At 52.5% G+C, this 44,425-nt stretch carries 44 protein-coding genes and 2 pseudogenes; 43 read left to right on the top strand and 3 right to left on the bottom strand.

The window, feature by feature from the left end:
- From BRO54_RS11330 to BRO54_RS11215, 23 genes are all read left to right on the top strand, one after another.
- A partial coding sequence (locus tag BRO54_RS11330; protein ID WP_074043986.1) for an NADH-quinone oxidoreductase subunit C occupies positions 1 to 1,161 on the top strand: 1,161 nt, incomplete at its 5' end.
- A gap of 3 nt (positions 1,162 to 1,164) precedes the next feature.
- Positions 1,165 to 2,265, top strand: coding sequence for an NADH-quinone oxidoreductase subunit D (locus BRO54_RS11325; RefSeq protein WP_074043988.1), 1,101 nt, complete (start codon positions 1,165 to 1,167; stop codon positions 2,263 to 2,265).
- On the top strand, positions 2,262 to 3,263 hold the full coding sequence (gene nuoH, locus BRO54_RS11320; RefSeq protein ID WP_013146601.1) for an NADH-quinone oxidoreductase subunit NuoH: 1,002 nt from the start codon (positions 2,262 to 2,264) through the stop codon (positions 3,261 to 3,263). Before BRO54_RS11325 ends, nuoH begins: the two co-directional genes overlap by 4 nt.
- Before the next feature lie 114 nt (positions 3,264 to 3,377).
- Complete coding sequence (gene nuoI, locus BRO54_RS11315; RefSeq protein ID WP_013146600.1) at positions 3,378 to 3,797, top strand: NADH-quinone oxidoreductase subunit NuoI; 420 nt, start codon at positions 3,378 to 3,380, stop codon at positions 3,795 to 3,797.
- Positions 3,794 to 4,315, top strand: a complete 522-nt coding sequence (locus BRO54_RS11310; RefSeq protein WP_074043985.1) for an NADH-quinone oxidoreductase subunit J — start codon at positions 3,794 to 3,796, stop codon at positions 4,313 to 4,315. The genes nuoI and BRO54_RS11310 overlap by 4 nt, the downstream gene beginning before the upstream one ends.
- Positions 4,312 to 4,617, top strand: coding sequence for an NADH-quinone oxidoreductase subunit NuoK (gene nuoK / locus BRO54_RS11305; protein WP_011232815.1), 306 nt, complete (start codon positions 4,312 to 4,314; stop codon positions 4,615 to 4,617). The genes BRO54_RS11310 and nuoK overlap by 4 nt, the downstream gene beginning before the upstream one ends.
- 17 nt (positions 4,618 to 4,634) lie before the next feature.
- Positions 4,635 to 6,488: an NADH-quinone oxidoreductase subunit L gene (gene nuoL, locus BRO54_RS11300; protein WP_074043984.1), complete on the top strand. Its 1,854-nt coding sequence runs from the start codon at positions 4,635 to 4,637 to the stop codon at positions 6,486 to 6,488.
- Positions 6,485 to 8,092, top strand: coding sequence for an NADH-quinone oxidoreductase subunit M (locus BRO54_RS11295; protein WP_074043983.1), 1,608 nt, complete (start codon positions 6,485 to 6,487; stop codon positions 8,090 to 8,092). The genes nuoL and BRO54_RS11295 overlap by 4 nt, the downstream gene beginning before the upstream one ends.
- A 4-nt stretch (positions 8,093 to 8,096) precedes the next feature.
- Positions 8,097 to 9,590 (top strand): NADH-quinone oxidoreductase subunit NuoN, encoded by a 1,494-nt coding sequence (gene nuoN / locus BRO54_RS11290; protein ID WP_074043982.1) that lies wholly within the window; start codon positions 8,097 to 8,099, stop codon positions 9,588 to 9,590.
- A gap of 378 nt (positions 9,591 to 9,968) precedes the next feature.
- Positions 9,969 to 10,208 (top strand): DUF1146 family protein, encoded by a 240-nt coding sequence (locus tag BRO54_RS11280; RefSeq protein WP_011232810.1) that lies wholly within the window; start codon positions 9,969 to 9,971, stop codon positions 10,206 to 10,208.
- Between the two features lie 255 nt (positions 10,209 to 10,463).
- Positions 10,464 to 11,219: a YwmB family TATA-box binding protein gene (locus BRO54_RS11275; protein WP_074043980.1), complete on the top strand. Its 756-nt coding sequence runs from the start codon at positions 10,464 to 10,466 to the stop codon at positions 11,217 to 11,219.
- 31 nt (positions 11,220 to 11,250) lie between these two features.
- The gene (gene murA / locus BRO54_RS11270; RefSeq protein WP_074043979.1) at positions 11,251 to 12,555 is read left to right on the top strand and encodes a UDP-N-acetylglucosamine 1-carboxyvinyltransferase; all 1,305 of its coding nucleotides are present in this window, start codon (positions 11,251 to 11,253) and stop codon (positions 12,553 to 12,555) included.
- 432 nt (positions 12,556 to 12,987) lie between these two features.
- A complete protein-coding gene (gene spoIID / locus BRO54_RS11265; RefSeq protein WP_074043978.1) occupies positions 12,988 to 14,019 on the top strand; it encodes a stage II sporulation protein D in 1,032 nt (343 codons plus the stop codon).
- Between the two features lie 174 nt (positions 14,020 to 14,193).
- On the top strand, positions 14,194 to 15,081 hold the full coding sequence (locus BRO54_RS11260; protein ID WP_074043977.1) for a stage II sporulation protein SpoIIQ: 888 nt from the start codon (positions 14,194 to 14,196) through the stop codon (positions 15,079 to 15,081).
- 206 nt (positions 15,082 to 15,287) lie between these two features.
- Positions 15,288 to 15,737, top strand: a complete 450-nt coding sequence (locus tag BRO54_RS11255; protein ID WP_015376050.1) for an Lrp/AsnC family transcriptional regulator — start codon at positions 15,288 to 15,290, stop codon at positions 15,735 to 15,737.
- Positions 15,738 to 15,972: 235 nt separating this feature from the next.
- Positions 15,973 to 16,914 carry a nickel ABC transporter permease gene (nikB, locus tag BRO54_RS11250; protein ID WP_021321924.1) on the top strand — a complete coding sequence of 314 codons (942 nt, stop codon included), beginning with the start codon at positions 15,973 to 15,975 and terminating at the stop codon, positions 16,912 to 16,914.
- Between the two features lie 26 nt (positions 16,915 to 16,940).
- Positions 16,941 to 17,846, top strand: coding sequence for an ABC transporter permease (locus BRO54_RS11245; protein WP_074043976.1), 906 nt, complete (start codon positions 16,941 to 16,943; stop codon positions 17,844 to 17,846).
- Positions 17,847 to 17,876: 30 nt separating this feature from the next.
- Positions 17,877 to 19,439, top strand: coding sequence for a glutathione ABC transporter substrate-binding protein (locus BRO54_RS11240; RefSeq protein WP_021321926.1), 1,563 nt, complete (start codon positions 17,877 to 17,879; stop codon positions 19,437 to 19,439).
- Between the two features lie 8 nt (positions 19,440 to 19,447).
- Positions 19,448 to 20,452 (top strand): ABC transporter ATP-binding protein, encoded by a 1,005-nt coding sequence (locus BRO54_RS11235; RefSeq protein WP_021321927.1) that lies wholly within the window; start codon positions 19,448 to 19,450, stop codon positions 20,450 to 20,452.
- Positions 20,424 to 21,401, top strand: coding sequence for an ABC transporter ATP-binding protein (locus BRO54_RS11230; RefSeq protein ID WP_021321928.1), 978 nt, complete (start codon positions 20,424 to 20,426; stop codon positions 21,399 to 21,401). Before BRO54_RS11235 ends, BRO54_RS11230 begins: the two co-directional genes overlap by 29 nt.
- A 12-nt stretch (positions 21,402 to 21,413) precedes the next feature.
- Positions 21,414 to 23,018: a gamma-glutamyltransferase family protein gene (locus BRO54_RS11225; RefSeq protein WP_074043975.1), complete on the top strand. Its 1,605-nt coding sequence runs from the start codon at positions 21,414 to 21,416 to the stop codon at positions 23,016 to 23,018.
- Between the two features lie 25 nt (positions 23,019 to 23,043).
- On the top strand, positions 23,044 to 23,625 hold the full coding sequence (locus BRO54_RS11220; protein WP_011232804.1) for a chromate transporter: 582 nt from the start codon (positions 23,044 to 23,046) through the stop codon (positions 23,623 to 23,625).
- On the top strand, positions 23,622 to 24,155 hold the full coding sequence (locus BRO54_RS11215) for a chromate transporter (protein WP_074043974.1): 534 nt from the start codon (positions 23,622 to 23,624) through the stop codon (positions 24,153 to 24,155). The genes BRO54_RS11220 and BRO54_RS11215 overlap by 4 nt, the downstream gene beginning before the upstream one ends.
- Positions 24,156 to 24,307: 152 nt before the next feature.
- Here the strand turns inward: BRO54_RS11215 and BRO54_RS11210 are convergent, their stop codons facing one another.
- Positions 24,308 to 24,817 carry a BsuPI-related putative proteinase inhibitor gene (locus BRO54_RS11210; protein ID WP_074043973.1) on the bottom strand — a complete coding sequence of 170 codons (510 nt, stop codon included), beginning with the start codon at positions 24,815 to 24,817 and terminating at the stop codon, positions 24,308 to 24,310.
- 310 nt (positions 24,818 to 25,127) lie between these two features.
- On the opposite strand from BRO54_RS11210, the gene spoIIID reads away from it, so the two are divergent.
- The 10 genes from spoIIID to BRO54_RS11160 all read left to right on the top strand — a co-directional run bounded on the left by spoIIID (position 25,128) and on the right by BRO54_RS11160 (position 32,379).
- Positions 25,128 to 25,391, top strand: a complete 264-nt coding sequence (spoIIID, locus tag BRO54_RS11205; protein ID WP_011232801.1) for a sporulation transcriptional regulator SpoIIID — start codon at positions 25,128 to 25,130, stop codon at positions 25,389 to 25,391.
- A gap of 106 nt (positions 25,392 to 25,497) precedes the next feature.
- Entirely contained in the window at positions 25,498 to 26,499 is a 1,002-nt protein-coding gene (gene mreB, locus BRO54_RS11200) for a rod shape-determining protein (protein ID WP_011232800.1), read from the top strand.
- A gap of 340 nt (positions 26,500 to 26,839) precedes the next feature.
- Complete coding sequence (locus BRO54_RS11195) at positions 26,840 to 27,670, top strand: flagellar hook-basal body protein (RefSeq protein ID WP_013524794.1); 831 nt, start codon at positions 26,840 to 26,842, stop codon at positions 27,668 to 27,670.
- 21 nt (positions 27,671 to 27,691) lie between these two features.
- On the top strand, positions 27,692 to 28,513 hold the full coding sequence (locus tag BRO54_RS11190; protein WP_074043972.1) for a flagellar hook-basal body protein: 822 nt from the start codon (positions 27,692 to 27,694) through the stop codon (positions 28,511 to 28,513).
- 11 nt (positions 28,514 to 28,524) lie between these two features.
- Complete coding sequence (locus BRO54_RS11185; RefSeq protein ID WP_074043971.1) at positions 28,525 to 28,866, top strand: DNA-directed RNA polymerase subunit beta; 342 nt, start codon at positions 28,525 to 28,527, stop codon at positions 28,864 to 28,866.
- A 33-nt stretch (positions 28,867 to 28,899) separates the two neighbouring features.
- Positions 28,900 to 29,337: a 3-hydroxyacyl-ACP dehydratase FabZ gene (gene fabZ, locus BRO54_RS11180; protein ID WP_013146585.1), complete on the top strand. Its 438-nt coding sequence runs from the start codon at positions 28,900 to 28,902 to the stop codon at positions 29,335 to 29,337.
- A gap of 141 nt (positions 29,338 to 29,478) precedes the next feature.
- Positions 29,479 to 29,850: a hypothetical protein gene (locus BRO54_RS11175; protein WP_074043970.1), complete on the top strand. Its 372-nt coding sequence runs from the start codon at positions 29,479 to 29,481 to the stop codon at positions 29,848 to 29,850.
- A 252-nt stretch (positions 29,851 to 30,102) separates the two neighbouring features.
- Positions 30,103 to 30,846: a YveK family protein gene (locus tag BRO54_RS11170; RefSeq protein ID WP_074043969.1), complete on the top strand. Its 744-nt coding sequence runs from the start codon at positions 30,103 to 30,105 to the stop codon at positions 30,844 to 30,846.
- Entirely contained in the window at positions 30,836 to 31,534 is a 699-nt protein-coding gene (locus tag BRO54_RS11165; protein WP_074043968.1) for a CpsD/CapB family tyrosine-protein kinase, read from the top strand. The genes BRO54_RS11170 and BRO54_RS11165 overlap by 11 nt, the downstream gene beginning before the upstream one ends.
- 59 nt (positions 31,535 to 31,593) lie before the next feature.
- Complete coding sequence (locus BRO54_RS11160; protein ID WP_074043967.1) at positions 31,594 to 32,379, top strand: SGNH/GDSL hydrolase family protein; 786 nt, start codon at positions 31,594 to 31,596, stop codon at positions 32,377 to 32,379.
- Positions 32,380 to 32,410: 31 nt separating this feature from the next.
- On the opposite strand, the gene tagU is transcribed toward BRO54_RS11160, so the two are convergent.
- Complete coding sequence (gene tagU / locus BRO54_RS11155) at positions 32,411 to 33,352, bottom strand: polyisoprenyl-teichoic acid--peptidoglycan teichoic acid transferase TagU (RefSeq protein WP_074043966.1); 942 nt, start codon at positions 33,350 to 33,352, stop codon at positions 32,411 to 32,413.
- Positions 33,353 to 33,585: 233 nt separating this feature from the next.
- Between tagU and BRO54_RS11150 the strand changes: the two genes are divergently transcribed.
- Positions 33,586 to 34,350, top strand: coding sequence for a tyrosine-protein phosphatase (locus BRO54_RS11150; protein WP_074043965.1), 765 nt, complete (start codon positions 33,586 to 33,588; stop codon positions 34,348 to 34,350).
- A 59-nt stretch (positions 34,351 to 34,409) separates the two neighbouring features.
- Here BRO54_RS11150 and BRO54_RS11145 read toward each other — a convergent pair whose 3' ends face one another.
- Positions 34,410 to 35,288, bottom strand: coding sequence for an IS982-like element ISGsp1 family transposase (locus tag BRO54_RS11145; protein ID WP_011232378.1), 879 nt, complete (start codon positions 35,286 to 35,288; stop codon positions 34,410 to 34,412).
- Positions 35,289 to 35,426: 138 nt separating this feature from the next.
- On the opposite strand from BRO54_RS11145, the gene BRO54_RS11140 reads away from it, so the two are divergent.
- The 9 genes and pseudogenes from BRO54_RS11140 to istA form a co-directional block, all read left to right on the top strand.
- Positions 35,427 to 36,578, top strand: a complete 1,152-nt coding sequence (locus BRO54_RS11140) for a glycosyltransferase family 4 protein (protein ID WP_074043964.1) — start codon at positions 35,427 to 35,429, stop codon at positions 36,576 to 36,578.
- A 50-nt stretch (positions 36,579 to 36,628) separates the two neighbouring features.
- On the top strand, positions 36,629 to 37,954 hold the full coding sequence (locus tag BRO54_RS11135) for a UDP-glucose dehydrogenase family protein (protein ID WP_074043963.1): 1,326 nt from the start codon (positions 36,629 to 36,631) through the stop codon (positions 37,952 to 37,954).
- A 58-nt stretch (positions 37,955 to 38,012) separates the two neighbouring features.
- A complete protein-coding gene (locus tag BRO54_RS11130) occupies positions 38,013 to 39,401 on the top strand; it encodes a sugar phosphate nucleotidyltransferase (protein WP_074043962.1) in 1,389 nt (462 codons plus the stop codon).
- Between the two features lie 58 nt (positions 39,402 to 39,459).
- Complete coding sequence (locus BRO54_RS11125; RefSeq protein WP_074043961.1) at positions 39,460 to 39,732, top strand: hypothetical protein; 273 nt, start codon at positions 39,460 to 39,462, stop codon at positions 39,730 to 39,732.
- A 123-nt stretch (positions 39,733 to 39,855) separates the two neighbouring features.
- Positions 39,856 to 41,523, top strand: a complete 1,668-nt coding sequence (locus BRO54_RS11120; protein WP_074043960.1) for an IS1634 family transposase — start codon at positions 39,856 to 39,858, stop codon at positions 41,521 to 41,523.
- 518 nt (positions 41,524 to 42,041) lie between these two features.
- Positions 42,042 to 42,497, top strand: a complete 456-nt coding sequence (locus BRO54_RS20200; RefSeq protein WP_193408810.1) for a hypothetical protein — start codon at positions 42,042 to 42,044, stop codon at positions 42,495 to 42,497.
- A gap of 17 nt (positions 42,498 to 42,514) precedes the next feature.
- A pseudogene (locus BRO54_RS20530) lies at positions 42,515 to 42,634 on the top strand (mannose-6-phosphate isomerase); the annotation flags it as partial.
- A 26-nt stretch (positions 42,635 to 42,660) separates the two neighbouring features.
- Positions 42,661 to 42,939 (top strand): annotated as a pseudogene (locus tag BRO54_RS11105) (phospho-sugar mutase); the annotation flags it as partial.
- A gap of 141 nt (positions 42,940 to 43,080) precedes the next feature.
- The coding region (gene istA / locus BRO54_RS11100; protein ID WP_074043987.1) for an IS21 family transposase at positions 43,081 to 44,425 on the top strand (1,345 nt) is incomplete at its 3' end.

Here is a 44,425-nt window from a genome sequence, read left to right as displayed (position 1 = left end):
CTTGAGGCGGCGAAGAGAAAGGCGGCCGAGGAAGCACGGGCGAAGGCGGCGGAACTGCGGAGACAGCGCGAGGCGGCTGCGTCCGGTGCGTCGACAGGGGATGACCTTGAGGCGGCGAAGAGAAAGGCGGCCGAGGAAGCACGGGCGAAGGCGGCGGAACTGCGGAGACAGCGGGAAGCAACCGCGACAGGCGGCGCGACCGAAGGCGACCTCGAGGCAGCGAAGCGAAAGGCGGCCGAGGAAGCACGGGCGAAGGCGGCGGAACTGCGGCGACAGCGGGAAGCAACCGCGACAGGCGGCGCGACCGAAGGCGACCTCGAGGCAGCGAAGCGAAAGGCGGCCGAGGAAGCACGGGCGAGGGCCGCCGAACTGCGGCGGCAGCGCGAGGCAGCGGAAGGCGGCGCGGAGGATGATCTTGAGTTGGCGAAGAAAAAGGCAGCTGCGGCCGCGAAGGCGAGAGCCGCTGCATTGGCCAAGCAAAAAGCGGCCGAAGCGTCGGGCGACGATGACGAGCTAGCCAAGCAAAAAGCGGCCGCCGCGGCGAAAGCGAAAGCCGCGGCCGCGGCAAAAGCGCGGGCGGCGGCCTTGGCGAAGCAACAAGGCGGCGCTGGCGATGAGGGGGCGAAACAAAAAGCGGCAGCGGCCGCCCGGGCGAAGGCCGAGGAAGCTGATCGAGCTCCGTCGCCGAACGATCCGCTGCTTGAGAAATATGTCCGCATCATTCATGAGCATCTCGGTCCGGACGTGCTCGAGGATGCATACATCAACCGGCTGGCGAAAGATGTGCCGACGCTTGTCGTCAAAAAAGAGGCGTACTACAAAGTCGCCGAGTTGTTGAAAGGCCATGAACAGCTTCGGTTTGATTATTTATCCGAGCTGCACGGCACCGATTTTCAGACGCATATGGAAGTGTACGTCCATTTGTATTCCTATCCAAACCGGCAGCCGGTGGCGCTGAAAGTCAAAATCGAGCGCGACAACCCGGAAGTCGATTCGCTCGTTCCGCTTTGGCCGGGGGCGAACTGGCCGGAGTGCGAGGCGTACGATTTGCTTGGCATCCGTTTCCACGGCCACCCGAACTTAATCCGCATCTTCCTCGGCGAACAATGGGTCGGGCATCCGCTGCGCAAAGATTACGAGCCGTATGATGCGGAGGTGTAGATGATGCTGCGCACAGAAGAAATGATTTTAAACGTCGGCCCCCAACACCCGAGCACGCACGGGGTGTTCCGCCTCATTTTGAAAATTGACGGCGAGATCATTCAAGAGGCGACACCGGTCATCGGCTATTTGCACCGCGGGACGGAGAAAATTGCCGAAGGGCTGCAATATACGCAAATCATTCCGTACACCGACCGAATGGACTATTTATCAGCGATGACAAACAACTATGTGCTTTGCCATGCGGTCGAAACGATGATGGGCATTGAAGTGCCGGAGCGGGCCGAATATTTGCGCGTTCTCGCCATGGAGCTCGGGCGGATCGCCAGCCACCTCGTCTGGTGGGGGACGTATTTGCTTGACCTTGGCGCGACGAGCCCGTTTTTGTACGCGTTCCGCGAACGCGAAATGATTATTAATCTATTAAATGAGCTGTCCGGAGCGCGGCTGACGTTCAACTACATGCGCATCGGCGGCGTCAAATGGGATGCGCCGGATGGCTGGATCGACAAGGTGAAACAGTTCGTTCCGTATATGCGCGAGAAATTGGCTGGCTACCATGAGCTTGTCACTGGCAACGAAATTTTTCGCCAGCGCGTCACCGGCGTCGGCCGGTATACGAAAGAAGAGGCGATCAGCTATTCACTGAGCGGCGTCAACTTGCGGTCGACCGGCGTCAAATGGGATTTGCGCAAAGATGAACCGTATTCGATCTATGACCGCTTTGACTTTGATGTGCCGGTGCGCGACGGCGGCGACTGCCTCGCCCGCTATGAATGCCGGATGGCGGAAATCGAACAGTCGCTCCGCATTATCGAGCAGGCGTGCGAGCAGTTCCCGCCTGACGGGCCGATCATGGGAAAAGTGCCCCGCATCATTAAAGCGCCGCCCGGCGAGACGTTCGTCCGCATCGAGGCGCCGCGCGGCGAGATCGGCTGCTATATTGCGAGCGACGGCAAAAAAGAGCCGTACCGCCTCAAATTCCGGCGCCCATCGTTTTACAACTTGCAAATACTCCCGAAGCTGCTCAAAGGGGAAAACTTGGCCAATGTCATCGCCATTCTTGGGTCGATTGACATTGTGCTCGGGGAGGTCGACGGATGATGGAACAATGGCTTGAATCCACGCCAAGCTGGTCGAACATCGCCCTCTTTTTCGGGCTTGGGGCGCTGCTTTTGGCGGTCGTGCTCGCCTTTGTCACATACGGCATTTTGGCCGAACGGAAAGTGATGGGGTTTATGCAAGGGCGCATCGGGCCGAACCAAGTCGGCGGCCGCTTCGGGCTGCTGCAAACCGTTGCCGATGTGTTGAAGCTGCTTTTGAAAGAGGATACGATCCCAAAAGCGGCCGACCGTCCGCTCTACGTGCTGGCGCCGATCATCGCCTTTGTGCCGTCGTTTATGGTGTTGGCGGTGCTGCCGTTTACCGATGCGTTCCGGTTTGCCGATATCGGCGTCGGCCTTCTGTATTATATCGCTGTCTCCGGCTTGACGACCGTCGGCGTCGTCGCCGGCGGCTGGGCGTCAAACAACAAATACGCTCTGCTTGGCGGCATGCGTGCAGCCGCGCAAATGATTTCCTATGAGATTCCGCTCGTCATGTCGGCGCTTGGCGTCGTGCTTTTGGCTGGAAGCATGAATTTGGTCGACATCGTTGCGGCGCAAAAAGACGTATGGTTCATTTTCGCCCAGCCGTTGGCGTTTTTGATTTTCCTCATTGCCGCGGTGGCCGAATTGAACCGGACGCCGTTTGACTTGCCGGAGGCGGAGTCCGAGCTGGTCGCGGGGTTCCATGTCGAATATTCCGGGTTCCGTTGGGCGTTCTTTATGCTCGCCGAGTATGTGTATTTGTTCGCCATGGCGGCGCTCGTGACGATTTTGTTTCTCGGCGGCTGGCATCCGGTCGCGTTTCTCGGCTGGATTCCTGGCGCGGTCTGGTTTGCCTTGAAGTTTTGTGCGGTCGTTTTCGTCCTCATTTGGTTTCGCGCCACATTTCCGCGCGTGCGCGCCGACCAGCTGATGGAGTTCGCCTGGAAAGTGCTGCTTCCGCTTTCGCTCGTCAACATTGTGCTGACGGCGGTCGTTAAAGCGTGGTTTTTCTAAAGGAACAAAGCAACTTGTCTTGCCAGGAAGGGGGCAGCCGTCCATGAGCATGGCCTCCTCTTTCGGACAGAGGTCGTGTCGGAACGCCACTTTTCCCATGAGAGGGGTAGACGGATGATTGGGTTGATGAAAGGATTGGCGTATACGTTAAAAGAGTTGACGCGCGAAAAAGTGACGTACGATTACCCGCACGAACCGCTCCCGCTCCCGGATCGGTTTCGCGGCATCCAGAAATTTTATCCGGAAAAATGCATCGTGTGCAACCAGTGTGTCAACATTTGCCCGACCGAATGCATCCAGCTGACCGGGAAAAAACATCCCGATCCGACGAAAAAAGGGAAAGTGATTGAGACGTACAACATCAACTTTGAAATTTGCATTTTATGCGATTTGTGCACGGAAGTATGCCCAACGGAAGCGATTGTCATGACGAACAACTTTGAGCTCGCGGAATACAGCCGCGACGCTCTGTATAAAGATTTGGCCTGGCTCGATGAAAACGATACGAACATAAGAAGGGAGAATAAGCCGTGAGCGGAACGGACATCGCCTTTTTCTTGCTCGCCCTCGCGGCGATTGCCGGGGGAGTGACGATGCTCCAGCTGACGAACGTCGTCCATATGGTCATCGCCCTCGTCATGACGTTTTTAGGCATTGCCGGGCTGTACGTGCTGTTGTCAGCCGAATTTGTCGCTGTTGTGCAAGTGCTCATCTATTCCGGAGCCATCACGATCATCATGCTGTTTGCGATCATGCTGACGCGCCATCACACAGACGAAAGGGAGCGCCAAACCACCGGCGGCGTCTGGCATAAAGCGGTTGCCGCCCTCTCTGTTATCGCCTTCGGCCTTGCCGTCTACTTCGGCATTCGCCAGCTCGACTTTGGCGCTGACGGCAGCGCGTTGGCGGGCGACAACGCTAGGGCGATCGGCAAGTCGCTTTACTCATATTATACGATTCCGTTTGAAATCGTGTCCGTCATTTTGCTTGTCGCCTTAATTGGCGCGATCGTGCTGGCGAAAAAAGACGGCAAGGGGGCGGAAGACGAATGACATTATCGGCCTATTTAGCGTTGGCGCTGATCTTGTTTTGCATCGGGCTGTACGGGGCGCTCACGAAGCGGAATACGGTCATTGTGCTCATCTGTATTGAGCTGATGTTAAATGCGGTCAACATCAATTTCGTCGCTTTTGCCAAATACGGCGCCCATCCCAGCGTTCACGGGCACGTGTTCGCGCTGTTTGCGATCGCCGTGGCGGCGGCGGAAGCAGCCGTCGGCTTAGCTGCGCTCATCGCTTTTTACCGCAGCCGGAAGACGGTTCAAGTCGATGAAGCCAATTCGTTGAAACATTAGAGAAGGGGATGGGAACGATGATGAACCTAGCTTGGGTCGTGCCGCTGTTCCCGCTTGGTTCGTTCATTCTGTTGCTGCTGTTCGGACGGAGATGGAAACAAGCAAGCGCCTATGTCGGCATCGCCGCGACGTTCTTGTCGCTGCTTTTGGCGCTCGCGGTGCTTGTGGACCGCCTCGGCGGGTCGACGTATGAGGCAAACTGGACATGGATGACGATAGGCGGCGTGACGTTGACGGTCGGGATTTCCGCCACCGCCCTAAACGTTTGGATGCTCGTCGTCGTCGCACTCGTCAGCTGGCTCGTCCATGTGTATTCGCAAGGGTACATGGCTGGCGATGAACGGTTTTCCACCTTTTACGCGTATTTGGGCCTGTTTACGTTTGCGATGCTCGGTCTTGTGCTGTCGCCGAATTTGCTGCAGGCGTACATCTTTTGGGAGCTCGTCGGGCTTGGATCGTTTTTGCTGATCGGTTTTTACTTCTATAAGGAAGAAGCAAAAGCGGCGGCGAAAAAAGCGTTCATCATGACGCGCATCGGCGACGTTGGCTTTTTTATCGGCATGATGTTGCTCTTTTGGCAAACGCATAGCTTTGATTACGATGACATTTTCCGCGCCGTCGGCGACGGCACGCTGTCGCCGGGGATGACGACGCTCGCGGCGATCTTGATTTTCATCGGCGCCATCGGCAAATCGGGGCAATTTCCGCTCCATACATGGCTTCCAGACGCGATGGAAGGCCCGACGCCGGTGTCGGCGCTCATCCACGCTGCGACGATGGTGGCGGCCGGTGTGTACCTTGTGGCGGCATTGTTTCCGCTGTATGAGGCAAGCCATGCAGCCATGATGACCGTGGCGACGATCGGCGGGGTGACGGCCATTTTCGCCGCGACGATCGGCTTGGTGCAGACGGACATCAAGCGCGTCCTCGCCTATTCGACGGTCAGCCAGCTCGGCTATATGATGTTGGCGCTTGGCGCGGGCAGCTATGTCGCGGCCATCTTCCATTTGACGACGCATGCGTTCTTTAAAGCGCTCCTCTTTTTGGCCGCCGGGAGCGTCATTCATGCCGTCCGTACGCAAAACATCGAGGAAATGGGCGGGCTTTGGCGGCGGCTGCCATGGACCGCGCCGCTATTCCTCATTGGGGCGCTGTCGATCAGCGGGGTTCCGCTATTCGCCGGCTTTTTCAGCAAGGACGAAATTTTGGCCGCCGCCTGGACGAACGGGCCGCGCCTCCTCTTTTGGCTCGCGGTCGCTGCCGCGCTGTTGACGTCGTTTTATATGTTCCGGCTCTTTTTCCTCGTCTTTGCCGGCAAAGCGCGGCATCATGAGGATGCTCATGAAGCGCCGGCCTCGATGGTGGCGCCAATGCTTGTGCTCGGCGTGCTGTCGATTGCATCCGGATACATGCAAACGCCGTGGTTTGGCTCGTTCCTTGGCGAATGGTTGACGGATGGAGCGTATCGTCATGAAGCGGCGCCGGGATGGATCGTTGTTGTGGCGACGATCGTGTCGTTTGCAGGGATTTTTCTCGCTTGGCTGATGTACGGGGCGCAGAAAATGCCGCGCGATTGGCTGTCCGCGCGTGTTCCGTATGTTGATGAGCTGCTGCGCCGTCATTACTACATCGATGACATTTACCGTTTGACGGTCGTGTCGCTTGTGTCATGGATCAGCCGCCTGTTGGCGTATGTCGACCGCTTCCTTGTTGAAGGGCTCGCCCGGCTTGCCGCCGGCATTGTCGGCGCGGCTGCCTCAGCTGGGTCGCGCGGGCAAAACGGGCAGGCGCAGACGTATGGGGCGGTGACGGTGGCCGGATTGGCGATTTTGGTCGTCATTTTCGCCTTAACAGGGGGGTACTGGCTATGATGTTTTTATCGCTGCTCGTCTTTTCGCCGCTGTTAGGCATCGTGTTGCTGATGTTTGTCCGCAAAACGGATGAACGAATGATTCAATGGCTCGGAACGGCCGCCACCGTACCGCCGCTCATTTTGGCGTTGTTTGCTTTCATTCAGTCTGGACGCGGGTTTCGCCTCGAGCGGCTCGACGAAGCGCGGGACTGGGTGCGGCTTGCTGACTTGCCATTTTTGACGGACGCGGCGTATGTGATCCGCTATGAGCTCGGCATCGATGGGCTGTCGCTTGTCTTTATCGTTCTGACCGCGGTGTTGGCGACGTTGGCCGCTTTGGCGTCGATGCTTGTCAAAACGGAGAAAAAAGGGTATTTTCTCTGGCTGCTGGCGCTTGAGATTGGCATGCTCGGCGTATTTTCCGCCGCCAATTTCGTTTGGTTTTTCCTCTTCTTAGAAGTGACGTTGGTCGCCATGTTTTTGCTTGTCGGCAAGTGGGGCGGGTTTGAGCGCGAGCGGGCGGCGTACAGCTACTTGTTGTACAACGGGCTCGGCTCGGCTTTGCTGCTTGTCGTGATCGCGGTGCTGCTTGCCCGAACTGGAACAGCGAATTTTGCCTTGCTTCATGAAATGTTACATAATCCAGCGGCGGAAGGGCAACTGATTGCGCCGCTGACGGAGGAAGGGCGTCGCTGGCTGCTCGGCGGGCTGCTGTTGGCATTTGCCGTCAAGCTGCCGGCTGTTCCGTTCCACCGCTGGCTCATCCGCGTCCACGTCGAAGCGCCGCCGCCGGTGGTGATGCTTCATGCCGGGGTGTTGCTGAAAATCGCAGCGTATGGGATGATTCGCTTCGGGGTCGGCTTGTTTCCGGATGAGTTCCGCTCGTTTGCCGGCGTTCTCGCTCTATTTGGCGTCATCAACGTGCTGTACGGCGCGCTGTTGGCGCTTCGCCAGCGCGAATTGAAGCGCGTGCTCGCCTACTCGAGCGTGTCGCATATGGGGGTCGTGCTCATCGGACTCGGTGCGTTGAATGAGGCCGGCATTCAAGGAGCGATCTTTCAATCGGTGGCTCACGGACTCATCTCGGCCTTGTCGTTTTTGCTTGTCGGCGTGCTCACTCATCGAATGGGAACAACGGACATCAACCGGCTTGGCGGACTGACGAAAGCGATGCCGCTCTTTTCCGGGTATTTGCTCACAGCGGCGCTCGCCTTGCTCGGTCTGCCGGGGCTGGCGGGATTTGTCGGTGAATTCACGTCGTTTCTCGGGCTGTTTCAAACGAAGCCGGCCCTTGCCGCAGTTGGGGCGCTTGGATTGATCTTCGCCGCTGTCTACTCGCTGAAAGCCGTCCTTGATATCACGTTCGGCCGCCCCCGCGACCGGCAGGAAGCGGTCATGGGCTGGCGTGAGCCGCAAGCATCTGCAGTGAGCATATGTGAACCGCAAACATCTGGGGCAAGCCTAGGTGAACCGCAAGGGGGCGTCGTTGACTTGCAAGGAAAAGAAGCTGTGCCGGCGTTCATCCTCGTCGCGTTGATCGTGGCCGTCGGCGTCTATCCGCAGCTATTGGCCGCACCGCTTACGGCCGTCGTAGAGACGATGATGAACGGGCTAGGGGGTTGATCACATGAACGATGTATGGCAATCCGATTGGAGCATGATGGCGCCCGAATGGATCGTCCTCGCGGCCGCCATAGCGCTGTTGGTGATTGACTTGGCGCTGCCGAGTGATCGAAGCCGCCGGCCGCTTGCTTGGGGCGCCGCGGCGGCGGCGGCGCTCGCTATGATCGCGACAGCGGCGATGATCCCGGCCGGGTCGGCATCGATTTTGCATGATACGTTCCGGCTCGATGCGTTCGCCAAAGCGTTCAAGCTCATTTTGCTGGCTGGCGGAGCGCTCGCTCTGCTTTTAGTGGCCGAATGGGCGCCGAAAGAAGGCAGTCCGCACCGCGGCGAATTTGCCTATATGATGTTGTTTGCGCTGCTTGGGGCGATGATGATGGCGTCTAGCGGCGACTTGCTTACACTATTTGTCAGCCTTGAGCTGCTTTCGGTGTCGTCCTACATTTTGGCCGGTTTGCGCAAAACGGCGCCGGCATCGAACGAGGCGGCGCTCAAATATGTCATTAACGGCGGCATCGCCACCGCCATCATGCTGTTTGGCATGAGCTATTTGTTCGGCTTGACCGGAACGACGAATCTCGGCGGCATCGCGCGCCGCTTGCAGGAGACGAACGAGCCGTACATGCTTGCTTTGGCGTTTCTGCTTTTGCTCATCGGCGTTTCGTTTAAGCTGGCGACTGTTCCGTTTCATATGTGGGCGCCGGACGTGTATGAAGGGGCGCCCGTTCCGGCGACGGCGTTTTTTGCCGTCGTGTCGAAAACGGCCGGCTTTGTCCTTCTTCTCCGTTTGCTGGTGACGATCTTTGCCGCTGCGCCGGCAGAAGGGCGGGATCCGTCATCGCTCCTTTTGTCGATGCAGCCGGTCATCACCGTATTGGCCGGGCTGACGATGATCATCGGCAGCGTCGTGGCGCTTCGGCAGCGGAGTTTAAAGCGGCTGCTCGCCTACTCGAGCATCGCCCACGCCGGCTACTTGCTCGCCGGGTTTGCCGCGATGTCATGGGCGATGATCGATTCGCTCTGGATGTATTTGCTCGTCTATACGTTGATGAACATCGGGGCGTTTGCCATTATCGCCCATATTGTCAATGAAACGGGATCCGATGATTTGGATGGGCTCGCCGGCTTATATCGGCACCGTCCGCTGCTGGCTGTGGCGCTCGGGCTGTTTTTGCTCTCGCTCGCCGGCATCCCAGGAACGGCTGGCTTTATCGCCAAGCTGCATATTTTCATCGGCCTTGTCGTCACAGAGCCGGGCCATTATGTGCTCGCCGCCGTGATGGCGATCACGACCGTCATCTCGTACGTGTATTATTTCAATTTGATCGTCCAGCTCTTTTTCCGCCCGACGTTCACCGCGCCGCTTGGCCGGCTGCCGGCCGGGCTGTCGACCGCCGTCGTTCTTTGCGCGCTTGGAACGTTGGCGATCGGATGGGCGCCGGGGCTTGCTTACGATATGCTCGCCCAGTTCGGGCATTTTGGCGATTTTTTGCCGTAACGGTAGAATAAAGGGAGAGGGAGAATGCCTCTCCTCTTTTTTTGCGCCGCCGGCTTCGTTTGGAAAGGAGGGGATGCGCTGCGTGCTTTGCGCAGGAAAGCTCCATCGAGCAATGTTTGCTTTCCACCTAGCATGAAGTTTCAAGGCCTACGCATTTTTATAGAAAGAGGGGAATGCTCATCCCGCTGGCTTTGTTTCGGGATCGAGGAGCACCTTGGATGCGCGGCCGGCTCTGTTTCGGGGGAGAAGAGCTTGTCATGCGCCGCTTAACCTGTTTTCGAAACGCATGAAGTGCTTTGGCTGCTCGCTGCGTTTTGGAAAAGAGGTGATGCGTCGTATGCGCCGTTTCACATATGCTTGAGAAAGAGGTGAAACTTGATGATGCCGGTCATCGGCCAACAAGCGTTGATTTCGATTATCGTTCATTTGGCGTTTCTAGCGGTGACGTGGTGGACGCTGCAGGCGGTGAGGCTCGAGGTGCTGCTTCGGCCGAACCGCGTCGTTCAAGGGCGGCTGCTGTACATTTTATTGACGATTGCCATCGGCTCGACGGTGGCGAACTTTTTCCTTGACTATTGGGCTTGGTCAACCGATTTGCCGTATTTGTTCCGCGAATAGGGAGGCCCGGGGCGCCGTGGTGCTTCGGCTCCCCCTCCAATTGCCCGCTTGCCCCGCCCTCTGTCCGGTCGATCCGTTCTTGCCGCCGCCTCTTTGCTCGCCGTCCCCTTCTTCCATGGATTCTCGGCCGTTTGCCCTCCGCTTTGATGTTTATTTATGAAAACCGTTTCAAAAATCGCCGGTTGTCGATTTTTTTGACGTATGTTCCCTTGTCCGGTGGCAACAATAACAAGTAAGGAGAGGAAGGGAACGAAGATGAGAAAAAATCCAATCTGTTGGCTGGTGGCGCTGGCCGCCGCGGTCTTGTTGTTGGCCGCAGGGCAATACCGGACGGAAGGCGCGCGGGGGAACGAATGGTCCGAACCGTTGGAAATGATGGCGCACACATTGGCGCAGCACGGTGCCTCGCTCGGCCGCTGGGTCGTGTACACAAGAGAGTATGCCCACGATATTCAAAATGATGCGGACTTTTTCAAAAAAATGGCGGAGTTCAAACAAACATACCGCTCCTTTCGCTGGACGTTCCACCAAGCTAGCCATTGGCAAAAAGTGATCGGCACGAACGAACATTCCTTTTTTCGTGAACAAATCCAGCTCGTGATGACCGTCACAAATGGAACGCCGCAAACGTATATCCTCTATGAAGCGACCGGTTCAACGTGGAGCCAAGCTGGGTGGAAAGAAGCAGCACAGCACATTCAAAAAACGACGAACGGACTATTTGTGAATCACCCTACATTTTTTGCTTGTATGGAAGGCGAGTTCAGTGGTAATATGGAAGGTGGTTTGTTCGATCAAGCTTCTCAATTGCTTCGCGATTTTCAAGCGACGCCTGTCGAGTGGCTGCGGGAAGAGTCACTCGTTTCCCTGTCTGCATATACTGGGCAGTGGAAGAACGTTCTCCCAACCGCCAATCATCAGCCGATCAACCTGCAACTCGCCTTGAGAGAAAGATTGGGCGGCAAGACGCGCGTCGTTGTTGGAACCCCAATCATTACCATTGAATACTAATATAGAGAAATTGGACGCGGAGGGGAATACCTTGGAAAAGATCATCGTCCGTGGCGGAAACCGGTTGAGCGGCACCGTCAAAGTGGAAGGCGCAAAAAATGCCGTGCTGCCCGTCATCGCCGCTACTCTATTGGCTACGAAAGGAATTAGTACGATTCATGATGTGCCTGCTCTTTCCGATGTATATACAATCAGTGAAGTGCTCCGCTATTTAGGCGCCGATGTGCACATTGCCGACGAGACGGTCACCGTCGATGCCACCGGTCCGTTGACGGTGGAAGCGCCGTTTGAATATGTGCGAAAAATGCGCGCGTCGGTGCTTGTCATGGGGCCGCTGTTGGCGCGCAACGGCCGAGCCCGCGTGGCGCTGCCGGGCGGTTGCGCCATCGGTTCGCGCCCGATCGATCAACATTTAAAAGGATTTGAAGCGATGGGCGCGTCCGTGAAAGTCGGCAACGGCTTTATTGATGCGGAAGTGAACGGACGGCTCCGCGGCGCCAAAATTTATTTGGACTTTCCAAGCGTCGGGGCGACGGAAAACATTATGATGGCCGCCGTGCTCGCGGAAGGCACGACTGTGATCGAAAACTGCGCCAAAGAGCCGGAAATCGTCGATTTGGCGAACTTTTTGAACGCGATGGGCGCCAAAGTGCGCGGCGCCGGCACCGGAACGATTCGAATCGAGGGAGTTGACGAGCTCGTCGGCACAACGCATACGGTCATTCCGGACCGCATCGAAGCCGGCACGTTTATGGTGGCGGCGGCGATCACCGGCGGCGATGTCCTCGTGCAAGGAGCCGTTCCGGAACATTTAGGCTCGCTGATCGCCAAACTCGAAGAAATGGGCGTGACCGTCATTGAAGAGGAAAACGGCGTGCGTGTTATCGGTCCGGAAAAGCTGAAAGCCGTCGACATTAAAACGATGCCATACCCGGGCTTTCCGACCGACATGCAGTCGCAAATGATGGCTCTCTTGTTGAAAGCGGAAGGCACGAGCATGATCACCGAGACGGTGTTTGAAAATCGCTTTATGCATGTGGAGGAATTCCGGCGCATGAACGCCGATATTAAAATTGAAGGGCGTTCCGTCATTATCAATGGCCCGTGCCAGCTGCAAGGCGCCGAAGTGGCGGCCACCGATTTGCGCGCAGCGGCGGCGTTGATTTTGGCTGGACTCGCGGCGGACGGCTACACGCGCGTGACCGAGCTTCGTCATCTCGACCGCGGGTATGTCCGCTTCCACGAAAAGTTGGCTGCGCTTGGGGCTGACATTGAACGCGTCCGCGAAGAAACGGAACAATTCGACCAAATTCAAGCGATCCAATGGAACGGATAAAGAGCGAAAAACGACCGTGAACTGCCTTTCGGTAGGGAATGGTCGTTTTTTCTTGGCACACGGGCGACCGTCGAAGGACGGTAAAAAACAACCGTTCGTTCCTAACGGCCTGTTTTGAAGCTCAGAGAAAGGCCGTCTGTATGAAGTTTCTCCATAAGCTTGATCGCACCGCGCGCGGCAAGTCGCGACGGTGGTGAAACATGTGCTTTCGAAAAGCCCCTTGTTCCATCGCCCCCTATTCAGTCACCGACTTTTTTCAACGGCTTCATGTTTAGGCGGAGTGCGAAACGCGCTCATGGAGGTTTTGGCTGGAAAGAAAACTGTCATATATACTTGTCCGAGCCCATAACTATAGTAACGAACCGAAGCCAACGCAGGCATTCATTCGCGATGTCCGCTTGTGCTTGGAAAATGCATATTGGGGGCTCGGCTATGGTGAAACGACTGAAACCGGTGATGGCGCTCGCTCTCTCGCTGTTTGTCGCCATCCTCGTCATTCCGACGGCGCTCGTTCTTCCATTTTATGACGGGAAGGTGGCCAAATTGGCCGAACAACTGCACAAGCAAGAACAAGTCCAACGGTCGCAGGCAGCCGAAGGGCCGTCCATCGACGTGGCGGTCTATCGAAGCAAAGAACAACGCGTCGAACATATTCCCCTCGAGCAATACGTCATCGGCGTCGTTGCGGCGGAAATGCCGGCCGAATTTGAACTCGAGGCATTAAAGGCGCAAGCGTTGACGGCAAGAACATACATCGTGAAGCAATTGCTCACCAACCAGCCGTTTCGCCTGCCAAAAGGAGCGAATGTGACCGACACGGTGGCTCATCAAGTCTATTACAGCGATGACGAACTACGAAAACTATGGGGCAGCGACTACGATTGGAAAATCAAAAAAGTGACAAAAGCGGTGATGGACACGCAAGGACAAATTTTGACATACAACAACGAGCCGATCGAGGCGCTGTTTTTTTCGACAAGCAACGGCTATACGGAAAATTCGGAAGCCTATTGGCAAAGCGATTTTCCGTATTTAAAAAGCGTCGCCAGCCCATGGGACAAACAATCCCCGAAGTTTTACCAGCGAAAAACGATGCCAGTGGCGGAATTCGAGCGAAGACTGGGGATTGAACTGCCCGCTGACGGCTCAGTCGGCGTCATTGTATCGCGCACTCCCGGCCGCCGCGTCGGCGAAGTGAAGATTGGCGGCAAGACGTTTACGGGCCGCGATGTGCGCGAACGGCTCGGATTGCCGTCGAGTGATTTCACCTGGGTGCGCAACGGAGATGACATCATCATTACGACGAAAGGCTACGGCCATGGCGTCGGCATGAGCCAATACGGAGCCAACTTTATGGCCAAAGAAGGGAAAACGTACGCTGACATCGTCAAATATTATTACCGCGGCGTCCATATTTCGTCGGCGACGGCGTTTTTAAACAAATTGACCGCGAAAAATGGATGAACCGGGGTTCTGCGCCCCGGTTTTTCTGTCAAACTTTCGGGGCAAACGGCAGGGAGACGCCCCTCATTTTTTTGTATAAAATCTAGCCTAATGTCAAAAAATAAGTGAAAAAATTGTTTTCTATGTGTATATCTTTTCCTCTTTCTGTTCAAAATGGTTGCTGAGGTGATGAACATGAGAGAGGAACAAAAACAATCGTCGCTGAAGCGTCTGTTCCGCAAACGTTGGGTATTTCCGGCGATCTATTTATCGTCTGCCGCATTGATCGTCGCTGGCGCTCTTTGGTTCCAATTGGGCAAAGAGGAGAATACGGGCAGAGACAACGTGGCGAAAAACGGCACCGCCCAGCAAGAAAATCCGGCTGTTCCGGTCAATGAAACGGTCGAAACGATTGCGATGCCGGTGCTTGATCCAAATGCGGTGCAAGTGAAAACGCCATTCTACGATGACAAAGCATCCGAAGCAGAACAGGAAGCAGCCCTCGTCTTTTATGATCATACGTACCACCCGAACCAAGGCATCGATCTTGTGCGCCAAGACGGCAAAACGTTTGACGTCACCGCTTCCTTAAGCGGCACGGTGACGAAAGCGGAAAAAGACCCGATTTTAGGCTATGTTGTCGAAATCAATCATGAACAAGGGGTCACGACCGTCTATCAATCGCTCGCTGATGTGAAAGTCGAAGCCGGCGACACGGTGAAACAAGGTGAAGTGATCGGCAAGGCAGGGCAAAGCGAATTCAACAAAGAAGCCGGCATCCACGTCCATTTTGAAATTCGCAAAGACGGCCGGGCGGTCAACCCGATCGACTATGTCGACAAACCGTTGACTGCCTTGACCGATAAAACGGAAGACAACGCAGGAACCGATCGCGCCGCCACAAGCAAAGAAAAAGAATTGATGCCAAGTGACGAAACAGCGCCGACAGACGAAAACCCAGCGAACGAACAAGCGCCGGTTGACGACCATTCGACGGCGCCAAGCGACAACAACCAAGACGAAAACAACGACGCTTCATCCTACAAAACGCCAGACGCCTCGATCGGCATGGCAAGAGCGTAATCGACAAGGCGTCGAGCAAGAGGAAACGAAAAACGCGACGAAAAGGCCTGTCCGTTTGCCAAGACAAGCGGGCGGGTCTTTTTTCATCGTCGTTTCACGAGACTTTTGCACCGCAGGGGCTGCGGACGGGGATTGAAAAAGCTTTTAACCTCATGCTAGAGCCGTTATAATGATAGAAAAATGGATGCTAGGCGGGTGACAAGGCGATGAAACTAGATGACATCGACCGCAAAATTCTTGAACTGTTGATTGAAGATGGCCGCATGTCGTACGTCGACATCGGCAAAAAGCTGAACCTTTCGCGCGTCGCCGTCCGCGAGCGGGTCAATCAGCTCGTCAAGCACGGTGTGATTGAAAAGTTCACCGTTGTCATCAATTCAGAGAAATTCGGCAAGCAAGTTTCAGCGTTTTTCGAGGTCGACTGTGAACCAGCGTATTTGGTCGAAGTAGCGCAAAAGCTGGCCGAAAACCCGAATGTAGCGAGCTGCTACCAAATGACAGGCCCGAGCACGCTCCATATGCATGTCCTCGTTGAAGATTTTGCTGCCCTTGAAAAATTCATCAATAACGAGTTGTACGCGTTGGAAGGCATTACGAGAGTTGAAAGCCATATTTTGCTTCGCCGCTTTAAGAGTCGGACGGGGTTGAAGTTGTAGCCGCCGCCTCTGGTAGGGCCGTGAAGCCCGGTAAAAAGCGTCCCGTAAAGGGGCGTTTTTTATTCATAATAAAAAATTCAATTTTTTTTGAGAATTATGTAGAAAAATGATTCGAATTCCTATATAATCATAAAAAACAAAATAAAAATTAACTTTGTTAAATATCAATTTAATTTTAATTAACAAATGCATATAAAATTCTCTTTTATATAAACAACAGAAAGGAGTGAATATGATGGCGGGGATGATTGTCAGAAGATTTTTTCAGCTTATCCTCCTATTGGTCGGTATCTCGTTCCTCGTCTTTACGAGCATGTATATCGCTCCGGGGGACCCAGCAACGATCATTGCTGGCCCGACCGCATCACAGTCAGACATCGACGCCATCCGCGAAGATTTAGGGCTTAACGACCCGTTCCTTGTCCAGTATGGCCGTTACATAAGCGGGGTGCTCCATGGCGATCTTGGTTATTCGTACCAAACGAAGCAGCCGGTGTGGGAAGCGATCATGACGCGGTTTCCGAACACGCTTAAGCTAGCCATTGCCAGCATTATTGTGGCGGTAATCATTGGTGTCGTTGCCGGCATTATTTCTGCCATCCGGCAAAATTCATGGTTTGACGTCTCCAGCACCGTCTTTGCTTTGGCAGGCATTTCGATCCCGAACTTTTGGCTTGGCACCGTACTCATTTTAATTTTCGCGGTCAACTTGCAGTTGCTTCCAGTCGGCGGGCTGGATCAGCCGTTTTATACGGCAGAAGGGTTGAAGCAGCTGGTGCTGCCGGCCATTACGCTCGGGACCGGGTCAGCGGCGATGATTGCGAGAATGAGCCGTTCGTCGATGCTCGAGGTCATCCGAGCCGACTTTATTCGGACAGCACGGGCCAAAGGCTTAAGAGAGCGGACGGTCATTTGGGTGCATGCCTTGCGCAACGCCATGATTCCAGTCATTACTGTTATTGGCCTAAACTTTGGTTTTTTGCTCGGCGGCACGATCATCACCGAACAGGTTTTTGCCATTAACGGCGTCGGCCGCCTGATGGTGCAAGCCATTGCCGCCCGGGACTTCCCGATGGTGCAAGGCTCCGTCTTGCTTGTTGCTACGTTGTTTGTCTTAGTCAACCTGATTGTTGACATTATTTATACGTTTATCGACCCGCGTATTAGTTACGATTAAAAGAACGATAGAAAGGGGGAAAATCGATGGAAACCGGTGCAGCGGTGAATACAGGCCATGCAGCAGCGGGCCTTAGGCGCAAGAAAGAAAAAATGTACATCACCACGATCAAGCGGTTGCTGAAAAACAAGTTGGCAGTTGTGGGGCTTGTCATCATCGCTATTCAAGTACTCATGGCCATCTTCGCCCCGTGGCTCGCCACCCATGATCCGATAAAGCAAAATTTGTCAGCGGCTGAGCTGCCGGTTTTTTCCGATGGACATTGGCTCGGAACCGATAACTACGGGCGGGATATCTGGAGTCGCATCGTGTATGGCGCTCGCATTTCCCTCGTTGTCGGCATCGTTTCCGTCAGCTTAGGGCTGATCGGCGGGGTGGTGCTCGGCCTGTTAGCAGGGTATTACAGAAAACTCGACGGACTGATCATGCGGATTGTCGACTTGCTGTTTGCGTTTCCGGGAATTTTGCTTGCCATGCTTATCATCGCCATTTTAGGCACCGGCTTGATTAATGTGGCGATCGCTATCAGTATTTGGTCGATCCCGACATGCGCCCGCATCGTCCGCGGCAGCGTCTTGTCAGTAAAAAATCGCGAATATATTTTGGCGATGAAAGCGCTCGGGGCGAGCAACGCCCGCATTATCATCAAGCATATTTTGCCAAACTGTTTGGCGCCGATCATTGTGTTTGCGACGATGCGCATGGCAACTGCCATTTTATCTGCTGCCTCGCTCAGCTATTTGGGGCTCGGCGCTCAGCCGCCGACGCCGGAGTGGGGGGCCATGATTGCCGCTGGCCAGGCGTTTATGTGGACGTCGCCGCACATGACGGTCGTTCCAGGCATCGCTATTATGCTCGTCGTTTTCGCCTTTAACGTCGTTGGCGACGGATTGCGCGATGCGCTGGATCCAAACATGGATATCAATCAATAAAAACTTATATATAGTGTGGAGGGAAAGCCAGTGAAAAAGAAAACGTATTGGTCGTATGTTGTGCTTGCTTTTGTTCTTGCCGTTTCCGCGGCGTTGGCCGGATGCGGAGGCAAATCCGCTTCTAACAACGCCTCGTCCAGTTCGCAAGGGAAAGGAAACGTCGCCCAGGAATTGACGTATGCGACGACATCTGACGTCGTTGGCCTTTCGCCGATTTTAACGAACGATTCCGTCTCGTCTGCCGTTATCGAGCAAGTGTATGAAACGTTGTTCGTCCGTGATCCGGAGACGATGGAAATCAAGCCGCATTTGGCGGAATCGTATGAAACTCCGGATGATAAGACGTGGGTCATCAAATTGAAAAAAGGAATTAAATTCCATGACGGCACCGACTTTAACGCGGAAGCGGTCAAGTATACGTTTGATAAACTAAGAGACCCGAAGACAGCGGCGCCAAGGGCATCGCTTCTTGAACCGGTCGAATCGGTGGAAGTGAAAGATGATTACACGGTAGTGATCAAAACGAAATACCCGTATGGTCCGATGTTGGCGGCCTTGTCGCATACGAACGCTTCCATTGTCAGTCCAACGGCTGATCAAAAACAAGATTTAATGAAACAGCCGGTCGGCACTGGCCCGTTTAAATTTGTTGAATGGGTGCCGGGCGACCATGTGACATTAGAGAAAAACGATGACTATTGGCAAGGGGCGCCGAAGTTGGAAAAAGTGACGTTCAAAGTTGTTCCGGAAGTGACGACGGCGATTTCGATGCTGCAAACGGGCGATGTGCAATTTATCGACAATATCCCGGCTGAACAGTTGTCCCGCGTCGAATCGATGAAAAATGTTCAGCTGATCAAAAAGGAAGGCACACCAGTCTACTATTTAGGCTTTAATATGAAAAAGAAACCGATGAACGAGCTTGCCTTCCGTCAAGCGGTTTCCTATGCGATCAACAAAGATGAGTATATCCAGCAGCTGAAAGGGCTTGGGGTGAAATCAAACAGCGTCATCGGTCCGAAAGTGTTCGGTTATGATGAATCGTCAGAAAACGTCGCTTACACCTATGATCCTGAAAAAGCGAAACAGCTCGTTGAAGAGCATGGCTATAAAGGAACGAAAGTGAAAATTTTGGTCGCCAATACGGCAAATTACATGAAAATGGCGGAGATCGTTCAAGCACAGCTGAAAGAAGTCGGTATCAACGCCGAAATTGAATCGATGGAGTGGGGCACCTTCCTTGATGCAACAAAGCAAGGAAAATACGATATCACATTCCTTGGTTGGACCAACAGCACGGCGGATGGCAGCGAGCTGTTTTATCCAAACTTCCATTCGAAAAACGCTGGAGTATCGAACCGGACGTTCTACAACAATCCGACATTCGACAAACTTGTCGAAGAATCACGTACGACGATCGATCCAGAAGTGCGGAAACAAAAGTTGAAAGAAGCGAATGAATTCTTGTTGAAAGATGCTGCCGTTGTTGTAATGAACCATGGCGTCGTGACGGCGGCTGTTGATCAATCGGTGAAAGGATTGGAGATCGATCCGACAGGACAATGGTCGCTCTATCACGTTCATAGAGAGTAGGGGATAGCATGGCTGAAACATTGTTGCGTGTCGAGAACCTTGTCACGACCTTCAGCACGGCGGAGGGAAAAGTCTCCGCCGTGCGGGGGGTTTCTTTTTCCGTCCGCAAAGGAGAAACACTCTGCATTGTCGGCGAATCAGGGTGCGGGAAAAGCATCACCTCGCTGTCGATTATGGGGTTGCTTCCCAACAACGGGAAGATTGAGAGCGGATCGATTGAGTTTGCAGGACGCGACTTGGTGAAATTGCCGAAAGAAGAGTTGCGCCGCATTCGCGGCAATGAAATCTCGATGATTTTCCAAGAACCAATGACAGCGCTCAACCCTGTGTTTACAGTTGGTTATCAACTTCGTGAGCCATTGATGCTTCATAAAAGACTGTCAAAACGGGAAGCGCACGAACAAAGCATTGAGCTGCTCAAGCAAGTCGGCATCCCATTTCCGGAAAAGCGGATGAAACAATACCCGCATGAGTTGAGCGGCGGGATGAGGCAACGTGTCATGATCGCCATGGCGCTTGCCTGTCATCCGAGCTTGCTCATTGCGGATGAACCGACAACTGCTTTGGATGTGACCATTCAGGCACAAATTTTGGATTTGATCAATGAGTTGAAACAAAAATTGAATATGGCCGTCATTTTGATCACTCATGACATGGGCGTGGTCGCGGAAATGGCGGATCGAGTGATGGTCATGTATGCTGGTGAGAAAGTGGAAGAAGGCGATGTCGAAAGTATTTTCGCCAACCCGCGCCATCCGTACACAAAAGGGTTGTTGAAATCCGTGCCAAGCGTGGATGATGAGGAGTATTCGCTCGAACCGATTCCGGGGACGTTACCCAGTTTAAATGAACAAATTGACGGTTGCCGCTTCCACCCGCGCTGTCCATTTGCGACCGACCGATGCCGCACGGCGCCGCCGCTGGAGAGAAAAATCAGCAACAGCCATTCTGTCCGTTGCTGGCTAGAGGAGGGTGCTCACAGTCATGAGCCAGTCCAAGCAGCCACTTCTTAAGTTGGAAAACGTTAAAAAATATTACCCGATCAGAGGGGGAGTGTTGCGACGCATCCAAGGCTACGTCAAAGCAGTGGAGAACGTTTCCCTTGATGTATTTGCCGGGGAAAGCATTGGCATCGTCGGCGAGTCAGGGTGTGGAAAATCGACCCTTGGCCGGACGATTCTCGGCCTTGAAGAGGCGACGGGGGGCGCCATCTTCTTTCGGGGGGAAGAGATCAGCCGTTTGCCGGAACGGCAACGCAAAAAGTGGAAAAAAGAGATGCAGATGGTGTTTCAAGATCCGTACGCGTCTCTCAACCCTCGCCAACGCATCGGACATGCCTTGGAAGAAGCGTTTATCATCCATACGAACATGACAAAGGCCGAACGCGAAGAGCGGGTATTGCATTTGCTTCAAGAAGTCGGGCTTCGTCCGGAACATTACGACCGATACCCGCATGAATTCAGCGGCGGGCAGCGACAGCGGATCGGCATCGCCCGAGCGATCGCCTTAAACCCGTCGCTCGTTATTTGCGATGAGGCGGTCTCTGCGTTGGACGTATCGGTTCAAGCGCAAATCATTAAACTGTTAAAAGACATCCAAGAAAAACATGAACTGACGTATTTATTCATCTCTCACGATTTAGGAGTTGTCCGCCATTTTTGCAATCGGGTGCTTGTCATGTATTTAGGCCATACGGTGGAGCTAGCCCCATCTCGGGAGTTGTATGCCAATCCGCTCCATCCATATACAAAAGCATTGCTGTCCGCCATTCCTCGGCCGAAGCCAGGCGCGAAGCGGGAGCGCATTCGTCTTGAAGGGGATTTGCCGAACCCGGCCAACCCGCCAAAAGGATGTCCGTTCCATACGCGCTGCCCGGTGGCGACCGAACGATGCAAACAAGAGCGGCCGGAGTGGAAAGAAGCGGCTCCAGGTCATTTTGTCGCTTGCCATGAAGTGAAGTAAGGAGGAACTGCCATGGACTACCTATACCACCCATACCCATCGCAGCGGATGACGGTGTTCGCCAAAAACGGCGTCGTCGCAACGTCGCAGCCGCTCGCGGCGCAGGCGGGGCTTGATGTGTTGAAAAAAGGCGGCAATGCCATCGATGCGGCGATCGCCGCGGCCGCCTGCTTGACGGTTGTCGAACCGACATCGAACGGCATCGGCGGCGATGCGTTCGCCCTTGTTTGGACGGACGGGAAGCTGTACGGATTAAACGCGAGCGGCTATGCGCCGAAAGCGATCTCGATTGAAGCGCTGAAAGAGCGCGGCTATACGGAGATGCCGAAATACGGCTTTGCTCCGGTGACCGTTCCGGGGGCGCCGGCGGCGTGGGCGGCGCTGTCAAAGCGCTTCGGCCGCCTGCCGCTTGTGGAAACGCTCGCACCGGCGATCGCCTATGCGGAAAACGGCTATCCGGTTTCGCCAGTGCTCGGAAAGTATTGGGTTGCGGCGTTTCGTACATACAAAGAAGCGCTTCGCGGGCCGGAGTTTGCCGCCTGGTTTGCGACGTTTGCGCCGGGCGGCCGCGCGCCGAAGATCGGCGAAGTGTGGGCCTCGCCGGACCATGCGGCGACGCTGCGCTCCATTGCCGAAACGGAAGCGGAAAGCTTTTACCGCGGCGAGCTGGCGGAAAAAATCGCCGCCTTCTCGAAGCAATACGGCGGCTTTTTGGCGGCGGACGACCTCGCCGAGTATGAACCGGAATGGGTCGAGCCGATCTCCGTCTCCTACCGCGGCTATGAGGTGTGGGAAATTCCGCCGAACGGCCAAGGGATTGTCGCGTTGATGGCGCTCAACATCATGAACGGGTTTGACGTGCCGAGCGTGCCGGATGTCGAGACGCACCACCGGCAAATCGAGGCGATGAAGCTTGCCTTTGCCGATGGGAAAGCGTACATCGCCGACTGCCGCTATATGAACTGCAGCCCAGACGAGCTGTTGTCGGAATCGTTTGCCGCGATGCGCCGGGCGCAAATCGGCGAGGAGGCGCTGACGCCGGAGCCGGGAACGCCGCCAAAAGGCGGAACGGTCTATTTGGCCGCCGCGGACGGCGAAGGGAATATGGTGTCCTATATTCAAAGCAACTACATGGGCTTCGGCTCGGGCCTCGTCGTCCCAGGAACGGGCATTGCCTTGCATAACCGCGGCCATAACTTCGCCTTTGATGACGGCCATCCGAACGGGCTGGCGCCAAGGAAAAAGCCGTACCATACGATCATCCCCGGCTTTTTGACCAAAGGCGGCGCGCCGGTCGGCCCGTTCGGCGTCATGGGCGGATTTATGCAGCCGCAAGGGCATCTGCAAGTGATCATGAACACGGTCGATTTTGACTTAAACCCGCAAGCGGCGCTCGATGCGCCACGTTGGCAGTGGATGGAAGGGAAAACGGTATTGGTGGAGCCGCACTTCCCGCGCCATATCGCTGAAGCGCTCGCCCGCAAAGGGCATGACATCCGCTTGGCGTTGGACAGCGGACTGTTCGGCCGCGGGCAAATCATTTGGCGCGATCCTGACACCGGCGTGCTCGCCGCCGGGACGGAGCCGCGCACGGACGGTGCGGTGGCCGCTTGGTAAGACTCACGATAAAGGGATGACTTCGATGAACCAATGGCATTTGTTTCTCGCTTTTTTCCGCGTCGGCATGCTTGGATATGGGGGCGGCCCGTCTTCGATCCCGCTTGTGCGTGCTGAAGTGGTGGCGAAATACCGCTGGATGGCGGATGAAGAATTCGCTGAAATTCTGGCCATCGCCAATGCTTTGCCCGGCCCGATCGCCACGAAGCTTGCCGGCTATATCGGCTACCGTGTCGGCGGCGCGCTCGGCTTAGTGAACGCCGTGTTGGCGACGACGGCCCCGACGGTCGTGTTGATGATCGTGCTGTTGGCCGCCTTATCCTCGTTTAAAGACACACCATGGGTCGCTGGGATGACCAAAGCGGTCGTGCCGGTCGTGGCCGTCATGCTCGCCGAGATGACGTGGCAGTTCGCCAAACAGGCGCGCGCCGCCCTCGGCTGGCGGCCGGCCGCCCTGCTCCTTCTTGCCTGCTTTTTGGCCTTGCAGTGGCTCGGCCTTCATCCGGCGCTTGTGGTCGCAGTGTTGCTTGCGGCCGCGTTTGTCGGCCGAAGCAAGCCGAAGGCGGTGGATAGAGACAAAGGCGGAGAAAGGAGGGCGTCGTCATGATCTATTGGCAGCTGTTTCTCGCCTTTTTTTGGCCCGGCATTCTCGGCTACGGCGGCGGCCCGGCTTCCATCCCACTCATCGAGCACGAGGTCGTTGACCGCTACGGCTGGATGACGGTCAACGAATTCAGCGAGGTGCTGGCGCTTGGCAACTCTCTTCCCGGCCCCATTGCGACGAAAATGGCAGGTTATATCGGATACGAACAAGCCGGCGTCCTTGGCGCTGCCATCGGAGTGTTTGCCAGCGTCGCTCCGTCGCTCGTTTTGCTGTTGGCGCTGCTTGGGCTCTTGTACAAATGGAAAGACGCGCCGCAAGTGAAGCGGCTCACCGCCTACATCCGCCCAGCGATCGCCGTGATGCTTGCGCTCATGGCCATCGACTTTTTTCGCGAGTCGTACGAAGGGACCGGGCTCGGCCAAACGGTGTTTCTTGCCGCCGCCAGCGCCTTTTTGATGTTTGGCAAATGGCGCCTGCACCCGGCGTATGTCATCGCCTTGTCGCTTGTGTACGGGGCTTTCTTTTTGTCTTAATGCAGGGAAAATCCTTTCGGCGCTACAACGGGATGCTTCATCCATGGGTGAGCATCCCTCTTTTTGTGGCAGTGCGGGCAAAAAAGAACATCGATGCAGAAATTCCTGTTGGAAAAGGCCGCAAAAAGCGCTCAGGCAAACCGGCAGCGCCTTCACTCGACCGTAAATGTCGCCTTCGCCCGCGCGTTCGGCCAGTTTGGATCAGCGAGCCACCACTCAAGCGTATACGTCCCCGGCTCTAGGTCGCGGAACGTTTCCTGAAATGACAGCTCTTCCCCCTGTTTTAACGGCCGTTCCTCATAAATTTGCGCAAACATCTTCCCTTCGCTGAACTGCTTCACCTTTTGTCCATCGCGGTATAAAACGTAGTCATACTTTTTCGAGCTCGTAAACGTCACCGTTTGCACGCGTTCGGTTTGGTTTTTCACCGTGAAGGTAAACACGTACGCCCCGTTTTGTTTTTCATATGTCAGCGATGGCTCAAGCGTCCCGGCGATGATGCCTTTTCCGCCCGCGGTCGCCGGCTTGCCTGATGGCGCTGGGGCAAGCAAATCGTCTTTCGCTTGCGGCCGTTCGTCGGCATTGACATGCACGAGCAGTGCGCTCGCTGCCGCTACCCCTGCTAACGCCGCGGCGATGCCGATCACTTTTCCTTTGCCCATGTCGGTGCCTCCTTTTTACCTCTTTATAATATAGTCGTTTCCCATTTCGCTCTCGTTACAAACCGCAAAAAAATTGTGAAAAAACCGTTGTCCGCCTTGATATTTCTGGTATATATGCCCGATTTGTCTAATAAAATGTTACAAATTGAACAGCAATGAGAGTGGTTGAGGTGGGGATCGTTCACAACCGGCAAGCGACGCGATGAAGACGCTTCTAAGACATCCAACGAAAGCGGCGCCCATCATTGGCAAGACGAGTCTCATTTCACACTTCTCACTTCTCACATCCAACTTAGGGAGGGCGAGTGGTGTGCACGATTACATCAAAGAGCGTACGATCAAGATTGGCAAGTATATCGTGGAGACAAGGAAAACCGTTCGCGTCATTGCGAAAGAATTTGGCGTATCCAAAAGCACCGTGCATAAAGACTTGACCGAGCGGCTGCCGGAAATCAACCCGGAACTGGCCCAAGAAGTCAAACAAATTCTCGATTACCATAAATCGATCCGCCATTTGCGCGGCGGGGAAGCAACGAAGAAAAAGTATAAAAAGCAGACGGTGAAAAACAACTGACTTTTTCCTTGCCATCTGCCGTTTGCAGTATCATTCCGGGAGGCAAATATGGTAGAATAAACAATTAGGAATGATTTTAGGGCAGAGGCAAGGAGGAGCAAGTCATATGTTTTCACGAGACATCGGCATTGACCTAGGCACGGCGAACGTCCTCATTTTCGTCAAAGGCAAAGGCATCGTGCTCAATGAGCCGTCCGTCGTGGCGATCGATAAACACACGAACAAAGTGCTGGCAGTCGGCGAAGAAGCACGACGAATGGTCGGACGTACTCCTGGGAATATTGTTGCCATTCGGCCGCTCAAAGACGGCGTCATCGCGGATTTTGACATTACCGAAGCGATGCTGAAGCATTTCTTAAGCAAGCTCGACCTAAAAGGCTTTTTCGCCAAACCGCGCATTTTGATTTGTTGCCCGACGAACACAACATCCGTGGAACGGAAAGCGATCAAAGAGGCAGCGGAAAAAAGCGGCGGCAAAAAAGTGTACTTGGAGGAAGAGCCGAAAGTCGCAGCCATTGGCGCCGGAATGGACATTTTTCAGCCGTGCGGAAACATGGTCGTTGATATTGGCGGTGGCACGACTGACGTCGCGGTTCTCTCGATGGGAGACATCGTCACCGCCTCTTCCATTAAAATGGCCGGGGACAAGTTTGATATGGAGATTTTAAACTACATCAAGCGCGAATATAAGCTGCTCATTGGGGAGCGAACGGCCGAGGAAATCAAGATTAAGGTCGCAACGGTATTCCCAGGCGCACGGTCCGAAGAAATCGACGTCCGCGGCCGCGATCTCGTCACCGGACTGCCGCGCACGATCACCGTTCGATCGGAGGAGATCGAACGAGCGCTTCGCGAGCCGGTGTCATTGATTGTACAAGCCGCCAAAAGCGTGCTCGAGCGCACCCCGCCGGAATTGTCGGCGGATATTATCGACCGCGGCGTCATTTTAACGGGCGGCGGCGCATTGCTTCATGGCATCGATTTATTGCTGTCAGAAGAGCTGAAGCTTCCGGTGTTCGTCGCGGAGAATCCGATGGACTGCGTCGCTCTTGGCACCGGGATTATGTTGGAAAACATCGATCGGGCGCCAAAATCGCAATTGATTTAAAAAGCCGTCATGCCCTTTGGCCAAGAGATGGTTCATCTGGATCAACCTTATAGAGTCAACCTTTTGCGTCATTCAGGCGCAGACCGCTTTGGAAGGACGTTTTTCTCATGGCGTGATCAAAATGGATACAACCGCCGCCGGGACAAGCGAGGCGGGCAAAAAAGGAATGGCGGGGGATGCCGCGGCTGCCCTTGCCCGCTTATAATGAAAGATGGAATGGAAAGGAGCGGAGCGGCAGGGCAACGCGCCGCCCGCTTGACCATAGGGAACACCCCATCCGCCGCTGCCCAAAGAGCGGCCGCGGCTTTTTCTGATCGATCGGACAAGCGAGGTGCTGGTCATGTTGAGAGGGTTGTACACCGCCGCGAGCGGCATGTTGGCGCAAGAGCGGCGCGTGGATTGGTTGACGAACAATTTGGCGAACGCCGAAACGCCGGGATACAAAGCCGATGCGGCCGCGATGAGAGCGTTTCCGGAACTGTTGATGAGCCGCCTCGAGGATCAACCGATCCCGACCGCCTCAAGGCGCGCCATCCCGACGCAAACCGTCATTGGGCCGCTCGTTACGGGCGTATATATGCAAGAACTCATCCCGAACTTCCGCCAAGGGGATGTGAAAGAAACCGGCTTGGCGACCGATATCGCCCTTGTGGACGGACAAGTCCCCGTCGACCGGGCGAGCGGCCAGCGAGGCGCGCTGTTTTTTGCCGTCGCCAACGGTCAAGGGGAGGTCCGCTACACAAGAAACGGTCATTTCACCTTGAGCCCGGACGGCTACTTGACGACGCAAGAGGGCTGGTATGTGCTTGATGCTAATGGCGAGCGCATTCCGCTCTCAAGCGAGCGGTTCTCGGTCCGCGATGACGGAACGATCATCGATGAGAATGGGACGGCCACCCGTCTCGGCGTTGCATTCGCCGCCAATCCGCAAACGTTGGTCAAGGAAGGAAACGGCTTATTCCGCAGCACGACAGGGCCGTTGCCGCAGGCGCCCGGCAATGTGACGTATACGGTGAAACAGCGTTTTCTCGAGCGGTCGAACGTCGACATTGAGCGGACGATGACCGATTTGCTCGCCGCCTACCGCACGTTTGAAGCGAACCAAAAAATCGTCCAAGCGTACGACCGCAGCTTGGACAAGGCCGTCAACGAAGTCGGCCGCCTGAAATGATGACAAAAGGGGGACAAGCCCGTGCTTCGTTCGATGCTCACCGCCGCCAACACGATGAATGCCTTGCAACAGCGGCTCGATACGATCAGCCATAACATCGCCAACAGCAACACCGTCGGCTTTAAACGGCGCGAAGCGAGCTTTGCCGAGCTCTTGACCCAACAAATCGACCGCCTGCCGAACGACGAAGCGCCCCGGCAAACGCCAGAGGGCGTGCGCTATGGCAACGGGGCGCGTCTCGCTTCGACGATGCTCATCACCAAGCAAGGCGCGCTGGTGGAAACCGGCCGCCGCTTGGATTTTGCCTTGACGGCCGAAAACCAATGGTTCCGCGTCCGTCTGGCCGATCAAAACGGTGCGGAAACGATCGGCTACACCCGCGCCGGCAACTTTTCGCTTGCGCCCATGAACGGCGAGCTTGCTTTGACGACAAGCGACGGCCTGTTTGTGCTTGATGAAAGGAACGCGCCGATTGTGCTTCCCGCCGATGCGCATGACGTGCAGATGTCCCCGACTGGGACGTTGACGGCAACCAATGCCGACGGCCGCGTCGTCGCCCGCGTCAATTTGGGCGTCACCATGATCCGCCGTCCGCAGCTTCTGGAAGCCCGCGGCGGCAATGTCTATGCGCTTCCCAACGTCCCAGGCGCGGCCGAAGAACTGAACGGCAACTTGCGCGGCCAAATCAGCGTCAAGCAAGGCGCCTTGGAACAGTCGAACGTCGACCTTGGCGAGGAAATGGTCGGCCTGATGGCGACAAGCCGAGCGTATCAGCTGAACGCCCGCGCCATTTCCATCTCCGAACAAATGCTTGGGCTGATTAACGGCATGCGCTCCTCATAAGGAGGATCGCGATGAGTGACGAGAGGCATCAAGAACCTATGCGCTCGCCGTCTTCCCGGATGGCGAGGCGGAAAGGCCGAGTAAGAAAGAGCCCGCCGGCTCCCGCCGAACCGGAAGCCAAAGCCCTTCCGTCGGAAGGGGAGGCGGCCGCGCCGCGCCGGTTCGTCCGCACCCGGCTCATCCCGATCTGGCTTCGGCTGATCATCGTTGCCGCCTTGATGGCCGCAAGCCTCGCCGCCGGCGCGGTCGTCGGCTACAGCGCCATTGGCGATGGGAAGCCGCTCGATGTATTCCGCCCGTCCACGTGGAAGCACATCATCGATATCGTCGAGAAAGGAACGGACCGCGGCTGATTAAGCCGCCAAAGGAGAGAAAGGAGTTTGCCCATGCTTGACATCCAGCAAATCCAGTCCATCATCCCGCACCGCTATCCGTTTTTGCTTGTTGACCGCATCGTTGAAATCGAAGAAGGCAAGCGCGCCGTCGGCATCAAAAACGTGAGCGCCAACGAATCATTTTTCGCCGGCCACTTCCCTGAATACCCGGTCATGCCTGGCGTGTTGATCGTCGAAGCGCTCGCCCAAGTCGGCGCCGTCGTCCTCCTGCAGAGCGAGGAAAACCGGGGCCGCCTCGCCTTTTTCGCCGGCATTGACAACTGCCGTTTTAAAAAGCAAGTCAAGCCGGGCGACCAGCTCCGCTTGGAAGTCGAAATTCTCCGCGCCCGCGGCGCCATCGGCAAAGGCAAAGGCATCGCCACCGTCGACGGCGAGCTTGTCTGCGAAACGGAGTTGATGTTCGCTCTTGGCGACAAACGAGCTGACTGAACAAAACGCGTTCCTTCGGGGAGCGCGTTTTTTTGTCGGCTGCGCTATATAGCGTGCGAATGAAAAGTTTCTTTCTGGGAAAGATAAACAAGGACCGGCCTTACATAAGGTCACCACAACCAATAGAAAGGAGCAGATAGGATGAAGAAAAAAGCGTTGCTGATCCGGCTGTTCAGCGCCCTTGTCGCCCTCTTTTTAGCGGCTGGATGCAATATGAACCGCGACAACAACAATCCGCCGCCGCCGAACAACAACCAAAACGATGTCAACGATCAAGACATGAACCCGGCTGATGACATCAACCAAAACGATAACGTCGACAACGACAAAGACAATGACGGCATCCCGGACAACCGCGATACCGATTTGAACGACAACCAAAACAATCAACTCCCGCCGGGAGACGATACGAACAACGGACCGGGCGACGACGAACGTGACAGAGTGCCGGACCGCGAAGACCCGATTGAAGATCCGCGGGATGCGAATGACAAAGACAATAAAGACGAATAGCGCAAACAAAGGCTGCCTGTCGGGCGGCCTTTTCATTTGGCCAAAATTAGTACTCATTTCGGCTAGCTATGTCCCTTTCTATTCGCTATAATGGGAATGTCGATTCATGTTCGAAAGATCGGGACAGAGGTCGAACACCGCGATGTCCTTGCGGGGAAAACACCCGCACAGCCCACCCATTCTACATCAGAAGGGGCGTACATTCAGCGAACGTCAAGCAAGACGGAGGCAAACAAGAGAGGGGGAACACGGATGGAAGAAACAATCAGCCTGCGCGAACTGTTCGAAACGTTGCGCAAACGGCTTTGGCTCATTGTCTTGATCACCGCGCTTGCCACCGTCGTGAGCGGTGTGGTCAGCTATTTTGTCTTGACGCCGATTTACGAGGCGTCGACGCAAATTCTCGTCAACCAGGCGAAATCCGAGCAGCAGCTCTACAACTTCAATGAAATCCAAACGAACGTGCAGCTCATTAACACGTACAGCGTCATCATCAAAAGCCCGACGATTTTAGAAAAAGTGAAAGACGAGCTCCACCTCGACCGAACGCTTGACGAACTGAACGAACAAATTCAAGTCTCAAGCGAAAAAGACTCGCAAGTATTCTCTGTCACCGTCCAAGACCCGGATCCAGCCATGGCGGCCAAGATCGCCAACAAAACGGCCGAAGTGTTCAAAAACGAAATCGTCAAAATCATGAACATCGACAACGTCACCATTCTCTCGAAAGCGGAAGTGAAAGAGCATCAAGCCCCGGTCAAGCCGAAGCCGCTTCTCAACATGGCCATCGCCTTTGTCGTCGGCCTTATGACGGGTGTGGGACTTGCTTTTCTGCTTGAATATTTGGACAACACGATCAAAACGGAAGAAGACGTCGAAAAGCATCTCGGCCTGCCGGTGCTCGGCGCGGTCAGTTTGATCACGGCTGAAGGCGGCCAAAAAGCGAGACGCGAATCCGCCATTCCACAAACAAGAGGTGAAACCATTGGCTCGTAAACCAGCAACATCGATCCGCAAAGCGGAGCGGAGGCTGATCGCCGCCGACAACCCAAAATCGCCCATCGCGGAGCAATACCGAACGATCCGAACGAATATCCAATTTTCATTCATTGATGCGCCGCTCCGCTCCCTAATTGTCACGTCAACCGGCCCTGGCGAAGGAAAATCGACCACCGCGGCGAACTTGGCTGTCGTCTTCGCTCAACAAGGGAAAAAGACATTGCTCATTGATGCCGACTTGCGCAAGCCGACCGTCCATTACACGTTCCGCTTAAACAACTACAAGGGATTGACCAACGTCTTGACGGGCTCGGCGCCGCTTTTGCCGACGTGCCAAGCGACCGAAATCGACCACTTATCAATCTTAACGTCCGGACCGATTCCGCCGAACCCGGCCGAGCTCCTCAGCTCAAAAGCGATGGCGCAATGCCTCGAACAGTTGTATGAGACGTTTGATCTTGTCATCTTCGATACCCCGCCCGTCCTCGCCGTGACGGACGCACAAATTTTAGCCAACCAATGCGACGGCACGGTGCTGGTCATCGAAAGCGGCGGCACCGAAATCGAAGCGGCGGTCAAGGCGAAAGAACTGCTCGAAGCGGCCAACGCCAAACTGCTCGGCGTTGTCTTGAACAAGCGGAAGCACCGCGACGGCGGGTACTATTACTACTATCAATACAAGTAACAACAAACGGCTTCCCGACCGCGGGAAGCCGTTCTGATAGAGAAAAGGGGGGAGAACCGTTGAGAAACTTCGTCCTCATCCTTTTGGTCACCGCCGCTTGCCTTGCCTTTCTGATCACCGGTCACTTGTACTGGGAGCGAAAAATCGATGCCACGGTGCAAGCGGCGCGGGCGAAAGTCGAAACATCCGCCAAGCAGGAAAAGGAGACGAGCCAAACGGAAGCGATCCTCGCCCGCGCCAAGCAGCTGCCAGCGGCCGCGCAAGCTGCCATCAAGCGGGCTGTGGAGGAACACCGTCCGATCCGCCTCGTCATCGCCGGCTCCGAATCGACGCCAGAGAACGGCGGCTGGCCTGAGCTGTTGAAACAAGCGCTCGATGACGCATACGGGAAAGGCGTGTTCCATATCACCGTCCACGAATACGACGGCTTGACCACCGCCGACGCCGACCGACAGCGCATCGCCGCCGACTGGGCCAAGGACAAGCCGGATCTTGTCCTGCTTGAACCGTTTTTGTTAAACGACAACGGCGTCGTGACGATCGACGACACCCTTGCCCATATCAAATCGATCATCGGCCAGCTCAAATCCGCGGCCCCGAATGCGGTCATGATCTTGCAGCCGCCGAACCCGATTTACAACGCGACCTACTACCCGCGCCAAGTCCAACAGCTCGAAGCATTTGCCAAAGAGAACGGCTATCCTTACCTCAACCATTGGCCCGCCTGGCCTGACGATCAAAGCGAAGAGCTGAACCGCTACATCGACCCGCAAACCGACTTGCCGACCGAGGAAGGAGCCGCGCTTTGGGCCGATGCGCTCGCCAAGCGCTTCATCGCCCAATGAAAACGCGCACCTCTTAAGGTGCGCGTCTCATTTACTTCGCCGCTGTCGCTTTCAGCTCCAGATGCTCTTTCAACTCATTCGAAATCGCCAGCCGTTCGCTCTCTGGCACGATCAAGTAATAAATGCCGTTGATTTTCGTCCCTTGTCCCGTAATATGCAGCTGCTTAATTTGCTTGCGGGCGTCTTTGTAATTCGCTTGAATCTCTTTCATTTCCTCAAACGTCAAGTTCGTTTTCACGTTTTTCCCGATCGCTGCGAGCACATCGCTGTAATTCGTGAGCGACGAGAAGCTGGCGCCTTTCTCAATAATCGCTTGAATGATCTGCTTTTGCCGGTCCTGGCGCCCGAAATCGCCGCGCGGGTCCTCTTTCCGCATGCGGGAGTATTTCAGCGCTTCGTCCCCGTTTAACGTAATCTCGCCTTTCGGGAAGTGCGTTCCTTCATACGTAAAAGCGAACGGGTTGTTCACCGTCACTCCGCCGACCGCATCGACGATGTCGCGGAAGCTTTCCATGTTGACCTTAATGTAGTAGTCAATGGGAATATCTAAAAAGTGTTCCACCGTCGCCATCGTCATCTCCACTCCGCCAAAGGCGTACGAGTGGTTGATTTTATCTTTCGTCCCTTTTCCGACGATCTCGGTCCTCGTGTCGCGCGGCACGCTCACCATGTCAATCGACTGCTTGTTCGGATTCACCGTCATCACAATCAGCGTATCCGCGCGCCCGCGATCCCCTTTGCGTTCATCAACGCCGATCAACAAAATGGAAATCGGCGTCTTCCGTTCAAACGAAACGTTTTCTTTCCGCTTCTCCGACTTCCAGTTGACGTTCTCGTGCATTTGGTTCGCCGTCTGTTTCACATGATGATAAATGGAATAGGCGAATATTCCTGCTCCAGCGAATAACACGACGAGCAATCCCGTCACCCAGCGGAGCCATGTTTTCTTCTTTTTTCGACGTTCTGCTCTCATGGGCACTCTTCCTTTTCCATTCAGAAATTTTCGTGCATACCATTTCGATTATAGACCGTTTTCGAAAAGAAGACAACTGACAGCCGCATTGGTGGGCGTTCCAGCTTGCCCCCTAATCAGTGGAATTTGCCTTCCATTTCGACAATGTTCGACAAACCTCACCCATTGATAGCCTGTTTTTCCTATGTTACCATAATAGGTGTTTAGTAGAGCGAAAAAAGGAGGAGTGGACGATGATCGACATTCATAGCCATATTTTGCCTGGCGTTGACGACGGAGCGGCGGCGATGGAGAACGCCATCGCCATGGCGCAAGCCGCAGCCAAGGAGGGGATTACAACGATCATCGCCACTCCCCATCATCAAAATGGAACGCATGACAACCCAAGACCAGCCGTCCTTTCCTTGGCGGCGGAACTAAATGACGAATTGAAACGGCGCGGCATCGCCTTGAACGTGCTTCCAGGCCAAGAAGTGCGCATCCACGGCGACTTGCTTGACGGCCTTGCCCGAGGCGAGGTGATGACGCTTGCCGATACATCATACATGTTGATCGAATTTCCGCCCGATCATGTGCCGAAGTATGCGGAGCAACTCCTCTTTGATGCCCAAGTGAAAGGGTTTATCCCGATCATCGCCCATCCGGAGCGAAACGCCGAGATCATCGAAACCCCCGAGCGGCTTTACCAGCTCGTCAAACGCGGCGCCTTGTCCCAGCTGACGACATCGAGCATTACGGGCCATTTCGGCAAGAAAATCAAAACGTTCTCGTTTCAGCTGATCGAAGCGAACTTGGCCCATTTCATCGCCTCGGACGCCCACAACACGAAAACGCGGCCGTTTCGCCTCCGCGAGGCGTACGAGGTGATCCGGAAAGAATACGGGACAGACATGGTGTACTACTTCCAAGAGAACGCCGAGCTGCTCGTTCGCGGCCAAGCCGTGTTCCGCGACGAACCACAGCGGGTGAAAAAGAAAAAGTTCCTTGGCCTCTTTTAGAAATAGTTGGCAGTATGATATAAAATAATTTAGAAATAACCCGTGGTGCTAGTTGAGCGTCAGCGCTCAACCAGCCCTAGTGTGACCAAGGAATAAGCCAACAAGATGCCATCGAGTGCCACTTCAAACCCGGCAATGGAATTCGCTCGAATGTCGGTGATCCGGTATTGGTCTACGAGAATCGAAAACACCGTCTCGATGACTTTGCGTTTTTTCCTGATCCATTCTTCCCATGCCTTGGATGGGCCGTGCTTTTGATTGTGTCGAGACGGTGTCCAGAACGCGGCTTGGTGTTCTTCGTACAGCTTTTCTCGAAGAGCGTGGCTGATGTACCCTTTGTCCCCAAAGTTGTAGGGATGAGGGATTTGAGTCATCACCGTTTCAGCGGCTTTGACGTCGTGGCAGGACGCTTCCGTCACGACATAGCCCATGGCCAGCCCTTGATTGGTCACTTGAAGATGCAGCTTGAAACCGTAGTACCATTGCTTTTTGGAAGCACAATACCCCATATCTGCGATCCCTCGAAATCGCTTGACGCGCTGCATTCTCACGGGATGGCACAACGGAAGAGGCAAGCTGTCGACGACCGCATAAGCATGGTGTTGGCCACGTTTCGCCAGCTCATGACGGATCCATTTGATGGCGAAACCAAGCGCTCGGCAGCGGCGGTTGTATCGGGAGCGTTCAAGAAACGAGCCGTTTGTGAACAAATTTCCCGTGACAAAACGATGCCAGGCTCGTTCGGAAGAAAAGCCCAGCAGCTTCCCCAAAAGGTGAACCGCCATGACCACTTCGTCTTCTTGCTTGACCAAGTGACGGTTGCGGCGATGAAGATACATTTGAATCAACGACAGTTGGGCAGAAACAAAACAGAAAATAGCGGCATATTGTTTTTGAAGTTTGGCTGGATCTGTAGTAAAATGAAAGTGCTCTTGCATGGGGGATCTCTCCTTTCGAATGTTGGGTGACACTTTCATTCTACTGGAGATCCGCCAGCAAGGGCTATTTTTATGCTTGTCTGAGTTTTATCTAGCACCACGGGTTAATTTTAATTAAGTTTAATAGGGTGTATAAAGATGACTAGAAAAATACTCTATATCCGAAATTTTGCGAGCAAAGTAGATATTAATACTTATAATTTACAGGAGATAGGATTCGGTAAGGCATTAGTCAAAAAAGGATATGATTGTGATATTGTCTATTATACGGATGAAAGTAAATCACATGAACAGACAATATACACATATAGGAAGAATAGGTTAAGTATTATTTGGATGCCTGCTTTGAAATTTCTCAGTAACGGAATATATTTAAAAGTACTAAAAAAGAGCTTTTTAGATAAATATGATTATATTATTACCACAGAATATAACCAAATAATGACTTATTTATTATCTATATTGTGTAAGGATAAGCTTATTTTATACCATGGACCATATAAAGATAACTCTAAAAAGTTAGTCCAAAAAGTTTATGATACGTTTTTTCTAAAAACTATAGCGAAAAATATAAAGTATGCCTTTGCAAAATCAAAATTAGCAGAGGAATATTTAAGAAATAAAGGTTTTAAAAAGGTACAAACTTTAGGCGTAGGGCTAGACACCAGTAGGTTTGAATCAGGCGAATTAGTTGATGTGTCAAATGAGATCAAAGAAAAGCTTGATAATATTAGGGATAAAAAAGTCTTATTATATGTGGGTAAATTAGAAGAGCGGAGGAATATTAAGTTTTTATTTAATGTTTTCTATAAACTACGAAAATTAAATGAGGATGTAATTTTGTTGGTGGTCGGAGATGGTAAACAAGATGATGTGGAAGCTTATTTTATGTATGCTAAACAATTAGGGATAGAACATGACATTAATCATATAAAGAAAGTTAGCCAAGAACACCTAAAATATATTTATGAAAAGGCAGATGTTTTCTTGTTACCAACTAAATATGACCCGTTTGGAATGGTGTTGCTCGAGAGTATGTATTTTGGTGTACCGGTTGTTTCTTCTGTCAATGGAGGAGCAGTAACAATAATTGATAATGAAATAAATGGTTTTATAATAGAAACTTTTGATGAGGATTTATGGGTAAATAAAATTTCTTTACTTTTAGGAAACGAATCTTTAAGAGCTCAATTTTCTAATAATGGAAAAAAAAATATTAGAGAAAACTTTATTTGGGATGTTATTGCTGAAAAGCTTTTAGAAAAAATTCATCAAGAACGTATAAAATAATCTAGTTATCTACTAGATTTGTAAAGTTATCAAAAGGAGATACGATTACAATGAAGATATCCGTAGTAGGTACTGGGTATGTGGGATTAGTCACTGGCGTTGCTTTATCTCATATTGGTCATCATGTTACATGTATTGATATCGATGAAACAAAGGTAGAAAAAATGCGTAAAGGCATTTCACCGATTTATGAGCCCGGGCTTGAAGAGTTGATGAAGGAAAATATTCAAGCCGGGCGTTTGTTTTTTACAACAAGCCATCAAGAAGGGTTTAAAGATGTGGATGTCATTTATATTGCCGTTGGTACGCCTGAGAAAGAGGATGGGTCCGCTAATTTAATGTATGTTGAGCAAGCAGTTCGGGATATTGCGGCGAATATTACTAAGGATGCTATTGTTGTGACAAAAAGTACGGTACCGGTTGGAACGAACCATTATATTAAAGAGTTGTTAGATTCTTTAGTGCCTAAGCATATCCATGTGGAAGTGGTGTCCAATCCAGAGTTTTTGCGGGAAGGTTCTTCTGTTTATGATACGTTCCATGGCGACCGGATTGTCATTGGTGCCGATAGCGAAGAAGCGGCAAAGGTGATTGAAGAAATTAACAAGCCTTTTGGTATCCCGATTTTTAAAACAGATATCCGAAGTGCAGAAATGATTAAATATGCTTCAAATGCTTTTTTGGCAACGAAGATTAGTTTTATTAATGAAATTGCGAATATATGTGAAAAAGTAGGAGCCGATGTGGAAAGTGTTGCGTTAGGCATGGGAATGGATAAGCGCATCGGTTCAATGTTTTTAAGAGCTGGGATCGGCTATGGAGGATCTTGTTTTCCAAAAGATACGAAAGCTTTGGCAAAAATCGCGGCGAACATTGATCATGATTTTGAATTGTTAAAAGCAGTGATAAAGGTGAATAGTAAGCAGCAACGCATATTAATCGATAAAGCAAAAGAACGTTTTGGAAGTCTAGCTGGTAAGAAAATCGCTTTATTAGGCTTATCCTTTAAACCGAATACCGATGATATGCGTGAAGCGGCTTCGATTGTTATTTCCAAAGAACTAATTGCTGAAGGAGCGGAGATTGTTGCTTACGATCCGGTTGCGATTGAAAATGCGAAGAAGGTTTTGCCGCAAGAGGTAGTATACACAGAATCCATTGAGGCTGCGTTAGAAAATGCCGATATGGCATTTATTCTCACTGAATGGGCACAAATTAAAGAATTGGATTTAAATATATATGTTCAGAAGATGAAACAACCGATCATTTTTGATGGCCGGAATTGTTATAGCTTAAATGAAGTGCAAAAATATCCTATCGAATATCATTCAATCGGCCGCAAACCAATTTATAATTATCAGTTCCAAACAGTCTAACAATGAATGCAAAGATCAGATCGTTTAAGATCTGATTTTTTTGTAGGGAGGGGTCATCATGAAATTAGTCCTTTTATCCGGCGGATCTGGCAAACGCCTCTGGCCTTTGTCGAATGATACGCGTTCGAAACAATTTTTGAAAGTATTAGAAGGAAAAAATGGCGAGAAACAGTCGATGGTGCAGCGCGTGTGGGGGCAGTTGGAAGCGGTCGGGCTTGCCGATTCTGCGGTGATTGCGACATCGAAAATGCAGCGCGATATGATTTATCGCCAATTAGGGACAGAGGTACCGCTCATTATTGAGCCGGAGCGTCGCGATACGTTTCCGGCGATTGCGCTGGCGGCTTCGTATTTATATACGGTCGAGAATAGGCCAGAAGAGGAAACGGTTGTTGTCTTGCCGGTGGATCCGTATGTGGAAGACTCGTTTTTTCAACGAGTCAAAGAGTTAGAGCAGGTTCTCGAGCATTCGAATGCGGAGTTAGCCTTAATCGGTGTGAAACCAACGTATCCGTCTTCGAAATACGGATACATCGTTCCAAAAGAGAAGGTGGATGGTGCGGAGTACTTTATCGTTAATCATTTTACGGAGAAGCCGAATGAAGAAAAGGCGGAAGCGTTAATCGCCATGAACGCCTTCTGGAATTGTGGGGTATTTGCCTTTAAGTTGAAGTATTTAGTGAATCTTCTTGTGGAAAAAGGCATTCCTCTTTATTTTGATGAGCTGGTGAATCAATATAGCACGTTGCCGAAAATTAGTTTTGACTATGAAGTCGTAGAAAAGGCGAGTCATATTGTGGTTCTTCCTTATGATGGGTATTGGAAAGACCTTGGTACGTGGAATACGCTGACAGAGGAAATGGCGACGAACCAAATTGGAAAAGGTGTATTAGCGGAAGATACGGTTAATACTCATTTAGTGAATGAATTAGACATTCCTGTGACGGTAATTGGTACCAAAGATCTTGTCGTCGCAGCAAGTCCGGACGGGATCTTGGTTGCCGATAAAGCTTCCAGTCCAAAAATTAAAGATTTAATTAACGATTTTCATCAGCCGCCGATGTACGAAGAACGGATTTGGGGCTGGTCACGCGTTCTTGACTATGCCAAATATGAAGACGGACAAGAAATGGTAACAAAGCGCATTTGTATTCATCAAGGAAAAAACTCAAGCTACCACTACCATCATTTACGAGATGAAGTATGGACCATTGTTCGCGGTGAAGGGGAGTTGGCGTTAGATGACTCGATTACCCGTGTAAAAGCAGGGGACATCATTCATCTTCCGGCAGGTCGAAAACATGGTATTCGGGCGATTACGGAATTAGAGTTTATTGAAGTGCAAACAGGTTCTGGTATTAGTGATGAAGATTTTGTCCGGCTTTACTTTGATTGGGATGATGTGATTCGTCATTTCCAAAAATCAAAAGCCAAAGTCATTTCTTAAATTGGCGGGGGATGGTTCCCCGCTTCTTTTTTTATTTCAATAGAAAGGCTTAGACAAAATGAAGACAATTGCGTATTACATTTCTGATTACGGTTTTGGGCATGCGGCAAGAAGTGTTGCGCTTATTCGCCAGTTGTTGAAGATGGAGGAAGAAGTAAGGATTATTATTTGTCACTCTTTTGCCCTTCAGTTTTTGCGAGAGTCTTTACAGGGTGAGAATCGAATTGTGTTTCGCACGCTGGAAACGGATATTGGTTATGTGTTGCGAAAAGACTCGATTGAGCCACCCGAGTTCGACAGTTTTGAGGTCATTTTAGGCAAATGGAAATGACCAAAATGCTGTTATATCAAGGGTTTCGTGATGCGGATCCTAGGAAAAAACGCTGAATTTCATAGGCACACGATTTATTAATTTTTTCTTTTAAAAATAAAGTTTATACGTTATAATATAGGCATGTACATACGACGAGTCACACGCAAAAACAAGGATGGAACAACCGTTGCTTATCTCCAGCTTGCTCACAATGAATGGGATCCAAAGGCCAAATATGCGAAAGCGAAGGTGATTTATTCGTTCGGGCGCGAAGACGAGGTGGATCGCGCCGTCCTGGAACGTCTGGCCAAAAGCATTTCGCGATTCCTTTCTCCTGAGCAGGCTTGGGAAGTCGAAAAGTTGACAGGAGAAGCTTCCGATGACTTTCAATTCCAGTCATGCAAACACCTCGGCGGCGTTTGGCTCTTGGATCAGCTCTGGAGACAACTGGGGTTGGGAGAGATTCTCCACTCCTTGTTTGCCTCCCGACATCACCAGATTTCGCTGGAACGGCTGATTTTTGCCATGGTGGCCAATCGCGCCCTTCATCCGTCAAGCAAGTTGGCGATGGAGGAGTGGGTGGAGAAAGACGTGTATATCCCTCACCTTCCTCAAGTCGCCAGCCACCAGTTATACCGGGCGATGGATGAGCTGCTGGCCGTACAGCCGGAATTGGAGCGCCAAGTGTTCCATGCCGTGGCCGATTTATTGAATTTGGAAGTCGACTTGATTTACTTCGATACGACTTCGTCGTACTTCGAAGTGGATCCCTCTGAAACACCGGAAGGAGAATCGCTTCGAAAACAAGGATTCTCGAAAGACAAACGCCCAGACTTGGTTCAAATCGTCATTGGGCTGGCTGTCACCCGGGAAGGAATCCCGATTCGCGCTTGGGTATGGCCTGGCAATACCATGGACATGACGGTCATCAAACAGGTGAAACAAGACTTGATTGGCTGGAAGCTTGGACGTGTGATCAGCGTCATGGACCGCGGCTTTTCCTCTGAAGAGAATTTGCGAATCTTGCAACAGGCCGGAGGACACTACATTGTCGGCGAAAAAATGCGATCCGGCAAAGCCGCCGTCGAAGAGGCCTTAAGCCGTCGCGGACGTTATCATGAAGTGGACGAGAATTTGCACATCAAAGAAATCATCGTCGGCGACGGAGAAGCGCGTCAGCGCTATGTTCTCGTGTACAATCCCAGCGAAGCCGAACGCCAACGCAAGGAGCGGGAAACGCTGCTCGAATCGCTGAAAGAAGAGTTGGAAGGGCTTCGTCAACTCCCAAACGAAGCCCATCATAAGGCGACCTGCCGGTTGCGTTCCCATCCGTCCTACGGAAAATACTTGCGCCAGTTGAAGGACGGAACCCTTCGCATCGACAAGCAGGCGGTTCGTGACGCGGAAAAGTACGACGGCAAATATCTCATCCGGACATCTGACGACACCTTGTCTGCCGAAGATGTCGCCATCGGGTATAAGCAGCTGGTGGATATTGAGCAGGCCTTCCGAACATTGAAGTCTACATTGGAATTGCGACCTATGTATCATCGCTTGGAAGACCGCATTCGGGCGCATGTGCTGCTCAGTTGGCTTGCTCTCTTGTTCGTTCGGATCGTGGAGATCCGAACTCATGAATCATGGCCAAACGTAAGAGACGAATGTGAGCGTCTTATGCTTGGACATTTTTCTTCCAAAAACGGAGACCTTTATCAACGAACCGAACTGACGGCCAAACAAGCGCAACTCTTTGCGGCTCTAGGGCTGGAGCCTCCTCCGAAGATCCTAGGCATCCATCCTCGCGCCTAGATACACGCCCAAAGTGTGCCCAAATGTCTCTCGTCCCTTTTGCATCAAGGGGCGAGAGGCATTTTGTTTGCCTAGTGACTGTCGAACTCGGGAGCCAGATATTGAAAAATTAAAGGTCGAATATAAAAAGTATCTGAAAAAGTGGAACTTCCTCATTGAACAAGAACGAAATTTTTTACAGACAAATAAGGTAGATTTCGTCATTTCTGATATTTCCGCTTTTCCGTTTGAAGCAGCGTATATGCTAGGAATCCCTTCACTTGGTATATCCAACTTTACTTGGTATACGGCATATGAAGGATTAATTGCTGATCCGTTTGCTTGAACCTTTAAAAAAAGCCTATGAAAAAATGACTTATTTCTTTTCTTTAGCCGGAAGCCAAGAGCCGGATTGGGGGATACAAGGAACGAAGTAGTTTGGCTTTTTTGCAAGAAACGTAGATGAAAATGAAGTTCATAGGATAAGGAAACTTGTAAACCCAATTGGCGATCAGTTCGTTGTGTTCTTTGGACTGGGGATGAAAATTGATATCAAGCAATTAGAACGCCTGCCGATTTGGGATAGTCCTAATTGTACATTTATCGTTTCATCCAACGTTCAAGTGCAAAGGCCAAACGTTTTTTCCATTCCAAAAGATTACATCGAATCGCAACATTATATTGCCGCAGCGGATTTAGTCATTTCAAAGCCAGGTTGGGGAATCGTGAGCGAAGCAGTATGTGCTCGTAAACCATTATTGATTTTAGATCGGCAAACGATGAAAGAAGATCAAAATACGATTTTGTATTTAAAAGAAAATCATTTATGCAAGACAATTACATGGAACGAATTACACCACTTTGTCATTGACGAAGCGTTTATGAAGAAAATGCGAAGTCAATATCCATTTCATAACACCTTTTTTTCTAATCAAGCGGATATGGTGTCAAAACAAATTTTGCAAGTTTTAAGAAATAAAAATGACAGGGTTTAACCATAATGAAATAACTAATTTTCTTATGCCCTTTCTTCCAAGAACGTATCTGAGGCGAAACGAAATTGCGGGATTTGTACGGGTATGACATTCCTTCCGCGCGAACGGGGGAGTGTTACGCCATTTCAGCACATCCGTAAACAACAAAGGGGAGGACAGAAAGATGGCATATAAAGCAACAGTAGAAAAATGGCTTTCCTATCCAGAGTTAGATGCAGAATTAAAACAACAATTACTTGCTATGCAAACGAATGAAAAATTGCTTGAAGATAGCTTTTACAAAAACTTAGAATTCAGCACAGGAGGCATGCGCGGGGAAATCGGTCCTGGTACGAATCGAATGAATATCTATACCATTCGCAAAGCGTCGGAAGGACTCGCTCGTTACATTGTCGAGCAAGGCGAAGAAGCGAAAGCGCGCGGTGTTGTGATTGCCTATGATTTGTTTAGTGCAAAATGAAAGTACAGAGTTCTGCAACAAAAAAGTGCAGAGCTTCATGGCATAAAAAAAGGCTTGCCAGCTCCTAAAATACCCTCTACTGTTTAAGGTTGTGAAGAACAAAACAGTGGAGGTAATGAAAGGATGCTAGCAATGCCTGAAATTCATCATATCAAACATTTGCGTGAAAAGAAAGGGTTATCGCTTTCCGAAATTGTCCGTAGGACGGGATTTAACTGGAGAACAGTCAAGAAATATGCGGATGGAGACATTTCGGTCAGACAAAAAATAAAGAGAAAACGGGGAATGATGGAGGAAGAAGGATACGGTCAAATCATCGATGATTGGCTGGAGGAAGACGCTAAACTGCCAAGAAAGCAACGGCGGACGAGCAAGAAGATGTATGAGCAGTTAAAGCACGAACATGGATTTAAGGGGTCTTATCGAACCGTTTGCGCCTACGTTCAAAAACGAAGACCTCAGCTTAAGCTGGAGAAGGAACAGCGTTACGAGAGGCTGGAACACCCTCCGGGGGAAGCGCAGGTGGATTTCGGCACCATGTCCGTTGTGACGAAGGAGGGAAAAGAGGAAGACCGATCAATTCTGATTTTGAGCTTTCCGTACAGCAACGCCGCGTATGCGTATCCATTGCCGGCGGAAAACAGCGAATGTTTTCTTTACGGGCTCACTCAGCTGTTTCGCCAAGCCGGAGGCGTCCCGAGAAAACTGCGCATCGACAATTTGGCGGCGGCGGTGGTTTCGATCCGAAAAGGAGGCGAACGTCAATATACTGAAGCATTTGAGCGATTCCGGCTTCATTACCGGTTTGACGTACAGGCGTGCAATCCGTATAGCGGACACGAAAAAGGGAATGTCGAACGGAAAGTTTACTATACTCGTCAACACTGCTTTGTCCCTGCTCCGTTGATCGAGGGGGATGAAGAACTGGCGGAGTGGCTGCATCGCAAGATGATCGAAGATCGAGCCCGCCCCCACTATGAAAAAGGGAGAACCATTGAGGAATTATGGCAGGAAGAACAAAAGGAGTTGCTTGTCCTGCCGGAGAGAGATCTCCCGATCTTCTCCTTCCACCACGCCAATGTCAATAAATACGGGGAAGTAACGGTGGATGGGGAGGCGTTTGTGGTTCATGGGATCCCGGTTCCCAACCGTGTCCTTGTCAAAAAGGAATGGGATCGTTTCATGGTTTTGTCCCAGGAAGGGGAGGTGTACCTGGAAGCGCCAAGGCCGTACACGAAAAAGCAACGGGAGCTCCCTTGGAAGGACATTTTGGCGGAATGGGCGCAAAAGCCTCGGGTGGTGGAGTATTCGCGGTTTCGAGTTTACTTGCCGGAGGCCATTAGGAAATACTTCATGGAACAACCGAAACAGACGGCATCACGCATTCGAGGGGTGCAGAAGCTGCTGGACCGGTACACCGTCTATGAGATCGCCCAGTGGCTTGACAAGTATCAACGGTGGGATTTGG

Source organism: Geobacillus proteiniphilus, assembly GCF_001908025.1.
Lineage (GTDB): Bacteria > Bacillota > Bacilli > Bacillales > Anoxybacillaceae > Geobacillus > Geobacillus proteiniphilus.
The sequence above is the reverse complement of the archived record's forward strand: the minus strand, read 5'-3'. Positions and strand labels throughout refer to the sequence as shown.

Coding starts and splice junctions, on each gene's coding strand:
- nuoH (WP_013146601.1), top strand. CDS start 2,262: ATGATGGAACAATGGCTTGAATCCACGCCAAGCTGGTCGAACATCGCC.
- BRO54_RS11280 (WP_011232810.1), top strand. CDS start 9,969: ATGATGCCGGTCATCGGCCAACAAGCGTTGATTTCGATTATCGTTCAT.
- nuoN (WP_074043982.1), top strand. CDS start 8,097: ATGAACGATGTATGGCAATCCGATTGGAGCATGATGGCGCCCGAATGG.
- BRO54_RS11225 (WP_074043975.1), top strand. CDS start 21,414: ATGGACTACCTATACCACCCATACCCATCGCAGCGGATGACGGTGTTC.
- BRO54_RS11185 (WP_074043971.1), top strand. CDS start 28,525: ATGAGTGACGAGAGGCATCAAGAACCTATGCGCTCGCCGTCTTCCCGG.
- BRO54_RS11245 (WP_074043976.1), top strand. CDS start 16,941: ATGGAAACCGGTGCAGCGGTGAATACAGGCCATGCAGCAGCGGGCCTT.
- mreB (WP_011232800.1), top strand. CDS start 25,498: ATGTTTTCACGAGACATCGGCATTGACCTAGGCACGGCGAACGTCCTC.
- BRO54_RS11275 (WP_074043980.1), top strand. CDS start 10,464: ATGAGAAAAAATCCAATCTGTTGGCTGGTGGCGCTGGCCGCCGCGGTC.
- BRO54_RS11130 (WP_074043962.1), top strand. CDS start 38,013: ATGAAATTAGTCCTTTTATCCGGCGGATCTGGCAAACGCCTCTGGCCT.
- BRO54_RS11145 (WP_011232378.1), bottom strand. CDS start 35,288: ATGCAAGAGCACTTTCATTTTACTACAGATCCAGCCAAACTTCAAAAA.
- BRO54_RS11215 (WP_074043974.1), top strand. CDS start 23,622: ATGATCTATTGGCAGCTGTTTCTCGCCTTTTTTTGGCCCGGCATTCTC.
- nuoL (WP_074043984.1), top strand. CDS start 4,635: ATGATGAACCTAGCTTGGGTCGTGCCGCTGTTCCCGCTTGGTTCGTTC.
- BRO54_RS11125 (WP_074043961.1), top strand. CDS start 39,460: ATGAAGACAATTGCGTATTACATTTCTGATTACGGTTTTGGGCATGCG.
- nuoI (WP_013146600.1), top strand. CDS start 3,378: ATGATTGGGTTGATGAAAGGATTGGCGTATACGTTAAAAGAGTTGACG.
- BRO54_RS11220 (WP_011232804.1), top strand. CDS start 23,044: ATGAACCAATGGCATTTGTTTCTCGCTTTTTTCCGCGTCGGCATGCTT.
- BRO54_RS11255 (WP_015376050.1), top strand. CDS start 15,288: ATGAAACTAGATGACATCGACCGCAAAATTCTTGAACTGTTGATTGAA.
- nuoK (WP_011232815.1), top strand. CDS start 4,312: ATGACATTATCGGCCTATTTAGCGTTGGCGCTGATCTTGTTTTGCATC.
- spoIID (WP_074043978.1), top strand. CDS start 12,988: ATGGTGAAACGACTGAAACCGGTGATGGCGCTCGCTCTCTCGCTGTTT.
- nikB (WP_021321924.1), top strand. CDS start 15,973: ATGGCGGGGATGATTGTCAGAAGATTTTTTCAGCTTATCCTCCTATTG.
- BRO54_RS20200 (WP_193408810.1), top strand. CDS start 42,042: ATGAAAATTGATATCAAGCAATTAGAACGCCTGCCGATTTGGGATAGT.
- BRO54_RS11140 (WP_074043964.1), top strand. CDS start 35,427: ATGACTAGAAAAATACTCTATATCCGAAATTTTGCGAGCAAAGTAGAT.
- BRO54_RS11175 (WP_074043970.1), top strand. CDS start 29,479: ATGAAGAAAAAAGCGTTGCTGATCCGGCTGTTCAGCGCCCTTGTCGCC.
- BRO54_RS11295 (WP_074043983.1), top strand. CDS start 6,485: ATGATGTTTTTATCGCTGCTCGTCTTTTCGCCGCTGTTAGGCATCGTG.
- BRO54_RS11170 (WP_074043969.1), top strand. CDS start 30,103: ATGGAAGAAACAATCAGCCTGCGCGAACTGTTCGAAACGTTGCGCAAA.
- BRO54_RS11150 (WP_074043965.1), top strand. CDS start 33,586: ATGATCGACATTCATAGCCATATTTTGCCTGGCGTTGACGACGGAGCG.
- BRO54_RS11210 (WP_074043973.1), bottom strand. CDS start 24,817: ATGGGCAAAGGAAAAGTGATCGGCATCGCCGCGGCGTTAGCAGGGGTA.
- BRO54_RS11120 (WP_074043960.1), top strand. CDS start 39,856: ATGTACATACGACGAGTCACACGCAAAAACAAGGATGGAACAACCGTT.
- BRO54_RS11235 (WP_021321927.1), top strand. CDS start 19,448: ATGGCTGAAACATTGTTGCGTGTCGAGAACCTTGTCACGACCTTCAGC.
- BRO54_RS11195 (WP_013524794.1), top strand. CDS start 26,840: ATGTTGAGAGGGTTGTACACCGCCGCGAGCGGCATGTTGGCGCAAGAG.
- BRO54_RS11325 (WP_074043988.1), top strand. CDS start 1,165: ATGCTGCGCACAGAAGAAATGATTTTAAACGTCGGCCCCCAACACCCG.
- BRO54_RS11135 (WP_074043963.1), top strand. CDS start 36,629: ATGAAGATATCCGTAGTAGGTACTGGGTATGTGGGATTAGTCACTGGC.
- fabZ (WP_013146585.1), top strand. CDS start 28,900: ATGCTTGACATCCAGCAAATCCAGTCCATCATCCCGCACCGCTATCCG.
- BRO54_RS11230 (WP_021321928.1), top strand. CDS start 20,424: ATGAGCCAGTCCAAGCAGCCACTTCTTAAGTTGGAAAACGTTAAAAAA.
- tagU (WP_074043966.1), bottom strand. CDS start 33,352: ATGAGAGCAGAACGTCGAAAAAAGAAGAAAACATGGCTCCGCTGGGTG.
- BRO54_RS11260 (WP_074043977.1), top strand. CDS start 14,194: ATGAGAGAGGAACAAAAACAATCGTCGCTGAAGCGTCTGTTCCGCAAA.